At 43.6% G+C, this 57,671-nt stretch carries 56 protein-coding genes, 2 tRNA genes and 1 pseudogene (2 of these 59 cut by a window edge); 19 read left to right on the forward strand and 40 right to left on the reverse strand.

Annotation, left to right across the window (positions count from 1 at the left end):
* The 3 genes in view from FE394_RS05100 to FE394_RS05110 are tightly spaced (at most 25 nt apart) and all read left to right on the forward strand, a layout consistent with a single transcriptional unit that may run on beyond the window.
* Positions 1–1,718: the 3' portion of a hypothetical protein gene (locus FE394_RS05100; protein ID WP_319925316.1), read on the forward strand. 178 nt of this gene lie to the left of the window's left edge; 1,718 of the gene's 1,896 nt are visible here — the last part of the coding sequence; the start codon falls outside the window, past its left edge; the stop codon is at positions 1,716–1,718.
* 25 nt (positions 1,719–1,743) lie between these two features.
* Positions 1,744–2,718 carry a hypothetical protein gene (locus FE394_RS05105; protein WP_319925317.1) on the forward strand — a complete coding sequence of 325 codons (975 nt, stop codon included), beginning with the start codon at positions 1,744–1,746 and terminating at the stop codon, positions 2,716–2,718.
* A 5-nt stretch (positions 2,719–2,723) separates the two neighbouring features.
* Positions 2,724–2,876: a hypothetical protein gene (locus tag FE394_RS05110; RefSeq protein ID WP_319925318.1), complete on the forward strand. Its 153-nt coding sequence runs from the start codon at positions 2,724–2,726 to the stop codon at positions 2,874–2,876.
* 37 nt (positions 2,877–2,913) lie between these two features.
* On the opposite strand, the gene FE394_RS05115 is transcribed toward FE394_RS05110, so the two are convergent.
* The 4 genes from FE394_RS05115 to FE394_RS05130 form a co-directional block, all read right to left on the reverse strand.
* Entirely contained in the window at positions 2,914–3,288 is a 375-nt protein-coding gene (locus tag FE394_RS05115) for a type II toxin-antitoxin system PemK/MazF family toxin (RefSeq protein WP_319925319.1), read from the reverse strand.
* The gene (locus tag FE394_RS05120; protein WP_319925320.1) at positions 3,288–3,560 is read right to left on the reverse strand and encodes an AbrB/MazE/SpoVT family DNA-binding domain-containing protein; all 273 of its coding nucleotides are present in this window, start codon (positions 3,558–3,560) and stop codon (positions 3,288–3,290) included. The genes FE394_RS05115 and FE394_RS05120 overlap by 1 nt, the downstream gene beginning before the upstream one ends.
* Before the next feature lie 221 nt (positions 3,561–3,781).
* Positions 3,782–6,100, reverse strand: a complete 2,319-nt coding sequence (locus tag FE394_RS05125) for an FdhF/YdeP family oxidoreductase (RefSeq protein ID WP_319925321.1) — start codon at positions 6,098–6,100, stop codon at positions 3,782–3,784.
* 16 nt (positions 6,101–6,116) lie between these two features.
* Positions 6,117–6,278, reverse strand: coding sequence for a hypothetical protein (locus FE394_RS05130; protein WP_319925322.1), 162 nt, complete (start codon positions 6,276–6,278; stop codon positions 6,117–6,119).
* Between the two features lie 199 nt (positions 6,279–6,477).
* Here FE394_RS05130 and FE394_RS05135 point away from each other — a divergent pair, with 199 nt between their 5' ends.
* Complete coding sequence (locus FE394_RS05135; protein ID WP_319925323.1) at positions 6,478–7,221, forward strand: metallophosphoesterase; 744 nt, start codon at positions 6,478–6,480, stop codon at positions 7,219–7,221.
* A gap of 139 nt (positions 7,222–7,360) precedes the next feature.
* On the opposite strand, the gene FE394_RS05140 is transcribed toward FE394_RS05135, so the two are convergent.
* From FE394_RS05140 to FE394_RS05155, 4 genes are all read right to left on the reverse strand, one after another.
* The gene (locus FE394_RS05140; protein ID WP_319925324.1) at positions 7,361–7,762 is read right to left on the reverse strand and encodes a type II toxin-antitoxin system VapC family toxin; all 402 of its coding nucleotides are present in this window, start codon (positions 7,760–7,762) and stop codon (positions 7,361–7,363) included.
* Entirely contained in the window at positions 7,762–8,007 is a 246-nt protein-coding gene (locus tag FE394_RS05145) for a type II toxin-antitoxin system Phd/YefM family antitoxin (protein WP_319925325.1), read from the reverse strand. The genes FE394_RS05140 and FE394_RS05145 overlap by 1 nt, the downstream gene beginning before the upstream one ends.
* Positions 8,008–8,094: 87 nt before the next feature.
* Complete coding sequence (locus FE394_RS05150) at positions 8,095–9,318, reverse strand: DUF819 family protein (protein WP_319925326.1); 1,224 nt, start codon at positions 9,316–9,318, stop codon at positions 8,095–8,097.
* Positions 9,319–9,341: 23 nt separating this feature from the next.
* Complete coding sequence (locus FE394_RS05155; RefSeq protein WP_319925327.1) at positions 9,342–10,100, reverse strand: M15 family metallopeptidase; 759 nt, start codon at positions 10,098–10,100, stop codon at positions 9,342–9,344.
* Between the two features lie 281 nt (positions 10,101–10,381).
* Here FE394_RS05155 and pyrI point away from each other — a divergent pair, with 281 nt between their 5' ends.
* The 4 genes from pyrI (at position 10,382) to nrdG (ending at position 13,995) form a co-directional block, all read left to right on the forward strand.
* Positions 10,382–10,846, forward strand: coding sequence for an aspartate carbamoyltransferase regulatory subunit (gene pyrI / locus FE394_RS05160; RefSeq protein ID WP_319925328.1), 465 nt, complete (start codon positions 10,382–10,384; stop codon positions 10,844–10,846).
* 128 nt (positions 10,847–10,974) lie between these two features.
* Positions 10,975–11,361, forward strand: a complete 387-nt coding sequence (gene ridA, locus FE394_RS05165; protein ID WP_319925329.1) for a 2-iminobutanoate/2-iminopropanoate deaminase — start codon at positions 10,975–10,977, stop codon at positions 11,359–11,361.
* Between the two features lie 248 nt (positions 11,362–11,609).
* The gene (gene nrdD / locus FE394_RS05170; protein WP_319925330.1) at positions 11,610–13,526 is read left to right on the forward strand and encodes an anaerobic ribonucleoside-triphosphate reductase; all 1,917 of its coding nucleotides are present in this window, start codon (positions 11,610–11,612) and stop codon (positions 13,524–13,526) included.
* A 4-nt stretch (positions 13,527–13,530) separates the two neighbouring features.
* Positions 13,531–13,995 carry an anaerobic ribonucleoside-triphosphate reductase-activating protein gene (gene nrdG, locus FE394_RS05175; RefSeq protein WP_319925331.1) on the forward strand — a complete coding sequence of 155 codons (465 nt, stop codon included), beginning with the start codon at positions 13,531–13,533 and terminating at the stop codon, positions 13,993–13,995.
* A gap of 38 nt (positions 13,996–14,033) precedes the next feature.
* Here the strand turns inward: nrdG and FE394_RS05180 are convergent, their stop codons facing one another.
* Positions 14,034–14,465: a YhbP family protein gene (locus FE394_RS05180; RefSeq protein ID WP_319925332.1), complete on the reverse strand. Its 432-nt coding sequence runs from the start codon at positions 14,463–14,465 to the stop codon at positions 14,034–14,036.
* A 116-nt stretch (positions 14,466–14,581) separates the two neighbouring features.
* A complete protein-coding gene (locus tag FE394_RS05185) occupies positions 14,582–14,833 on the reverse strand; it encodes a YdgH/BhsA/McbA-like domain containing protein (RefSeq protein ID WP_319925375.1) in 252 nt (83 codons plus the stop codon).
* 270 nt (positions 14,834–15,103) lie between these two features.
* On the opposite strand from FE394_RS05185, the gene FE394_RS05190 reads away from it, so the two are divergent.
* Positions 15,104–15,490 (forward strand): GIY-YIG nuclease family protein, encoded by a 387-nt coding sequence (locus FE394_RS05190; protein WP_319925333.1) that lies wholly within the window; start codon positions 15,104–15,106, stop codon positions 15,488–15,490.
* Here FE394_RS05190 and FE394_RS05195 read toward each other — a convergent pair.
* The 6 genes from FE394_RS05195 to FE394_RS05220 all read right to left on the reverse strand — a co-directional run bounded on the left by FE394_RS05195 (position 15,444) and on the right by FE394_RS05220 (position 21,638).
* A complete protein-coding gene (locus FE394_RS05195) occupies positions 15,444–15,962 on the reverse strand; it encodes a GNAT family N-acetyltransferase (protein WP_319925334.1) in 519 nt (172 codons plus the stop codon). The genes FE394_RS05190 and FE394_RS05195 overlap by 47 nt on opposite strands.
* A complete protein-coding gene (locus FE394_RS05200) occupies positions 15,956–16,330 on the reverse strand; it encodes an SCP2 sterol-binding domain-containing protein (protein WP_319925335.1) in 375 nt (124 codons plus the stop codon). The genes FE394_RS05195 and FE394_RS05200 overlap by 7 nt, the downstream gene beginning before the upstream one ends.
* Positions 16,331–16,675: 345 nt before the next feature.
* Positions 16,676–17,857, reverse strand: a complete 1,182-nt coding sequence (locus tag FE394_RS05205) for an ABC transporter permease (protein ID WP_319925336.1) — start codon at positions 17,855–17,857, stop codon at positions 16,676–16,678.
* Positions 17,854–18,999, reverse strand: coding sequence for an ABC transporter permease (locus tag FE394_RS05210; RefSeq protein WP_319925337.1), 1,146 nt, complete (start codon positions 18,997–18,999; stop codon positions 17,854–17,856). Before FE394_RS05210 ends, FE394_RS05205 begins: the two co-directional genes overlap by 4 nt.
* 12 nt (positions 19,000–19,011) lie before the next feature.
* The gene (locus FE394_RS05215) at positions 19,012–19,980 is read right to left on the reverse strand and encodes an HlyD family secretion protein (RefSeq protein ID WP_319925338.1); all 969 of its coding nucleotides are present in this window, start codon (positions 19,978–19,980) and stop codon (positions 19,012–19,014) included.
* A 1,064-nt stretch (positions 19,981–21,044) separates the two neighbouring features.
* Positions 21,045–21,638 carry a tyrosine-type DNA invertase gene (locus FE394_RS05220; RefSeq protein ID WP_319925339.1) on the reverse strand — a complete coding sequence of 198 codons (594 nt, stop codon included), beginning with the start codon at positions 21,636–21,638 and terminating at the stop codon, positions 21,045–21,047.
* Between the two features lie 896 nt (positions 21,639–22,534).
* On the opposite strand from FE394_RS05220, the gene FE394_RS05225 reads away from it, so the two are divergent.
* The 4 genes from FE394_RS05225 to FE394_RS05240 all read left to right on the forward strand — a co-directional run bounded on the left by FE394_RS05225 (position 22,535) and on the right by FE394_RS05240 (position 28,662).
* Positions 22,535–25,531, forward strand: coding sequence for an inverse autotransporter beta domain-containing protein (locus tag FE394_RS05225; RefSeq protein WP_319925340.1), 2,997 nt, complete (start codon positions 22,535–22,537; stop codon positions 25,529–25,531).
* 255 nt (positions 25,532–25,786) lie between these two features.
* Complete coding sequence (locus FE394_RS05230; RefSeq protein ID WP_319925341.1) at positions 25,787–27,505, forward strand: sensor histidine kinase; 1,719 nt, start codon at positions 25,787–25,789, stop codon at positions 27,503–27,505.
* Positions 27,486–28,205, forward strand: coding sequence for a two-component system response regulator BtsR (btsR, locus tag FE394_RS05235; protein WP_319925342.1), 720 nt, complete (start codon positions 27,486–27,488; stop codon positions 28,203–28,205). Before FE394_RS05230 ends, btsR begins: the two co-directional genes overlap by 20 nt.
* 58 nt (positions 28,206–28,263) lie before the next feature.
* The gene (locus FE394_RS05240) at positions 28,264–28,662 is read left to right on the forward strand and encodes a hypothetical protein (protein WP_319925343.1); all 399 of its coding nucleotides are present in this window, start codon (positions 28,264–28,266) and stop codon (positions 28,660–28,662) included.
* Between the two features lie 115 nt (positions 28,663–28,777).
* On the opposite strand, the gene FE394_RS05245 is transcribed toward FE394_RS05240, so the two are convergent.
* The 16 genes from FE394_RS05245 to rlmE form a co-directional block, all read right to left on the reverse strand.
* Positions 28,778–30,751, reverse strand: a complete 1,974-nt coding sequence (locus FE394_RS05245; RefSeq protein WP_319925344.1) for a DEAD/DEAH family ATP-dependent RNA helicase — start codon at positions 30,749–30,751, stop codon at positions 28,778–28,780.
* Between the two features lie 171 nt (positions 30,752–30,922).
* The gene (nlpI, locus tag FE394_RS05250; protein WP_319925345.1) at positions 30,923–31,807 is read right to left on the reverse strand and encodes a lipoprotein NlpI; all 885 of its coding nucleotides are present in this window, start codon (positions 31,805–31,807) and stop codon (positions 30,923–30,925) included.
* Positions 31,808–31,992: 185 nt separating this feature from the next.
* A complete protein-coding gene (gene pnp / locus FE394_RS05255) occupies positions 31,993–34,131 on the reverse strand; it encodes a polyribonucleotide nucleotidyltransferase (protein ID WP_319925346.1) in 2,139 nt (712 codons plus the stop codon).
* A gap of 239 nt (positions 34,132–34,370) precedes the next feature.
* A complete protein-coding gene (gene rpsO, locus FE394_RS05260; protein WP_319925347.1) occupies positions 34,371–34,640 on the reverse strand; it encodes a 30S ribosomal protein S15 in 270 nt (89 codons plus the stop codon).
* A 176-nt stretch (positions 34,641–34,816) separates the two neighbouring features.
* Positions 34,817–35,779 carry a tRNA pseudouridine(55) synthase TruB gene (gene truB / locus FE394_RS05265; protein WP_319925348.1) on the reverse strand — a complete coding sequence of 321 codons (963 nt, stop codon included), beginning with the start codon at positions 35,777–35,779 and terminating at the stop codon, positions 34,817–34,819.
* Positions 35,779–36,189: a 30S ribosome-binding factor RbfA gene (rbfA, locus tag FE394_RS05270; RefSeq protein WP_319925349.1), complete on the reverse strand. Its 411-nt coding sequence runs from the start codon at positions 36,187–36,189 to the stop codon at positions 35,779–35,781. The genes truB and rbfA overlap by 1 nt, the downstream gene beginning before the upstream one ends.
* Before the next feature lie 75 nt (positions 36,190–36,264).
* Positions 36,265–39,039, reverse strand: a complete 2,775-nt coding sequence (gene infB, locus FE394_RS05275; protein ID WP_319925350.1) for a translation initiation factor IF-2 — start codon at positions 39,037–39,039, stop codon at positions 36,265–36,267.
* A gap of 25 nt (positions 39,040–39,064) precedes the next feature.
* Positions 39,065–40,573, reverse strand: coding sequence for a transcription termination factor NusA (nusA, locus tag FE394_RS05280; RefSeq protein WP_319925351.1), 1,509 nt, complete (start codon positions 40,571–40,573; stop codon positions 39,065–39,067).
* A gap of 21 nt (positions 40,574–40,594) precedes the next feature.
* Entirely contained in the window at positions 40,595–41,047 is a 453-nt protein-coding gene (gene rimP, locus FE394_RS05285; RefSeq protein ID WP_319925352.1) for a ribosome maturation factor RimP, read from the reverse strand.
* Positions 41,048–41,271: 224 nt separating this feature from the next.
* Positions 41,272–41,348, reverse strand: a tRNA-Met gene (locus tag FE394_RS05290).
* A gap of 58 nt (positions 41,349–41,406) precedes the next feature.
* A tRNA-Leu gene (locus FE394_RS05295) sits at positions 41,407–41,496 on the reverse strand.
* A gap of 122 nt (positions 41,497–41,618) precedes the next feature.
* Entirely contained in the window at positions 41,619–41,957 is a 339-nt protein-coding gene (gene secG, locus FE394_RS05300) for a preprotein translocase subunit SecG (protein WP_319925353.1), read from the reverse strand.
* Between the two features lie 177 nt (positions 41,958–42,134).
* Entirely contained in the window at positions 42,135–43,472 is a 1,338-nt protein-coding gene (gene glmM / locus FE394_RS05305) for a phosphoglucosamine mutase (protein ID WP_319925354.1), read from the reverse strand.
* 35 nt (positions 43,473–43,507) lie between these two features.
* Complete coding sequence (gene folP, locus FE394_RS05310) at positions 43,508–44,401, reverse strand: dihydropteroate synthase (protein WP_319925355.1); 894 nt, start codon at positions 44,399–44,401, stop codon at positions 43,508–43,510.
* Positions 44,402–44,473: 72 nt separating this feature from the next.
* Positions 44,474–46,387: an ATP-dependent zinc metalloprotease FtsH gene (gene ftsH, locus FE394_RS05315; protein ID WP_319925356.1), complete on the reverse strand. Its 1,914-nt coding sequence runs from the start codon at positions 46,385–46,387 to the stop codon at positions 44,474–44,476.
* A gap of 48 nt (positions 46,388–46,435) precedes the next feature.
* Positions 46,436–47,065: a 23S rRNA (uridine(2552)-2'-O)-methyltransferase RlmE gene (rlmE, locus tag FE394_RS05320; RefSeq protein WP_319925357.1), complete on the reverse strand. Its 630-nt coding sequence runs from the start codon at positions 47,063–47,065 to the stop codon at positions 46,436–46,438.
* A gap of 135 nt (positions 47,066–47,200) precedes the next feature.
* Between rlmE and yhbY the strand changes: the two genes are divergently transcribed.
* Positions 47,201–47,494, forward strand: a complete 294-nt coding sequence (yhbY, locus tag FE394_RS05325) for a ribosome assembly RNA-binding protein YhbY (protein ID WP_319925358.1) — start codon at positions 47,201–47,203, stop codon at positions 47,492–47,494.
* A 104-nt stretch (positions 47,495–47,598) separates the two neighbouring features.
* Here the strand turns inward: yhbY and greA are convergent, their stop codons facing one another.
* Positions 47,599–48,075, reverse strand: coding sequence for a transcription elongation factor GreA (greA, locus tag FE394_RS05330; protein WP_319925359.1), 477 nt, complete (start codon positions 48,073–48,075; stop codon positions 47,599–47,601).
* A 273-nt stretch (positions 48,076–48,348) separates the two neighbouring features.
* On the opposite strand from greA, the gene dacB reads away from it, so the two are divergent.
* The gene (gene dacB / locus FE394_RS05335) at positions 48,349–49,797 is read left to right on the forward strand and encodes a serine-type D-Ala-D-Ala carboxypeptidase (RefSeq protein ID WP_319925360.1); all 1,449 of its coding nucleotides are present in this window, start codon (positions 48,349–48,351) and stop codon (positions 49,795–49,797) included.
* A 112-nt stretch (positions 49,798–49,909) separates the two neighbouring features.
* On the opposite strand, the gene cgtA is transcribed toward dacB, so the two are convergent.
* The 3 genes from cgtA to rplU form a co-directional block, all read right to left on the reverse strand.
* Positions 49,910–51,076, reverse strand: coding sequence for an Obg family GTPase CgtA (cgtA, locus tag FE394_RS05340; protein WP_319925361.1), 1,167 nt, complete (start codon positions 51,074–51,076; stop codon positions 49,910–49,912).
* Between the two features lie 130 nt (positions 51,077–51,206).
* Positions 51,207–51,464, reverse strand: a complete 258-nt coding sequence (gene rpmA / locus FE394_RS05345) for a 50S ribosomal protein L27 (RefSeq protein WP_319925362.1) — start codon at positions 51,462–51,464, stop codon at positions 51,207–51,209.
* Positions 51,465–51,484: 20 nt separating this feature from the next.
* Positions 51,485–51,793: a 50S ribosomal protein L21 gene (gene rplU / locus FE394_RS05350; protein ID WP_012986964.1), complete on the reverse strand. Its 309-nt coding sequence runs from the start codon at positions 51,791–51,793 to the stop codon at positions 51,485–51,487.
* A gap of 250 nt (positions 51,794–52,043) precedes the next feature.
* On the opposite strand from rplU, the gene ispB reads away from it, so the two are divergent.
* Positions 52,044–53,015: an octaprenyl diphosphate synthase gene (ispB, locus tag FE394_RS05355; protein WP_319925363.1), complete on the forward strand. Its 972-nt coding sequence runs from the start codon at positions 52,044–52,046 to the stop codon at positions 53,013–53,015.
* Positions 53,016–53,042: 27 nt separating this feature from the next.
* Here ispB and FE394_RS05360 read toward each other — a convergent pair whose 3' ends face one another.
* Both FE394_RS05360 and FE394_RS05365 read right to left on the reverse strand, forming a co-directional pair.
* Positions 53,043–53,423: a DNA-binding protein gene (locus FE394_RS05360; protein WP_319925364.1), complete on the reverse strand. Its 381-nt coding sequence runs from the start codon at positions 53,421–53,423 to the stop codon at positions 53,043–53,045.
* 75 nt (positions 53,424–53,498) lie between these two features.
* Positions 53,499–53,846: a DNA-binding protein gene (locus FE394_RS05365; RefSeq protein ID WP_319925365.1), complete on the reverse strand. Its 348-nt coding sequence runs from the start codon at positions 53,844–53,846 to the stop codon at positions 53,499–53,501.
* A gap of 187 nt (positions 53,847–54,033) precedes the next feature.
* Here FE394_RS05365 and FE394_RS05370 point away from each other — a divergent pair, with 187 nt between their 5' ends.
* Positions 54,034–54,300 (forward strand): helix-turn-helix domain-containing protein, encoded by a 267-nt coding sequence (locus tag FE394_RS05370; protein ID WP_319925366.1) that lies wholly within the window; start codon positions 54,034–54,036, stop codon positions 54,298–54,300.
* A 112-nt stretch (positions 54,301–54,412) separates the two neighbouring features.
* Here the strand turns inward: FE394_RS05370 and mdh are convergent, their stop codons facing one another.
* Positions 54,413–55,351 carry a malate dehydrogenase gene (gene mdh / locus FE394_RS05375; RefSeq protein ID WP_319925367.1) on the reverse strand — a complete coding sequence of 313 codons (939 nt, stop codon included), beginning with the start codon at positions 55,349–55,351 and terminating at the stop codon, positions 54,413–54,415.
* Between the two features lie 438 nt (positions 55,352–55,789).
* Here mdh and argR point away from each other — a divergent pair, with 438 nt between their 5' ends.
* Together argR and FE394_RS19880 are read left to right on the forward strand one after the other, a co-directional pair.
* On the forward strand, positions 55,790–56,260 hold the full coding sequence (gene argR / locus FE394_RS05380) for a transcriptional regulator ArgR (protein WP_319925368.1): 471 nt from the start codon (positions 55,790–55,792) through the stop codon (positions 56,258–56,260).
* A gap of 140 nt (positions 56,261–56,400) precedes the next feature.
* A pseudogene (locus FE394_RS19880) lies at positions 56,401–56,517 on the forward strand (IS982 family transposase); the annotation flags it as partial.
* Positions 56,518–56,660: 143 nt separating this feature from the next.
* Here the strand turns inward: FE394_RS19880 and FE394_RS05385 are convergent.
* Positions 56,661–57,671: the 3' portion of a cyclic peptide export ABC transporter gene (locus FE394_RS05385; RefSeq protein ID WP_319925369.1), read on the reverse strand. The gene runs 663 nt beyond the window's last position; 1,011 of the gene's 1,674 nt are visible here — the last part of the coding sequence; the start codon falls outside the window, past its right edge; its stop codon occupies positions 56,661–56,663.

The following is a 57,671-nucleotide window of genomic DNA, read 5'->3' on the forward strand; positions in this document are numbered from 1 at the left end:
GTCTTGCCCGTGCCATGTTAGTCCTTCCGATGTTGATCGGTATGTTACTCGCCTTGTATGTCAGTATTCAAAATTTTATCGAATATAGAAAAGGCAATGAAAAATTCATTATGAATATGGTTGAAATAGCCAGAAGAGAACTTGGAAATGATTTTTTTCTGCGTGAAAAACTACCGGGGTATGCAGAAAAACTCCGTGCTATTGGTTATGACAACCATATTTCATTTAAGAAATACATGCACTTCCGTTATAACTATTATAAAAATGGGACACGAACCTTTATCAACGATGTTGTCCATTTTGGACTTTTAACCAGCTTATGCCTGTTATTTATCTACCTCTGTTTTTTCCATCCCCTGTCTCCACCTATATTTATTGACCGCAAACGACAGTTACTCTTTAGTTGGCATCGAGGCAAAGTCTATGCTGCCCGCTATCCACACGTGGGCATCTCCCTGTTTGGCGGTGCAGGAGTAAAAGCAATGGGATTGGGCCTGTATACGCTGGATGGTCATCATTCACTGGCTCGCCGCGCATTTCAGCCGTGTATTTCCATTCTGGCCGGGATAATCACTAAACAACAGCAAGATGAGGTTCTTGCTTTTACCATCAAATACCTGTTGGAAGGAAAAGAGGCGGTTGCGGCTACCAACTTTGCGCGTTTCCCCGTTCTATTCTGGCGCAGAGATAAAAAACCGGCTGATTTTGATGCACAATTAACACGTATATTGGCTAGACTCGACGCACATTCTGCAACCAGTGATGATCCTAACCCACTGGCACACCAAACACCCGCCACTACTTTGGTTGAACAACAAGAATCTTTACTTGCCCAACCGATGGAGAAAAAAAACCTAAAATCACTGGCAGCGTTTTCTCCCCTCAATAGCCTTGATGATAACCAGTGTGTCTTGCGCAGTACGCGGCCGGGCTTGCGTATTTCTCTGTTTTTCTCTTACCTGATTATTAGCGCCCTCATCGTATGGAATGGCATTGATAACTTTAATATCATGAAAAAAGCGGACGAAGGTGATGCGCGTGAAATGTTAAGCGAGGCTCGCATTCGATATGGTCAGGAGTTTCACCTACGCAATGATTTACCCAAACCATTAGAAGAAGAACACTACCTCATTAACTTGAGTTTTGATAAAAACGGGACACTTCCCTTTTGGGACTACATTGAATATCACAAAAAATTCAAGATTAATGACTATACTACCGCAGATGTCGTGACGACTTATTTTTTTGACTTTGGTGGGCTAATATTGCTGTTTATCCCCCTGATTCTCCATGTCTGTTTCTTCTGGCCACAACATCAGATTGTGATAGATCGGCAACGACGACTTATTTATAGCTGGCGTTGGGCGCAAGTCTATGCAGCATATTACCCACAGGTAAAAATATCCGGTCAGGCAGAACCTTCAGGATTGACACTTTATGGTGTGACACCCCGAAAGGAACTGATTTCACATAATTTCCGGCTGCATGATGCTGATATTTCTCTATTTGGTTTGAAAAATAAAGTCGCACAAACTGATATACACGCTTTTATTATCAAATACCTCATTGAAGGAAAACAGGCTGTTAGTGAAACTGATTTTAAACGTGGCCATTCAATGCTCTGGCGTACCCGAAACCGACCTTTCGATTTTGATAAGCAACTGACGAAAGTGTTAGAAATGCTTGAAAAATTAGATGATAAAAAATCAGTCAGATAATAGAGCCAGTAAGGAAACAATGAATTTGTCAAACGAATCAGATCACTCTCTACATAATGTTACCCCGACTCTATTGATCGACCAGCAGGGATCCCTGCTGGCTATGCCACTAGTGAAAAAAAGCTATGAAGCGTTACAAAGTTACCTTCCTTTGAATAGTATTGACGATAACCAATGCACTCTACGCAATACACAACGATTTACCCGAATAATCGTACTTTTTCCTATTCTGATTTTGACATTGTTGTTTTTTCACAACAGCATCGCTGATTTTATTGAACAGAGAAAACACGATGAAGCCTATATTCAAAAATGGATCATACTTGTTCAAAAAGAATACGGAGAAGAGTTTTATCTGCGTAAAGATCTTCCTGAGTATATGGAAAATGCCCGTTTTATTGGCAATGATAAAACCATCTCTTTCTGGAAATACCTCTATTATCGCTATAACTATTTCCATGCCAGTACCAAACTTTTAATCACTGATTTTCTACAGTTCAGCTTTTTATTGGCCTTTTCTCTCTATCTGATACACCGATGCGTTTTCTGGAAGCTGCAAGCGCCCATATTTATTGACCGAAAACGGCAACTGTTTTTCAGCTGGTACAAAGGCAAGGTTTATGCGGCCCGTTATTCACAGGTCGGTGTTTCCAATCTGGCCGATCCGATGAAAATCGTCCATTTGATGGGGCTGGCGATGTATACGCTGGATGATAATAATTCACTAACTCGCCGTGCCTTCCAAATGTTTCTCTCTTATGGATCTGTATGGGGATTTAATACCAAACTGCGGCAAGATGAAGCCCATGCTTTTATCGTCAAATATCTATTGCAAGGGAAAGACGCCGTTGCCGCGACTGATTATAAACGTTTCCCCGCCTTGTTCTTATTCAGAGATAAGAAACCCGCTGATTTTGATGACCAACTTGAGAGCATTTTGGCGGAACTGGATAAGCGGGATATCGAAAAGATAAGTAAAACAGACGGACAAGGAAACTGATGAATTTGTCAAAAGAATCAGATCACTCTCTACATAATGTTACCCCGACTCTATTGATCGACCAGCAGGGATCCCTGCTGGTTATGTCATTCAAAAAGAGAAGTTATGAATACGAGGTTGATTTGAAAAAACTTTCTGTAATTCTGGCTCCTGAATGATTGCTCAAACAGTTTATGTTTTCTGTGTTATTTGCATTTAATTTAATTGAGGATCTAAAATATCTATTACTTTAGCTAAGATTTCATCAACAATATCAGGCTCAACTTGTGCCGCATAGGTAGCTTTACATTCATTCAAATCAAGTGAGCGAATCTGATAGCAAAGTGCAATACCAGTAATTTTTCCGGTATCAGTACTTGAGCCATCCAGATATACGGTGATAGCTTCTGAACGTGCTAGTCCCCCACCACTGGTAATTGGAACACAAAGTGCAGTACCTAGCTTTTGATTCAGTGCAAATTCAGAGATAACCAGATAGTAATGGGCTCCTTTGAACTCTCTGCCGCTAACAGGATCGCCGTTAGCATGCCAGATTTCACCCCTGCTTGGGACGTGCCTTCTGCGTACCATTAAATCACCTCATTACCAACAGGGGGGGAATTTAAGTCGTCAGCGATAGCTTCGTTGAAAGCCCGTATTTCTGTTTCATCAATGCTCTGTAACAGCTCAGAAAGAGACTTCCTGCCTCTGGCAATTCTCTCCGCTGGTTTGATGCTTATCGTGTCTCCTGACGATTTTATATCCAACTTCATGCCTACAGACCATCCCATTACTGTTGCAACATCACTAGGGATTGTGACCACTACAGCACCTCCCTGTTGACGTAAACGTGTTATTGCCATGATGCCTCCCAATAAAAGTGTAACTTTGTCTCATGTGATTGTTATATCGCCAAGTTTTACAAAGTCATACTTTTTGTTTTGATATTGTGGGAGGGATGACTACCTATCATATTCGCAGAAAGGTAGTTGCATTGACGAAACATTAATCTCATTAAGTGTGATAAATCATCAGAAACCATAGAATAGCTGCATTTTGGTGTTTATTAACTGTTTTCGTCTCCTTATACAAGACGCAGGGATTCCGATGGATTCTGCTCAGTGAGGGATAATTTCACCGGCACAGATTTTGAGGTTGGGGTACCCGTACCATCACCAAAACTTTCCATTGGAACCAATGGGTTGGTTTCCGGATAGTAAGCGGCAAGGTTTCCGCGTGGAATGTTATAAGGAACCAACTTGAAGCCAAACACTTTACGCTTGATACCGTCATTCCATATTGTTTCGATATCAACTAAATCGTCGGCCTGATAGCCCGATTGTGCGATATCTTCTGGATTCATGAACAACACTTCCCGCTGTCCGTAAACGCCACGGTACCGATCATCCAGACCATAAATCGTCGTGTTGTATTGATCATGAGAACGCAAAGTCTGCAAGGTGAAAGGAACGTCAGCACCATCGATTTGCGGGAACAGTGTTTTTGGCAGCGGCGCATGACTGAATTCGGCTTTTTGGCTCGGTGTAGCAAAACGTAATTCAGCCGCAGCATTGCCAAGGTAGAAACCGCCGGAATGTTCACATTTTTGATTAAAACCATCAAATCCGGGGATGGTTGCCGCAATATGATCGCGGATTTTATTGTAATCTCCCGCCAGTTCCAGCCAGTTAATCGTCGCTGTATTGCCTACCGTCGCATTGGCAATGCCTGCAACAATCATTGTCTCAGAACGTTGGGTATCAAATAACGGTTTATTCACGCCTTCCGACGCATGAACCATGCTGAAAGAGTCTTCTACCGTTACAAATTGAGAGCCGGTGGCCTGAATATCTCTTTCAGTACGACCTAATGTCGGTAGGATCAGAGCACCTTTTTTACCGGTAACAAGATGACTCCGGTTTAATTTTGTGCTGATGTGTACGGTCAGGTCACAGTGTTGAAGGGCTTCTTCTGTACGCGGACTATCTGGCGCTGCTGCCGCAAGGTTGCCTCCCAACGCGATCAGGACTTTGATTTCATCACGCAACATGGCACTCAACGCTTCCACAACATTATGACCGTGGGCACGAGGAGGCTCGAATCCAAAATGGGCCGCCATGCTATCCAGAAAAGGCTTGTTGGGTTTTTCATTAATTCCCATCGTCCGGTTGCCCTGCACGTTACTATGGCCACGCACGGGACAAAGCCCTGCGCCGGGTTTACCCAACTGGCCAAACAGCAATTGCAGGTTGACGATTTCACGCACAGTGACCAACGAGTGTTTATGCTGAGTTATTCCCATTGCCCAAGTGCAGATAACACGTTCGGCATTCTGGTAAATGATCGCGGCTTCGCGTAATTGTGCTTCACTCAATCCGGATTGATTTTCAATAAATGACCACTCAGTCGCAGCAACTTCCTGCAAGTAAGCATCGACGCCTTCGGTATAAGTTGAGATGAACTCCAGATCAAAAATACCTGATTTGCCTTCAGTCAGCAGAGCGCTATGCGTTTCCAAAAGCGCCTTAACTATCCCCCGTACAGCCGCCATATCGCCACCGAGTTTAGGCTGGTAATAACGGTGACTGATTTCTCCCGCCATTGGGGTGATCACTTCAAGCGGATTTTGTGGATCAGCAAAACGTTCTAATCCTCGCTCACGCAAAGTATTAAACGTGACAATGCGGGCACCGTGTTCAGCAGCATGTCTCAGGCTATGCAGCATTCTCGGATGGTTTGTACCGGGATTCTGGCCGAATACAAAGATGGCATCAGCGTGGTCAAAATCTTGCAGCCTGATAGTCCCTTTTCCAACGCCCAGACTTTTCAACATGCCGGAGCCACTGGCTTCATGGCACATATTGGAGCAATCGGGAAAGTTGTTTGTTCCCAGCACACGGCCAAATAATTGATACAGCCACGAAGCCTCATTGCTGGCTCGGCCTGAGGTATATAATTCAAGCTGATTAGGGTTATCCATCGCCTTTATATGGCTGGCGATCAGGGTAAAAGCCTCATCCCAGCTAATCGGCTCATAATGATCCGTCTGCGGGTTATAGCTCATTGGCTCAACAACCCGTCCCTGATATTCAAGGAAGTAGTCACTTTGCTGGTAGAGTTTACTGACGCTGTGAGTCGCAAAAAATTCCCGATCAACATGCCGACGAGTCGCTTCCCAAGTCACTGCTTTAGCCCCGTTTTCGCAAAAGCTGAACAGGCTTTGATTGTCATCTCCCCATGCGCATCCCGGGCAGTCAAAACCTTTGGGCTTGTTCATACGCATCAGGTTAACCATATTTTTCAGTGCTTGTTTACTGTCAAAGACAAAGCGGGTTGTTGCTTCCAGTGATCCCCAGCCACCAGCAGCAGAATGATAAGGTTTTATTTTTGATTTGAATTTCATAAAAATCTCTATTTTTTTATGTCGTGGTCAACACCAAATAGCCACAATTTACAGGTGAACCAATAACGCCGATTTCATTCATTGGCGGGCTACCACCGATGCAATCATAGGGGCGAACCAAGTAGTCATACTTCGAGATATAATCAAAACCAAGCGATGGCCACTTCTTTATAATCATACTCCTATCTATTTATTGTTGTAGTTATTCCGTGTTAATGAAACGAAAAAACCGAGCAATAGACACAACTATCTCAAGGTATTAACTCAACAAATCTCTTCTGTTGATCCGGTTTTCCTGAGTTGCCTTATGATATTATCTATATTTACTGATCGTAATTTAATGGCAAGAAAATATGTAATATCAGAGGTAATAAAAAATGAAAGTTATTCATTTAACAGACTTACATTTAACCGGCAGCAGGGATCAAAAATTATTTGATGTGAATCCTTATGACAATCTTGATTTTGTTTGTGATGAAATAATGAGAATAAAAAGCATTACTGATATAGAACTCATTATAATATCGGGTGATATATCAAATGATGGTGACATCGATTCCTATAAATATTTTTTTAAAAAAATGGAATCACTGAATACGCCTTATATAGCGATACTTGGTAATCATGATTTAAAAGATAATTTTGATATAGTTCTTAAAGAAGAGAAAACAGAAAATCTTATAACCTCTCGCGAATATAATAATAAAAACTGGTATATCACTTCTGTTGATACCGTTGTTGAAGGGGAAGATTATGGTTTTATATCTGAGGATAATCTTGCAGAATTAGAAAGAACAATCATTGCAAACAATAACGTTAATATAGCTGTTTTCACGCATCACCATGCTATACCCGTTGATACACCCATTGTTGATAGTTGTATGCTGAATAATGCCAGTGCACTGTTGGAATTATGTGAAAAGTATAAAGTGAAATTTATTGGCAGCGGACATGCGCATACACCGCGCGTCTGGCATTATCATGATATGACAGCCTGTGTTGCTCCCGCTGTTGTATTCCAATGGCTATCAGGCACAGATACGGTAAAGATCTCAAAAGGTTTTGGATTCAATATCATCGATTTTTCAGAAAATATATCAATAACATCTTGTATTTACTGATATATTTATCATACTTCAAATTGCTGTCTTATGGGCAGCAACTTAAACTACATTTTCCCCACCACAAAATAAACAAATGTCCCTACATAATTGCCAATCACATAACCCACCGTGCCAATCACCATTATCGGGCCGCAGACTATCTGTTAGGGATTACAGTAATGTAATCACTGACAAAATCTATCAGCTTATTATCACTCGTGATGAGCGGGATCTTGTTGTGTTTCGCCTGAGCGACAATTAATCGGTCGAACGGATCTTTATGTAGTTTTTCCGGTAAATCGCACACAACAAGCGTATGTTCACTTTTAATTGGGATTTCAATCAAACCAGCTTCAAACAGACCATCCCTGAACTGCTTCGGGTCTACGGAAAAATCAGGTTTGTTCAGATTATTTTTAATGACTACTTCCCATATAGACGCCGTACTAAAACAAAGAATTTTGTCGATATCTTCAAGAAGATCAATAATATTAGGTTTCAGTCTTTCCGGCTCGTATGCCATAAACAGCAAAATATTGGTATCTAGCAACAGTTCCATTAAGCATATTTCCCTTCAAACATTTCAACCAGTTCGGTGCTGTTCATATCGTCAAAATTGGTGGGAACTATACCTTTGCCTTTGAGGAAACCTAATTTTCGCTTAGGCTTCTCTTCTCTGTATGCAACCACTTTAACCAGAGCATGACCATTCTTGGCAATCACCACGGGTTCTCCAGTGCGGGCAACTTCCTGAACAATTCTGGACAAGTTGGTTTTCGCATCGTAAATGTTAACTTTTTCCATAACATCACCTCTTGGTGTACATAATTTAAGCATATTTGTTTTTGTTAGTCTGGTCAACATAGTTAGACTAAATAATAGGTTTCTCATTCAATACGGTATTTTCCCCACCACAAAATAGACAAATGTCCCTACATAATTGCCAATCACATAACCCACCGTGCCAATGACCATTATCGGCCCGACCAGATTGACCCAGCCCCGGCTGATTGCCATTGCTGCTGCGGTCGTTGGTCCGCCGATATTGGCGTTACAGGCGAGAATGTTTTCTTCAAGGCTGAATTTAAATATTTTCCCTGCCGCAAAGGTCAGTATCAGGTTGATCATCGCAATCACAAAAACGAAAGCAAATAACAGCGGCGCATGGCTGAGAATGGCGTGTATGGATGCCGGAATACCTATTACGACAAAGAACATATAAATCGCGTAAGTTCCCAATTCTTGAGTACCATTCAATTTGCTGAATGTCTCTTTAAATATAGAAACAATAATAAAAGTTACGGTCGTCAGGAGCAGGTATTTATCGGTGATCAGGCTGAAAATCAGTTCTTGATAGACGTTATTGGGTTGCCCGAACAGGGTTTTTAACCACGATGAGAGATGAAATGACAGGGCAACAATAAAAATTGACCATGCCAACGATAGAGCAATATCTTTCAGGGAGATATTTTTCGGTTGCCAATAAGCCGCTGCCAAAGTCCGGGATTTATCCAACTGGGGATCGTTTTCAACCAAATCAATATGTGGACTGCCCCAGAATTTCCTCGCGACTTTCCAACCGGATAAAATTATCAGAATGATAAAATAGCCTGCCATCATAAAATTATCTGCAACAATAGTGGATGCCACCATACTTTGGGAAGTGTCCAGTTTGGCGGCCATTGCAACAAAGTTCACACCACCTCCCGTATAGGAAGCAGAGATCATGCCACTGATTTTATCCAATTCAGGAATGTATGCCCTGAATATATGGAAAGAAATGATCGCACCAATCATGGTTGCGATAGAGGAAATCAAGAACAGTACCAGTAGCCGTCTACTTTCTTTGATAATGCGTTGCAAATTGGTTTTAAATAATAACAAGGGGATCGCTAACGGCAGGATATATCCCCAAACAGCATCGTAAACGGGTGCTTCAGTAGGGATGATATTCAGGTTGGAAGCCAGGATCGCAATGATCAGAACTATCACTGATCCCGGTATTTTAGATGCCCACCTAAAGCGCTGCTCAGCCATAATGGCGGCAGCGACGGTAATCATAATAAAAGCCCAGAGCATCAATGAATTATCGGCGGTAATCAGTGTCGTTTTCATTATTTTGCCTGTTGTTTTATCTATTATTTTATATATTGTTTTATGCCGTCTATCGGACCATAAATAGCCGTCTGATTTTTATAAAATGCCCATAAGGAATTACCATAATCATAATGCCACCATTCTGTCGGAAAGTTACTGAATCCAACCTGAGTCATGGCTTGGTACAATAATCGACGATATAAGGTTGCCGGCATATTTTTTTCTGCTGCTGTTTCCAATGCTGCGGTGTAAGACAATTCACTGACTTCATCAAATTCTGTCCCCAGAAACAGAACGTTACCAGAAACGATATCAAAAAGTGTCACATCCACAGAACCACCCGTCAAATGAGGGCTGACTTGATTTGCTTCTACCGGAGCGGGAGCCACAAATTGCTGCAATAGTCGTTGCTGTTCTTCGGGGGATAATTCCGTATATTGAGCCGCTATCTTTGCCTGTGTTTGCTCCTGCAATGCTTGTTGAGTTTCCCGCGAGCGCCAGCCATCCAAGACTAAAATCCCTAAATGAGGGGGGAGTAATTGTGAGGCAATGGTAAGTTTTTCGGCAACGCTTTTTCTCACCGGACAATATTCAATGGAGCCGTTTATTCCCGCAATAAAATAAACGGGTTTCTGTTTTAATTTCTCTGTATTAACAATTAATTCTAAAGGTTCATGACATTCATAAATTGGAATTTTATTAATTTTTGGCCAATCAAAATCGCTTTCTACATATATTTCTACATTTTTTTCTAACACGTTTTTTTCTAACACGTTTTTTTCTAACGCAATGTTTTCCACAGTATTTTCTCCACATCTATGCCTGTCATCTTTCAATCAGCAACTTGTAAAGATAATGGATATATTGGAATCGAGAGTATCTGAATAACAATATTTTCACAGATTAACAACAGAAAAATCTGCCACCAAATTTTATTTTCTTTCTATCAATAGGTTAAATCATCTTTAAAATTAGCAAGTTAATCAGATGAAATGATAAATAGTCTGTGACAAAATAGGGCGTTTTTCTTGATCCCCTAATATTTGGAGGAGGAATACCGAAACGGTATTCATGACACAACATGACCCAAGAACATCAACTACAAGTAGAAGCCATTAAATGTGGCACGGTTATCGATCACATCCCGGCTCATGTCGGCTTTAAATTATTATCGCTGTTCAAACTCACTGAAACAAACCAGCGCATTACTATCGGCCTGAATCTGCCTTCCAACCATCTGGGTAAAAAGGATCTGATCAAGATTGAAAATACGTTCCTGACAGAGCAACAAGCAAACCAGCTCGCTATGTATGCGCCACATGCCACAATCAATAATATTGAAAATTATGTCGTGGTTAAAAAGATGCCTATCAATCTGCCAGAACACATCGATACTATCCTTGTCTGCCCAAACAGCAATTGCATCAGCCACAATGAGCCGGTTAACAGCAGCTTCCATGTGATGGCAGTGAAAAATGATGTCGTACTGCGCTGTAAATATTGTGAAAAAGAGTTTGATCGCCAAGCGGTCATTAATAACGATTAATCGTTAACTCAAGTAATCTAACCTATGGATTTCAAGACAGTGTCCTGTATCAATTGATGCAGGACTTAAGATCACTATAATGGCGATCTCGCGAAATTTTCCATACAGACGTTAAACAGGAGTTTCTAATGTCACGTTCTATTCATACCGAGAATGCACCAGCAGCAATCGGCCCTTATGTTCAGGGTGTTGATCTGGGCAGCATGGTTATTACTTCCGGTCAGATACCTGTTGATCCAAAAACCGGCGCTATCCCTGAAGAAGTTACGGCCCAAGCCCGTCAATCTTTGGAAAACGTTAAAGCTATCATCGAGAAATCTGGCCTGAAAGTAGCTGATATCGTAAAAACCACTGTGTTTGTTAAAGATCTGAATGACTTTGCTGCCGTGAATGCAACTTATGAAGCGTTCTTCGCTGAACATGATGCGCCATTCCCTGCGCGTTCATGTGTTGAAGTTGCTCGTCTGCCAAAAGATGTGAAAATCGAAATCGAAGCCATCGCCGTTCGTCGCTGATTTTCCGTTTTCATCAACCCTGATCATTTCTGTATCAGGGTTGCTATTTTCTGTCTGCGTTTCTGTCTGCGTTTCTCTCCTCTTCCTCTCCTCTTCCTTCTGATAACTTTCCTTTTCTTTGTCTCAGATCAACTTTGTTGGTTGTATATTAGCTTAAATGATCTATATATTGTGTTTAAATACTTAAAATTTACTATATATAGTATTTATACACAAAATTATCCACATTTAACAAAAAGCGAGCCTTCATGTCATTTCCGCCTGTGGATAACATATCGAGGAGCCCTATCGTGAATTCCCGTACTTGGCATGATCAGTTAGATCAGGAGATCCGTGGCCTGATCGAACAAAGTGATTTTTCCCTGCTTAACGAAAATGCTAATAAAGACAGTAAGGTGATCCCAACCCAGCGCGATTTGTTGGCCGGGATCGTCGCCAGACAATATGCCAAGCAGCATATGCTGCCTCGTGATGTGGTTATGGCGCATGAAAAGGGCGAAATTCACTATCATGATCTGGATTACGCTCCATTTTTCCCCATGTTCAACTGCATGTTGATTGATTTGCAAGGGATGCTAACCAATGGCTTTAAAATGGGTAATGCGGAGATTGAACCACCCAAATCCATTTCTACTGCCACAGCGGTTACCGCTCAGATCATCGCGCAAGTTGCCAGCCATATTTATGGCGGCACGACCATCAATCGCATTGATGAGGTCTTGGCTCCTTTCGTAACAGCCAGTTATGACAAACATCTGGCAATTGCCAAAGAGTGGAAGATTGCAGATCAGGCCGCCTACGCTGAAGCCCGTACCGAAAAAGAGTGTTATGACGCTTTTCAGTCTCTGGAATACGAAGTAAATACGCTGCATACCGCCAATGGACAAACACCATTTGTCACGTTTGGCTTCGGATTGGGAACGTCAAAAGAATCGCGTCTGATTCAAATTTCTATTCTGCGTAACCGTATTGCGGGATTGGGGAAAAACCGTAAGACCGCCGTTTTTCCTAAATTGGTTTTCGCCATTCGTGATGGGCTTAATCATCGATTTGGTGATCCTCACTATGACATTAAATTACTTGCGCTGGAATGTGCCAGCAAACGTATGTATCCCGATATTCTCAACTATGACCAAGTGGTTAAGGTGACAGGCTCGTTTAAAACCCCAATGGGTTGCCGTAGTTTTCTCGGTGTTTATGAAGAGAAGGGTCGGCAATTGCATGAGGGTCGCAATAATTTAGGCGTAATCAGTCTTAATCTGCCCCGTATTGCACTCGAAGCCAAAGGTAATGAAACCGAATTTTGGCAGCTTTTGGATCAGCGTTTATTGCTGGCTAAAAAAGCGTTGATGACAAGGATTACTCGTCTCGAAAATACTAAGGCTCGCGTTGCGCCTATTCTCTATATGGAGGGAGCCTGTGGCGTACGTCTGAAAGCCGATGACAATATTGCTGAGATTTTTAAACAGGGCCGCGCGTCTATTTCGTTGGGGTATATCGGTATGCATGAAACGATAAATGCGTTATATGGCAACCATTCACATATCTTTGATGATGAACGGCGTCAGCAGAAAGCGCTCTCCATCGTCAGACGTTTACGTGAAGCTGTCGATCAATGGAAGCTGGAGACTGGCTATGGGTTTAGTCTCTACAGTACGCCAAGTGAAAATTTATGCGATCGTTTCTGTCGTCTGGATACCGCTGAGTTTGGCGAGATTCAGGGTGTCACGGATAAAGGCTACTACACCAATAGCTTCCATTTGGATGTAGAAAAGAAGGTCAATCCCTACGATAAACTGGATTTTGAAGCGCTGTACCCACCATTGGCAAATGGGGGTTTTATCTGTTACGGCGAGTATCCCAATCTGCAACATAATTTAAAAGCATTAGAAGATGTTTGGGATTACAGCTATTCGCGTGTCCCTTATTATGGAACCAATACGCCGATTGATGAATGTTACCAGTGTGGTTTTACCGGGGAATTTTCCTGTACCAGTAAAGGATTCACCTGTCCTCAATGCGGTAATCATGATTCTGCCCATGTCTCGGTGATCCGCCGTGTTTGTGGCTATCTGGGCAGTCCTGATGCCCGTCCGTTCAATACGGGTAAACAGGAAGAAGTGAAGCGTCGCGTGAAGCATCTTGGTCATGGTCAAATCGGTTAATATCATGAATTATCATCAATATTATCCAGTCGATGCCGTAAATGGCCCCGGTACTCGCTGTACTCTGTTTGTATCAGGCTGCTTGCATCAATGCCGTGGTTGCTATAACCAAAGTACATGGCGTGTTGATTCGGGTCAGCCTTTTACGTCGGCAATAGAGGAGCAGATCATCGCTGACCTGAAAGATCAACGCATTAAGCGGCAAGGTTTATCGTTATCTGGGGGTGATCCCCTGCATCCCCATAATGTCCCTACCATACTGAGACTGGTTAAACGTGTAAAAGAAGAGTGCCCGGATAAGGATATCTGGCTATGGACAGGCTATGTCTTCAATGAATTAAGTGACATTCAGCAAGAAATTATCCGCTATACCCATGTGTTGGTAGATGGGAAGTTTGAACAAGAATTATATGATCCCACGTTAGTTTGGCGGGGCAGCCGTAATCAGGTTATCCGTTATTTACGCTAACATTGCTGACGCTAATATTGCTTACGATAACAGCAACATTAGCGTTGCCAAAGTAATTTGGTGCCAAAACCAAGCGTATTATCCACCATTTTGATTTTATTAAGATTAAGTTGCCAGATAGGGGATTTAGCCGTTAGGGCGATAGGGAAATGATGGCAGTAACGTTCTCTGGCAACAGTTTCCGCTTCACCTGTCAGCAGGATCACTTCGCCACGAAATTGGATTCCCTTGATTTCAGTAACATTGTGGATTTGCCCGGCAACAGTACCTGCAACAATGGGGTTTTTCTGCATCATCTGGCCGTGACGGGTATTCACTTCAGTCATAAACCAGAATGCCATGCTATCGGAATCAAAAACATAAAAGCAGCTCGCACACCACAAATCCTGAGTTGAAGAAGTGCAGAGTGTAAGTACATGTTGTTTGGTGAGATACTGCTTAATTGTTAAATTTTTTTTATTTAAGTCCATATATTTCCATACCGTTATTTAGATCAACTTACGGCAGAACACGATTGAGATTTGTTCAGTATCGTGTTCTGCGTTTAGCTTGATATACCAAGAGGTTAGCATGGAAACACTATAAATTATTTATAGATTTCGGCAACTCCACCGAGTTGGTTTTGACCATAAGCAGAAACAACCCGGAAATATGCCGCACCCTCTTTGTCAGCTTTTTTGGATAACTCTTCAGTCAGATTATCTAGTGTAGCTGCACCAGTAACTGAGACAACACCTATTTTATCTCCCTTAGCGACCTGAACTTCTGTAGCAGCCATCGAACCAAATGAAACAGCACCTAATGCTAAAATTGCCAGAATATTTTTTACAGCTTTCATGTTTTGCTCCTTCTTTTTACTTTCAAAATAATCTTCATCTCTTGTGATGTGGCTCATGTTATACGCTTGCTAGAAAAATGATAATTAGCAATTATTGCTATTATTATTCTAATTTTTTGAACAAAAATACGATCATTGTTTAATAAATAATAATTAATTTGAATTAATTCAAATAATTACATTAACAAAACGACAAAAATCAGCCTATAATTAAACAACGTATTAATTTTTTTTGGTTATTAGATAGACAGGGATTATCAAAAATAAATAATGAAAACTAAAGTATCCAATTGGTATCTCTATCTAATCAGAACACGAAACGGCTCCTTATATACCGGAGTCACGACAGATGTATCCCGTCGATTTATGCAACACACATCGGGAAAAGGGGCAAAAGCGCTAAGGGGAAAAGGGCCGCTGATATTGGTTTATCAAAGTTTGGTAAGGGATCGAAGCATCGCATTGAAGGTGGAATATCGCGTGAAGAAACTCAGCAAACAGCAAAAAGAGAGGCTAATTTTAAACCAGCCTCTCTGTGTAACAACCTATTTAATAGCAATCGGGGTATCGGAGGAGTTTTTCACTCCGCCCGAAAGTCGTGGAGGAGCCATCACTCGGACAACGACCACAGGTTATCAAAATGGACAGGATAAATAACCAGACCACTGCAATCTTCCTGTGAGATATCAGCGAGAGTGTATATCAGGAAATATTCTTCACAATCAGGCCATTGGCAATACAATTGATGTTGATTAGCCAGTTGGAAACCAAAACGGCTGTAGTATTCAGGATCACCCAGTACTACAACCGCGCCATACCCAAGTTCATTCAGACTATCCAGTCCTTCATAAACCAATTTTTCACTAATCCCATGATGACGATATTCTTCATCCACAGCTAATGGTGCCAGACCAACCCATTGGTGATCTTCGCCATTGATATCAACCGGTGCAAAACCAGCATAACCAATCACTTTGCCTTCATTATTAGTCGCAACAATGCCCAGTGTCAGTAAGCCATCTTCTCTTAATTGACTGATTAACTCAGCTTCTGCCGATGTCTCAAAAGATTGACGCAGCAGACGATCAATCCCCGCTGCATCTACCGGAATTTCTACCCTGATTAACATAGTGATAATGCGCGATCGTGCTGATTCGCGCCCTCCTTTTGTCCCGCTTTGATAAACTCAGCCAGACGTAATAAACCAAAGCGAAGAATGGATGGCATAGATTCCAGTTCAATAGAATCCATCAGATTTTTCACATGCAGTCCCAATTCTGTGTTTCCTTCGATCCGTAAACCAAGATCCCTGACTTCTACCTTCAACCAGCGGGACGCCAAAAATGCCAGTTCTCCCGCGACCAATGCTTCTCTAAATTGCCAACTAAGAAGCTGTTCCAGCATCTGACGCTGTAAGATAAAAGGGGTAGCTTTCAATGGGAAACGCAGTAATGCAGGCCCTTGATTTACTAAATGGGAGTGGATTTTATTTAACACAGCTCAGACTCCTTTTCATGCAAAGTAACGCCCTATTCTGCCAAGATCTTGCTGTATTTCCCGATCCCACATCAAGAATCGATAATAAATCCCTCATAACAAAACGTCTACAGGATAAACATAAGAAAAAATGAAAGCCATAGTGCTCTAAATCAAAAGCCCGTCGGGCTTTCCCGTGGCTGGCGGGTAAGTCTGCTGAATTAATGTGATAAATTGGGATTTTGTTGGCAGTTTGAAGTAGGAGCCAACCGCCTGCTCCCCCTTCGTCATTGACGCGCGTTTCTTATTTTATGGGGATGTATGGGTTATGGTATGGATGGGTTATGGTATGGATGATGTACAAGCTTATCGATTATGGATAAAAAATCGTTTAATGCGCTGGGTAATAACCTGCAATTCCCTATTGCGCAACATACTGACTAAAATCCCCAAAATCATATATATCACCCCAAGCAGCAGCATCATGCCAATATCCCTGAACACGCTGTGTAATGGCAATCCCATTTGGTTGATGCCCGCGATTGCTTTTGTCGCCCAAGTGGATGGCAGCGCCGATGAAATCATCCGCACCCAATCGGGCATCGCCTGAATCGGCCAAATCGTACCTGAAATGTAGAAAATCGGCGTAGTAATAAAAGCGAGGGTCAGGTAGATCATTTCCACACTACGCAAACATTCCGTAACCAATTTGCCCAGCCCCAATACCGCTAGCAAAAATGGAAATGTCAGTAGCAACAAGAGATAAATCGGAGCATCTTGTCGATACCCCAATACCCACGGCCACAAGACAAAAAAGATCACCGACAAAAACAGCCAGATGGGGATTAAAGCAGACAGTGCCCCTAAATAGACAGGGAGTGGTGGCTTGCCTTTAGGTGTCTCTCTTATCGCCACACTGACGCGGACACAAGCAATCAATAAGGAGTGCTGCAACAGCATCACCAATGAACCGGGAAAAACTATCGCTGCATAGCTGATACCCGGGTTAAATAACCCAATTGTTTCCCCACGGATTGGCTGTAGCAAGAGTTTCACCTGCTCTATGCTAAAACCCGCTTTCAACAACAGTGCGCCATCAAATTCTGACAAGAGCTGCTGATAGGCTAATGCCAAATCCTGTTGGATTTGCCCGTTGGCAAGGCGGTTAGTCGCATCGCCATAAACAGGGACGGTGACATTTCGTCCGCTCAGCAAATGTTTTTCAAAATCAACAGGCACGATGATAATGGCAAAAATTTTTCTCTGGAGCATGTCCCGACGGGCATTATCGAGATTGTTATAGCCTTTGGTTTCCACTTTCGCCGTAGAATCAATGTGACGGATCAGTGCCCGGCTCGCATGACTGTGATCCTGATCGATCACCGCCACAGGCAAATCCCACAGAGAAGGACGCACGTAAACCATACTCATCACACACAACGAAATGATCAAGAGTAACCACATGGGCTTTTCCAACATGCCCAGAAAGATGTTGCGGAATGTCTGCCAGTATAACTTCCAATTGACTTGTCCATTATCCGACATCATGCAGTCCCCTCTGATTGATTAAGGCGCTTCCATAAACGATGGCGGATCAATAAGCCGCAGACCGCAGGATAGATCAGTAATATCAGGCAAACATGCAGGATAATCTGTAAAGATACTTCCCTCAGAAAGATATCAAACATAGCATTCAAAGCATGAGTCAGAGGTTCAAGATTAGAAATGATCCTTGCAGGCCATACCATTGAGAGTTCAGGCACGACCATGCCGGAGAAAGTCATCGCAATACTCACCAGCATCCCAATTAAGGAATAGGCGGTGATTGCACTGCTGGTAAAAGTAAATAACAACAATCCAATGCTTTGTGCAGCAATAACATAGAAAAATCCAACAATTGGCATATAGAGAGGATTGCCTGCTACTTTTGCATCAGAAAAAACAACCAGTGCTGTGATTTCTACGATTAATAACAGTGTAAAAATTAAGGTATAAGGCCCCAATTTGCCTAATAATGCCCCCACGAAAGATTTCGTGTTCAAAAGTTGCTTATCTCTGGACATCGTGTAAATGGTGCATGTCACAACAAAAAGCTGTAATAGATGGATGATCACCGCAAATTGTTGGTAATAAATATAGCTGCCACTGGCGTTAAACAGACTGTCATAGGACATCGTGGCTTTGGCTAAGGGGGGAAGCTGGCGACCTATTTCAGATGCGATAATTGCACGATATTTTGCATTTGTTTCCGCCATCAACCCGCTGAAATCCTGAATCGAATAACGCCCTGCACCGTAAAACAGAGCATTGTAATAGATACTCACCGTAGGTTGCCTGCCACTTAAAGCGTCTTTTTCAAAATTCTCAGGGAAGTAAAGCAGCGCATAATCCTGAGCACTACTCAGACGTTCCAAGGATTCTGGCAGGTTATTGTCATAAGACTTGATATCCGCATGAGGCGCTGCGTTCAAGTTGCGGATCAGTGTGTGGGACAACTTACTTTGATCATTATCCACAACAGATACTGGCAGGTTGAACAATGTTCCTTCTGAGAAATTTGCACTGATTAAGATAAACAGCAGCAAAGGAAACAACCAACTCAGCCAGTGAAAAATAGGACTGTGAAGTGCAGCCTTAAGTTCTCGTGTGAACGCCAGTTCAAAACTGTGCCACGCCGCTTTTCTGTTCATCAGGCCGTTACCTTATTTATCCCAGACCCATAACGCGCTCATGCCCTGACGTAGCCCATCAATGGGCTGCAATGGGTATAACCGGATCTCAAACGTTCTCAGGTCAAAATCCCCTGTCGCACGGGTTGCACGTTTTGTCGCATAATCACCCATTGGCGCGATATAACGGATTTCGGCCTCAATTTCTTTATCGAGAGCAGGGACACGTAGTTTGATTTTGTCCCCCTTACGCACTTTCGCCAGAATATCCTCACGCAGGTTATAGACGAAGTAAGCTTGTGGAACGCGTACCAATGTCGCTAACGGGCTATTGGCATTAAAAAGCTGACCGACTTCTGCTGGCAGTGGCCCGACTTCACCCTCAACGGGCGCTTTTACCTGTAGATCATCACTCTGAATTTTCAACTCACGCAGTTTTTCTTCCACTTCATTCAGTGCAGCCTGATATTGTTGGCGAAGTTCAATGCGATCACCGTTTCTCCCTGCATCCATCTCGGCTTTAGCCCCCAGCATTTTCTGGTAGGCGACATCGCGAGCATTACGCGCACTATCCAATTCACTGGCAGACACGTAACCTTTGACTGACATATTGCTGAGGCGCTCAAATTCACGTTGTGCATTTTTGTACCCGGACTGAGCCTGTGCAAGAACAGCCTCTAAATTGCGAATGCTCTCTTCACGGGTTCCATGCAGGGATAATTCAAGTTTTGCCCTGGCCTGATCACGGGCAGCTTGCGCTGCGGCAACTTTCGCAGCCATTTCCGGGCTTTCCAGACTTACCATCAGTTGTCCTGCCTTAACCTCATCTCCCCGCTCAACATGAAGCGTAACCACTCGACCAGAAGCTTTGGACGCTATAATGACTTCTGGTGCATCAACTTCCCCCTGCAACAACAGATTCTGATTGTGAGAGCGAAAAAGTACCGCCATTGCGATCAGGAAAATAATTAATAATATGGTGAAAAGTGTTCTTTTCTTCATTATGTTCTGCAAGCCCCAAGCGTGCTATCAGGTCTAAGCTCTATATAAAGTTAACAATGTAGTGTGACACTGCTGAGTAAACTTCTTTTTAGAAATCCGTGCGCCTGATCACTGATAAAAATAAAATGCCTATAAAAATAGTCTGAAAACACAATTCCGCTCAAATATCAACCGCAATATGCATTTTAGCATCTCTCAGTTAACCCGCCCCTCATTTAGATAAAAACACTTACAGAGTACAAATTAATGAACTTAAATAAATAAAACGAATAAAAATCATAACCATTTCAAATTAATATATTTATCAATTTTAAAATAACTAACACATTAGCATGTAAATTGAAATGGCAAATCTCTCTCAAGTAAGTTAAGTAATATTTATGATTTTAAATTGAAAAAAAATAACTGTAGCTAACACACTGACCCAGACATCCTCTTAATAATTAATGGTTATCATTACTTTCGTTATATTAACCAATAGGTATATATTAGTATTAATATTCATTTTTATCAAAATAAATATTGGCAAGAAAAAACCAATGAAACCTAATATAAAAATAAGACTAAGCATTCGATATATTGGCATACTACAGTTTTATAGTTATTAAAAGCAATATTGATATAATTATATATTGCTTTTACAGAATAAATGAGTGCTGCTTTGTCTTTTCATGATTCTTATTCAGATATTTTTATCTATGACAATCTATTAAATTGACATTAGGACAGAATAAAAAATAAACACTATTTCTGTATTATTGATTTTTTATATCAAATATAAAAAATCATAACAACCTATAATAATTAAAATAAAATAGTAAACAATAGAAAATAAAATATCTTAGTGCAGTAAATGTTATTCTTATTCCCCTTGTTTTATTATGGTATTTCGCTGAAGTAGATAAAAAAGCCGAAAAAATCTCTGTGATCTTTCCGGCCTGTTTTTTATATCTCGTTAGAATATCTACTCTATTTAAGCAATATATGCTGTTTTCCGTTAGAACTTGATATCGTCATTGTAGAAATAGAGAAAAACGTAGTCGCTAAATAGATTTTATCAGTCACTAAGGGGCAAGATATTTACCACTATTAATCTTCAGCTTTTGATTACGTTGCCATGCCTTATAAAAGCGTTCTGGGTTGCTGGCGGTGTAGTGCATAGTATGGCGTATATTGCGGTGCCCTAAATAATCCTGAATTAGCCGGGTGTCTAACCCCTGATTAGCAAGTTCAAATCCACATGAATGTCGCAATTTGTGTGGGTGTAATTTGATGGTCAGTCCTGCTTGTTCCCCGTATCTTCCCATTAATACATGTACCCACTGACGCGATAATCTTCCCCCCTTACGCGAAGGAAATAACCATGAAGAAGCTCGGTACACTCTGTTGTCATTTCTGACTTGCAACCATTTCAAGATAAGCTTTTTTTCCGTTTCTGATATAGGGTGTGTTGTCGAAAAACCATTTTTTAATCGCTTTATATAAATGGTCTTTCCTGCGATATCAATATCAGAGACATTTAATGAAATCAACTCACTCACACGTAGGCCATGAATATAAGTCAAGTACAATAAACACTGATCACGCTCTTTATTTACAGAATTGGTTAATACAGCAAAAACACGCTTCCATTCGTCCTGTGTGATATATTTTCTCATGACAATCTCCAATAAAGCGAATCTAGCACTACTCCAATTTCACACTTTAACTTTGAAAAAACACTAGCATAATAAGAATATCTTTATGTTTATCATTTTTACGACAATAAGATCCCCCTGATAAAAAAATATCAGTTAATAATGATTTTGAGATCATTTTTTGATCTAATACATAAAAATTTAAACTTTAATAATTATATGACCTATATGCGATTTTGCAGAATATAAATAATATCTGAATCACAAAAAAAACAATAATAACTCCTCGGTCATAGTTAACCCCAAACACCAAACTTTAAACTAAGCCCTCTGCGATACGATACGATAACCGGACATTGATTGTGCTTTTTGTGTTTAGAAAAAGAAAAAATCGAAAGAAAATCCATTACACAAACAATTTCTTAACAAACAATATTCTCTTATATTTTATGCTGTTTTTATTTTGACCAGACGAGAGTATCTGAGTAACCCAAAGAAAAATGATAACTATTTGTTTTTACAAAACTAATTAAAATAAGTGTATTTTTAGCATCAAGACAACTCAAAATTGGATGAAATCCCCTCTTTTTATTAACTTCCTTTTTCCTCTTAAATAATCAACAAAGAAAGTTATATTGATCAATAAATGATTTTATGTTGGAATAAAAAACCCGATAAATGAATAAATATAGATCAAAAATCTATATGTTAATCATTCAGCAATATTCATTAACTATTTTGTAATACCTCAGATCAGGCAATGCCATGTTGTCATTTTTTTGATCCGTAATGACGTGACGCTTTCTTCCTGATCACTCGACTCATGGCTGACATCAAAATTAAGGCAATACGCTGAAATAAATAAGTTTAATCCAGATTGTCACCTGATATTTTTTTATTGTTGTAGGTTTATATTTATGAACAAAAAATTCGATAAGTCGTGGCTACAGAATCAGCAATATTTGCTGAAACGTGTAGCTTGGGTGAACATTGTCACTCAATTTGTATTTCCGGTTGCTTGCGTATTTACTCCGACTCTCACTAATGCCGAAACACAGACGACTTCTCAAAATGAAATATTGGCACTATCAACAGAGCCTTATATCCTGAAGTCAGGAGAAACAGTCAATACTGTTGCCAAACGCTATGGTTTAACTGTCACCGACTTAAAAAAGATCAATCAACTTCGTACCTTTGACAAACCTTTTACTGCACTTGGCGCCGGCAGTGAAATTGATGTACCTAAACCCCGCACCAATAAATTTTTACCTTTTAATTATTCTTCATTAAGTCAGGCTTCTTCTAGAGATGAAAACCCTCACCGCCTGGCTGAGATTGCCTCTCAAGTTGGTCATCTGTTAACCCATGACAACATTGGGAATAGCGCAGCGAGTCAGATAAGTCATCTGGCGATGGGAGAAGCCAACCGACAAATTCAAGATTGGTTAGGACGCTACGGTACAGCGCGTGTGCAAGCCAATATAGATAATCATGGCCGCTTGAATGGCAGCCAACTCGATATGTTGCTGCCTTTGCACGATACCAGAAGCCAAATGACTTTTACTCAGTTTGGCCTGCGCAATATTGATAAACGCAATACCGTCAATATAGGGGTAGGACAACGTTATTTTTTTGACGGCTGGATGCTGGGTTATAATGCTTTTCTTGACCATGATTTCACGGGAAAGAATACCCGCTTTGGTCTTGGCGCAGAATATGCCCGCGATTATCTGAAATTAGGCGTAAACAGCTACTTCCGTTTAAGTAACTGGAAAGAATCCCACCTTTTGAAAGATTATGATGAACGCCCGGCCAACGGTTTCGATCTGAGAGTACAAGGTTACATTCCCTCCTTGCCACAACTTGGCGGAAAGTTAGTGTATGAACAATATTTCGGGAATGAGGTCGGGTTAATCAATAAAGATCATCGGGGAACAAACCCCTCTGCGTTTACGGCGGGAATTAATTACACCCCTATTCCATTACTGACTTTCGGTATTGACCGCAGACAGGATGTATCCGGTAACGGAGAAACACAGTTCAATATGGAACTGAATTATGAAATCGGTACTCCGTGGTCACAACAAATTGATCCGGATGCGGTGACATTCAGACGTACTCTGCAAGGTGGTCGCTATGATTTAGTCGATCGTAATAATCAGATCGTTTTAGAGTACCGTAAACGTGAAGTGATCTCTCTGGCAATGGATAACTTGATTGTCGGTCATGCGGGGGATATCAAACCTCTTCACATCAGCATCAAGAGCAAATATGGATTTAAAGAGATTAAATGGGATGCCCCAAGACTGTTTGCTAATGGTGGCGGAATTAAATCTCAGGGTGGAACACACTACTTACTGACCCTGCCAAAATATCAACTTCAGGGCAACAATACCTACACCGTGAGCGCTATTGCTTACGATGAAAAAGGAAACGCGTCCAAGCGAGCAGAGATGCAGCTACAAGTGCTTCGTGCAGAAGCCAGTGCCAATCAATCCACTTTCACGACAAAAGATAAAGAATTGGCGGCTGATGGGCATTCCAATACCCGCCTCACATTGACACTGAAAAATAAAGAGGGAGATCCCATCACTGGAATCGCCCCAGATATCAAATTGATCGCCAGTGGATTAAGCGGAAAAGGCAGTGATCCACAGATCGAAACAATGCAAGAAACTCGACCGGGCATCTATCAATCCCTGCTTACTGCCGGCGAAAAAATCGGGGTACTGAAAATTACGCCACAAGTAAACGGTATTACCATCAAACCCGTTGAGATCCTGTTCGTACATCCTGACGCCCCACTCGTCAAAAATCTGACTATCTTTGGCAAGTTAGAAATGGGGCAAAAATTAAGTGCGACCTATACCTTTAATCCCAATCACGGTGATACAACCGATAAATCTCGTTATGTCTGGGGTGACAAAGGCAGCACTGACATTTCAAAAGGCCATACGATCACCGAATCAGGCAAAATCCCTGACTATACATTGACACTATCAGATGCCGGTACGGTGAAAGAAGTTGTAGTACAAGCCCAAAACGCGCTTGATCTCATTGGGAATACCAATATCGTTGATACCAGCATGAGTGCCGAGCAAGGCAATCATACTCATGATGGTGGCAAAGGCGGCACAGTCAGAGGACTTGCCGATAATATGACAACAACGATAAGTGCCGATAAGGTCAAAAAAGGCGAATCAATCACGCTGAAGATCAAGACGCTGAATCATGGACAATTGGTCAGAAATGTCGCAGTCAGAGTTAACGCTATCAGGGCACTAAACCGAAAAGGGGATTCTGAAACTCCGACTGTCTTACTCAATGGACAACCTGGGGTATACCAAGATTTCACCGATGAGCAAGGTATGCTGTCTGTTGTCGTCACCGACCCTAATGGACTTGGCGTGAAGACGACACTGTCTGTCACTCCGGACGGAACGGCTGCACCTCAAACACAAGATGTTATTTTCACGGTTGTAACCAGCCCGGATGTCGACGTCGCAAATTTCTGGGGGCACATGGTTGATGTCGCGGAGGCAGAAAATGGCATTATCTTTACTCGCCCTAAATTGCAAGCGGAAGTCACGAGGCTCCACTATAAAGCAATAGATACTCGTACTGAAGAGGGTGAAGTTTGGCCTAAACGCATCCACAAGGGTGCCGAACTGTACTGTAAGGGGATACACGGCACATTACCCAACAAAGAAGAGTTAATGAGCTTATACCGCGCACATCCAAACAACGCAATACATGATATATACGGGTGGCCACAACAACGTGCTTATCGTTCTTCCACCCCATACACAGAAGATAGCCATCTGAAACATGCTCATTATTCAGTGAACATAGATGATGGACAATTGCATATTGTCAATAAAATCACCACAGACTATACCATCTGCAAGCAATAAGACGCCTCATTGATCGTCATTTCTTAACGTAATATCCGCTCCAGCCGGAGCGGATTGTCCTTTCCCAGTCTTATATCCAATGGATTTCGAGTTGCAGCGCGACGGCAAGGGAACGCATCCCCAACGCTGCAATTTGAAAGACGACGGGTACATATCTACTTTATCCTGCCAGTAGCCTATTGACGGGATTAAATTCAACCTTTGATAATGGCGCTTTAAATTTATTTATCGTTATTAATCACTCAATGAAAAAATATGTACGAATTTAACCTCGTGTTGTTATTACTTCAGCAAATGTGTATCTATCTGGTGATCGCTTGGCTACTGAGTAAAACGCCTCTGTTTATACCTTTGCTGCAAGTCACTGTTCGTTTACCCCATAAACTGATGTGTTATGTCATTTTTTCCATTTTTTGCATCATGGGAACGTATTTTGGGCTAAATGTTAATGATTCCATTGCGAATACCCGTGCAATTGGGGCTGTATTGGGTGGTTTTCTCGGTGGGCCAACGGTAGGGGCAATGGTGGGATTCACGGGAGGATTGCATCGTTATTCTCTTGGTGGAATGACAGCATTCAGTTGTATGGTATCCACGATTGTAGAGGGCGTATTAGGCGGTCTTGTACATATTTATCTGATGAAACGAGGGCAGATTAATAAGCTGCTGAATCCGTGGACCGCGGCTATTGTTACTTTATTTGCTGAGTGTACCCAAATGGGCATTATCCTGCTCCTTGCCAACCCTTTCGATGAAGCATTGAGTTTGGTAAAGGATATCGCCGCCCCGATGATCATCGCCAATAGCATCGGGGCAGCCATGTTTATACGCATTCTCTTGGACAGACGCGCTATTTTCGAAAAATATACCAGTGCTTTTTCCGCCCAAGCTTTAAAAATTGCGGTCTGCACCGAAGGCATTCTGCGTAAAGGGTTCAATGAAGATAACAGTATGCGTGTGGCAAAAGTGATTTATCAGGAATTAGAAATCGGGGCTGTCGCGATCACGGATAGAGAAAAATTACTGGCATTTATTGGTATCGGTTCGGATCATCATTTGCCCGGTACACCTATCGCTTCCGAACAATCGCGTCGCGCTATTGAAAAAAATGAAGTTGTGTATGCCGATGGTAACGAAACGCCTTATTGCTGTTCTCTTAGTCCTATTTGTAAACTTGGTTCTGCTCTGGTGATCCCTTTACGGGGAGAAAATCAGCAGGTGATTGGCACGATAAAATTGTATGAAGCTAAAAATCGTTTATTCAGCTCCATTAATCGTACATTAGGTGAGGGAATTGCCAGTCTGCTTTCTGCCCAAATTCTTGCCGGGCAATATGAGCGGAATAAACAATCTTTGCTGCAATCAGAAGTAAAGCTGCTTCACGCGCAAGTGAATCCTCACTTTTTATTTAATGCCCTGAATACATTACAAGCGGTGATCCGTCGGGATAGTCAGCAAGCAGGCCAGCTTGTACAGTATCTTTCGACATTCTTCCGCAAAAATTTAAAGCGGCCTGAAGAGATTGCTACGCTGGAGAACGAGATTGAGCATGTGAACGCTTACTTACAAATTGAGAAAGCCCGTTTCCGTGAGCATCTACAGATTGTCATAGAGATTCCAGAATCCCTGTGTGATGCAAGATTGCCTGCATTTTCTCTACAGCCGATGGTAGAAAATGCAATTAAACATGGTACATCACAGTTACTTGATACAGGAAGAATTACGATTAGGGCCCATAAAGAAAACAGTTTGTTATTGGTCGAGATTGAAGATAACGCGGGGCTTTATTGTCCAATAAAAATGGGAGATGGGCTTGGGATGAGTCTGGTAGATAAACGCTTGCAGCTTCGTTATGGTGAACAATATGGTGTAAAAGTTCAGTGCCAACCAGAAGAATTTACCCGTGTCATTTTATGTTTACCATTAGAAAAAGAGGGTAAAAAACGGCATAAATATGAATGTATTGATTGTTGACGATGAGCCACTGGCTCGCGAAAATCTACGTTGCCTGCTGGAAGAGGAAACGGATATCCAAATCATCGGTGAGTGTGCCAACGCAGTTGAGGCGATCGGAGCTATCCATCGTCTTAAACCGGATGTCGTTTTCCTTGATATTCAGATGCCCCGCATTACTGGGCTGGAAATGGTAGGAATGCTCGATCCTGAACATCGTCCTTATATTGTTTTTCTGACTGCTTTTGATGAATATGCTGTGCAAGCTTTTGAAGAACATGCGTTCGATTATTTACTGAAACCACTGGAAAAAGAGCGTCTGAGTAAAACGTTGCAACGATTACGTTCCGGCTATCAAAAACAGAATCTCGCCGACTTACCACGCGAAGATGAACAACTGAAATATATTCCCTGCACAGGGCGCAGCCGGATCTGGCTGATGCCATTGGATGATGTACTGTATGTCACTTCCCGACTGAGTGGTGTGTATGTCATGAACGCCAGTGGGCAAGAAGGTTTTACTGAGTTGACTCTACGCACACTGGAGAGCCGTACTTCGCTGACTCGCTGTCACCGTCAATATCTGGTCAATATGACTCATTTACGGGAGATTGTTTTTGGGGAAAATGGACAAGCGGAGCTGGTTCTGAGCAATGATGAACACATTCCGGTCAGCCGTCGTTATCTAAAACCACTGAAAGAAGAACTGGGATTAAATTAATTGCTGCTTAGGGCATAATTTACGAACCCTACAGGAAAAATAAACAAAGGAAATGCTCTTGGCAGATTTTTATCTCAAAATAAAAACAAACCTAATGATCCTGAAAGACCTTAAGACTCAGAAAGAGCTGGAGATTAAGGGAGATTTCAGTACCACACGTTTGCTGGTTGGTGAATTTTTTAACGCAGAAAGTCAGTTATTCACATTACTCAAGCGACATGGTTTCAGGAAAGGGTTAAGGCGTTTTTTAGACTGGAATCATCGGGTCATTATTCATCCTCTGGATCAAAGCGAAGGAGGACTATGCCCTGTAGAAACACGAATTTTGCAGGAAGTGACTCATCGCGGTTTCAGAGGTCATATAAGAAAAATGGTTATTCATCAAGGTGAGCGCTTACTTTCAGATAGTGAAGTCAAAGCCGAACTGAATAAACGTCTTCCCAAAAAATCAGCCTAAAATAACAAAAGCCCCTTCTCCGTTAAGAGAAAGGGCTTTTTTAATACATCATTGCGATATTTTCAACGCAACTGCTAATCTCTAGCAATCAAACCGATGAAACGTTGATGTACGCTTATACGTTGCTAGTGCTGTTACTGTTGCTTTGACGACGACGTGGTGCACCACCGTTTAAGCCATCGTTGCTGCGACCACGGAAAGAACTACGCTCACCGCCGCCACGACGTTCGTTGCTAAAACGACGATCGCCATTATTACCAGCATTATCACGATCACGACGTTGGCCATTGCCACCGTTGCCACCGCCATTGCCACCGCCATTTCCACCACGGCCACCACCACCACTACGACGCTCACGGCGTTCAAATGGTTGTGCATCACCCATCAATTGCATGTTCAGAGGCTTGTTCAGGATGCGAGTGCGGGTAAAGTGAGACAGTAATTCCCCTGGCATTCCTTTTGGCAGCTCAATCGTTGAGTGAGTAGCGAACAGTTTGATATTACCGATATAACGGCTGCTGATATCACCTTCGTTCGCAATTGCGCCCACGATGTGACGAACTTCAACGCCATCATCACGGCCCACTTCGATGCGATACAGTTCCATATCACCCACGTCACGACGTTCACGACGAGGACGGTCACCTTTGTCGCCGCCTCGGTCGCCTCGATCACCTCTGTCACGATCGCCAAAACCATTAGCATTAGCATTACGGCGACGGTCATCACGGTCGTTGAATTCACGGCGAGGACGGCGAACTGGATCTGGTGGCAGAATAAGTGGACGCTCGCCTTGTGCCATTTTCAGCAGAGCTGCGGCCAGTGTTTCCATATCCAGCTCTTCACCAGTAGTGCCCAACTTAGCCAACAGTGCACGGTACTGATCCAAGTCACTGCTTTCCAGTTGTTGCTGAACATTAGCTGCGAATTTCTCCAGACGACGCTGGCTCAGAAGCTCTGCATTTGGCAGTTCAACTTCTGGGATAGTCAGCTTCATGGTGCGTTCGATGTTATGCAACAAGCGACGTTCACGGTTTTCAACGAACAGCAGAGCACGACCTGCACGACCTGCACGGCCAGTACGACCAATACGGTGTACATAAGACTCTGCATCCATTGGGATGTCATAGTTAACAACCAGACTGATACGCTCAACATCCAGACCACGAGCGGCAACATCAGTTGCAATCAGGATGTCCAAACGACCATTTTTCAAACGCTCAAGAGTCTGCTCACGCAGAGTCTGATTCATATCACCATTCAGTGCCGCAGAGTTGTAACCGTTACGCTCCAGCGCTTCAGCTACTTCCAGCGTTGCATTTTTGGTACGCACGAAAATAATTGCAGCATCAAAATCTTCTGCTTCAAGGAAACGTACCAGCGCTTCGTTTTTGCGCACACCGTTAACAAACCAGTAGCTCTGGCTGATGTCAGGACGGTTTGTCACGCTGCTCTGAATACGAACTTCCTGTGGATCCTTCATGAAACGACGGGTAATACGACGAATCGCTTCCGGCATAGTTGCTGAGAACAGAGCTGTCTGGTGTTCAGCAGGGATCTGGCTCATGATGTTTTCAACATCTTCGATAAAGCCCATACGCAGCATTTCGTCAGCTTCGTCCAGTACCAGACCCTTCAGGTTGGACAGATCCAATGTTCCACGTTTCAGGTGGTCCAGCAGACGGCCCGGGGTTCCCACTACAATTTGTGGTCCCTGACGCAGGGCACGTAATTGAACGTCGTAACGCTGCCCACCGTAGAGTGCAACGACATTCACACTGCGCATATGTTTAGAGAAATCTGAACACGCTTCAGCAACCTGTACCGCCAGTTCACGGGTAGGCGCTAACACAAGGATCTGTGGAGCTTTAAGTTCAGCATCAATGTTATGCAGTAATGGCAAGGTGAATGCCGCAGTCTTACCACTACCAGTCTGTGCCATGCCCAGCACGTCACGACCGTTCAGCAGGTGAGGAATGCATTGTTGTTGAATAGGAGAAGGCTTCTCATAGCCCATGTCTCCCAGTGCAGAAAGAATTGGTGCCGATAAACCTAAATCAGCAAAAGAGATTTCAGTCTCAGTGGTCATGTAATGGTGCCTCATTAATCGTGGCGGCCAGTCTACATAACACAGTGAAAAGAATTTCTGTCATTTTCATTTAAAATGTGAACTGGCTCAAATTATGTTATTAAACGAACAAACAAGCCCCCACCTCTTAAGGATGTGGACTTAAAAATCTGTCATGAAAATGTTCGTCAGCTATTGTTGGTTCGATTCCGATAAGTCATCTTGTCTTTGGCCTAGCAGCGCCAATTCCAACAATGCGTAGCGGTGCTCAACAAAGTTATGGACATTGTTAGCTACCGTCAGCTTGAATAACGCAGCTGCGCTATCCTCATCCCCCAGACTTAGGTAATGTTTACCTAAATAGAAGTCAGTTTCACTGAGATGCTCAGCGAGCGAAGTGTTATCCGCTGAATTCTGTTGCAAACGCTCCATCAGTGTCTTTTCACTGATTTTGCCCAAATAGAATTCAACGATATTCCAGCCCCATAGCCCCCGGTTCGCTTTGTCAAAATGGTGCGACAAATTAGTCATTGCAACCTTAGGATCGATTTTATCTTCCACAAGGTACAACCACAACGAACGGAAGGGATCATTTGGATCGTCTTGATAAAACGCCTGCAGATCATCCTGCGCCAATCGATAGCGGCCACCGTAATACAGTGCAATGCCGCGATTCATTCGCGCGTAGTTGTAAGTTGGATCAAGCTCTAAAACAGAATCAAACGCTTCATAGGCAGAATCAAAATTACCTGCCTGCGTAAAATAAATTCCCAGATAATTAAAAATTTCAGGAATATCAGGGCGGATAGACAAAGCTACTGAAAAATCATTCTGTGCTAGTGCTCTCAGCCCGAGGCTATCATACAGTACACCGCGCTCATATAAAAGCTGTGCATACTCATCTTCTGTAAGTGACCGACTCGCAAGTATTTGTTCCATACGAGCCAGAATAACCTCTTGTTGCAATGTCGGTTGTAATGGAATAGCAATAAGTTCATTTTTACGCCACCCAGTGCTGCCACATCCCACAAGGAGAAAAATAGCTGCAACATAACACCAGCGCAGAAAAGAATTCATTTTCCACTCCCGAAGTCAGACATCAATCAGAATGCCCAGTTACTCCACCCACATTGTATGTTTCAGGCATCCTGCCCAAAACTGACTTCCCCTGCATCTTTCAAGCCCGGCTTTTTTGGCTGTCACTCGAAATATATCGGGATAAACGGCGCCCTTTTTACAGGATGCCGCTCTTTACGTCAAATTTATTCTACTGATGCTTCTGGTGCTTGTGGTGCGTCATCGGTAGTAGCCACTGCTTCTTTCATGCTCAGGCGAATACGACCCTGACGATCGATTTCCAGTACTTTAACCGGTACTTCCTGACCCAATTGCAGATAATCAGTGACTTTCTCTACACGTTTGTCCGCGATCTGAGAAATGTGCACAAGACCTTCTTTACCGCCGCCGATGGCAACAAATGCACCAAAGTCAACAATACGGGTCACTTTACCATTATAGATGCGGCCGACTTCAACTTCAGCAGTGATTTCTTCGATACGGCTGATGGCATGACGTGCTTTATCACTGTCAGTTGCCGCGATCTTCACGGTACCATCATCTTCGATTTCAATGGTAGTGCCAGTTTCTTCTGTCAATGCACGGATGACAGAACCACCTTTACCAATCACATCTTTGATCTTGTCTGGATTGATCTTAATGGTGTGAATGCGTGGTGCGAATTCAGAGATATCATTGCGCGGGCCTTCGATTGCCTGCTCCATCACGCTCAGAATATGCAGACGGGCACCTTTGGCTTGATTCAGGGCAATCTGCATGATTTCACGGGTAATGCCTTCAATCTTGATATCCATTTGCAATGCACTGATACCATCACGGCTACCCGCAACTTTAAAGTCCATATCGCCCAGATGATCTTCATCACCCAGAATATCAGACAGAACAACAAAGTTATTCCCTTCTTTCACCAGACCCATAGCGATACCCGCAACGGCAGCCTTAATTGGCACACCTGCGTCCATCAACGCCAGTGATGCGCCACAAACAGAAGCCATAGAAGAAGAACCGTTGGATTCGGTGATCTCTGACACAACGCGGACGGTATACGGGAATTCGCTGGCACTTGGCATTACAGCCAATACACCACGTTTCGCCAGACGACCATGACCGATTTCACGACGTTTTGGTGAACCAACCATACCAGTTTCACCTACAGAGTACGGAGGGAAGTTATAGTGGAACAGGAAGCGGTCAGTACGTTCACCCATCAGTTCATCGATGACTTGAGCATCACGCTCTGTACCCAGAGTTGCTGCAACCAGCGCCTGAGTTTCACCACGGGTAAACAGGGATGAACCGTGAGTACGTGGCAGCACACCAGTACGAACGTCCAGAGCACGTATCATGTCTTTTTCACGGCCGTCAATACGAGGCTCGCCATTCAGAACACGGCCACGAACAACGTTTTTCTCCAGAACAGACAGCACATCAAGTATTTCACCTTCTTCCAGCTCAACACCTTTTTCCGCAGACTCTGCCAGAATGACCGCAGAAACGTCTTCTTTGATAGTGTTAACCTGAGCATAACGCTCTTGCTTCTCGGTAATGCGGTAAGCATCACCCAGACGGCTTTCAGCCAGTTCAGCAACACGATCATTCAGTGACTGGTTGACAGGTTCTGCAGACCATTCCCATTTTTCTTTACCTGCCTCAGCAGCTAATGAATTGATGTTTTCAATAACAATCTGCTGCTGGTCATGACCAAACACAACTGCACCCAGCATTTGTTCTTCTGTCAGCAGTTCTGCTTCAGATTCAACCATCAATACCGCACCTTCTGTACCTGCAACAACCAGATCCAGACGGCTGTGTTTCAATTCATCACTGGTTGGGTTCAGTATGTATTGATCGTTGATGTAACCCACGCGGGCAGCACCAATTGGGCCGTTGAACGGAATACCAGACAGTGCCAGCGCAGCAGATGCACCGATCATGCCAACGATATCAGGGTTTACTTGTGGGTTAACAGAAACAACTGTTGCGATAATTTGAACTTCGTTCAGGAAACCTTCTGGGAACAGAGGGCGCAAAGGACGGTCAATCAGACGGGCAACGAGGGTTTCACCTTCACCCGGACGACCTTCACGACGGAAGAAACTTCCCGGAATACGACCCGCAGCGTAAGTACGCTCTTGATAGTTAACAGTCAGGGGGAAGAAACTCTGCCCTGGCTTCATTTTTTTCTGGCCTACAACGGTAACAAATACCGCAGTATCATCCATATTTACCATAACGGCTGCTGTCGCTTGACGAGCCATCATACCGGTTTCGATGGTCACAGTGTGCTGACCATACTGGAATTTACGAACAATCGGATTCAGCAAAATAATTTTCCTTTGTAAGTGTTGCCGACTTCAATTAAGCCTCAGCAACAATGGACTTTCTCTTCTTGCTACACCCTCACGACTAATGACAGTGCTCACTCCTTTAAGGACTCTCATTAGCCGCGCGAGTCACTGTAGCGGAAGAGATTCAGATTTTAGGAACGGTGTTTCGATTTCTCAATTCCGCTTCCTAGAAGAAAAGGGGCCCGATTAGGCCCCTTTCCACTGAAACTCATCGATTAGCGACGCAGACCCAGGCGCTCAATCAGCGTGGTGTAGCGAGCCAAATCTTTACGCTTCAGGTAGGTCAGCAGCTTACGACGCTGTGCAACCTTTCTCAGCAGACCACGACGGCTGTGGTGATCTTTTTTGTGCTCAGAAAAGTGACCTTGCAGTTGGTTGATGTCAGCAGTCAGCAGGGCAACCTGAACTTCGCTGGAACCACTGTCGTTAGCGCCACGGCCAAAATCAACAAGAATCTGCGCCTTTGCAGCAGTACTTAGAGACATAGTATAACTCCAAATAAATATGTAGTTTAAAATGACGAGTGCCGATCTCTAATTCAGCAACTCATGTATAGACGCGGTATTCTACGCTGCAAATAGGTGAAGCGCAAGACAGCACAATCGCCGCCATTCACTGTTTCTACGCAATTTGTCTGCTTAAAATTCCTTGTCAGTTACTATCATTGTTCAATTTCGGCTTCAGCTTCGATTTCAACAACCAGACGACGCGGAGCGACTAGCCCATCATCGTCAATCACGGCAATGCCGATGAATTTATTTTCATCGCCTTCGGTGACTCTCACCTGTTCACCCGAAGCCAGATTGTGCCCGCTTCGGACAGGTTGCCCTTGTTTAAAATAAGACGCAACCACAGATGCCAAGTGAATCACAGGAAAATGAGCAACGGCGGTATCCATTGGCAGCAGCAATGGGTCAAGTAACTCGCCCGCTTCCATTTCTTGATCTTCAGCCTGTTGTTTTAATTCATATAACTGTTCCAACGTCACCATTCTTTGATTCGGATAATTGGCAACCTGTAAACGGCGCAGATAAATCACATGTGCGCCACAGCCCAAAAGTTCACCTAAATCATCAGTAATGGTGCGGATGTACGTTCCTTTGGAACAGTGTATTTCCAATTCCAGCTCATCACCTTCCCAGCGAATGAACTGCAATTCATAAACAGTGATAGGACGCGCTTCCCGCTCAACTTCAATACCCCGGCGGGCATATTCGTACAGCGGCTTTCCCTGATGTTTCAATGCAGAATACATTGAAGGAACCTGCATGGTATCACCACGGAATGTATCTAGTGCTGCGTCAAGCTGAGACTGAGTGACTTGTACTTCACGTTCACTAATGATCTGTCCATGTGAGTCTGAAGTATCTGTACGCTGTCCCAGACGGGCAATCACTCGATAGCGTTTGTCAGAGTCCAGCAGGAATTGGGAAAATTTGGTCGCTTCGCCAAGGCAAACCGGCAACATACCTGTCGCCAGTGGATCCAGCGCACCAGTATGACCCGCTTTGCTGGCATTGAAAATCCGCCTTACTTTCTGTAACGCATCATTGGAGGAAATATCCTGCGGCTTATCCAGCAACAGTACACCGTTTATTGCACGGCCTCTACGACGACGCCCCATTATTTTTCCTCGTTGTGATCCGCAGATGCACGGCGCTGCTCGTCATTTTTCACGACATTGCTGACCAGATTCGACATGCGCATCCCTTCCACCAGAGAACTATCATAAGAAAAGGTCAGTTCAGGAATGACACGAAGACGCATCGCTTTACCCAGCAGAGAACGTATAAAACCTGAGGCTTCGTTCAATGCTTTAATACCTTCTTCAACCTTCCCTGAATCATGTCCTTCTACCAGAACATTCAGAAAGGTTACAAATACTTTGGCGTAAGCCAGATCGCGGGAAACCTCAACACCAGAGACCGTCGCCATGCTGATACGCGGATCTTTGACTTCACGCTGTAAAATGATGGCAATCTCTTTTTGCATTTCCTGTGAAACGCGCTGAGTACGACTGAATTCTCTTGCCATTGTTATATCTCCTGACATTTTGGGGGGCATTAAGCCCCCCAAGAATGGAATAAATCTATTGGATAGATGATGGTATTAATCGATGGAGCGTTTAATTTCAATCACTTCAAAAACTTCAATCATGTCGCCAACGCGAACGTCATTGTAGTTTTTCACACCAATACCACATTCCATACCATTACGAACTTCATTAACATCATCTTTAAAGCGACGCAGGGATTCCAATTCACCTTCGTAAATAACCACGTTATCGCGCAGAACGCGGATTGGGTTATTACGCTTGATGTTACCTTCTGTCACCATACAACCAGCAATAGCACCAAACTTAGGTGATTTAAATACGTCACGGACTTCTGCAAGACCCATGATCTGCTGTTTGTATTCTGGTGCCAACATACCGCTCATTGCCTGTTTGATTTCGTCAATCAGACTATAGATAACGGAATAGTAACGCAGGTCTACGCTTTCATTTTCAATGATGCGACGTGCCGAGGCATCTGCACGGACGTTGAAGCCCAGAATAATTGCGTTGGATGCTGCTGCCAGAGTTGCATCAGTTTCAGTGATACCACCTACGCCAGAACCGATGATTTTCACTTTAACTTCATCAGTAGACAGTTTCAGCAGTGAGTCACAGATTGCTTCACATGTACCCTGAACGTCAGTTTTCAGAACGATGTTCAGCTCAGATACTTTACCTTCTTCCATGTTAGCAAACATGTTTTCCAGTTTAGATTTCTGCTGACGAGCCAGTTTCACTTCACGGAATTTACCCTGACGATACAGAGCTACTTCACGTGCTTTTTTCTCGTCACGAACAACAGTCGCTTCATCACCCGCAGATGGAACGCTGGACAGACCCAAGATTTCCACTGGAATAGATGGACCCGCTGACATAACTTCGCGGCCAAGTTCGTTACGCATCGCGCGGATACGGCCATACTCAAAGCCACACAGGACGATGTCGCCTTTGTTCAGAGTACCAGACTGAACCAGAATGGTTGCAACAGGGCCACGGCCTTTGTCCAGGAATGATTCAATGACCACACCATTCGCCATACCAGTACGTACTGCTTGCAATTCAAGAACTTCAGCCTGAAGCAAAATCGCGTCCAGCAATTCATCAATACCCAGACCTGCTTTAGCAGACACGTTGATGAACTGAGTTTCACCGCCCCACTCTTCAGAAATGATGCCGTACTGTGAAAGTTCATTCTTCACGCGGTCAGGATCTGCTTCTGGTTTGTCGATTTTGTTCACTGCAACAACTACAGGTACGCTAGCAGCCTTGGCATGCTGGATAGCTTCTATAGTCTGAGGCATGACGCCGTCATCCGCAGCTACAACCAGAACCACGATATCCGTTGCCTTCGCGCCACGTGCACGCATGGAGGTAAACGCAGCGTGACCAGGAGTATCCAAGAAAGTCACCATGCCTTTCTCAGTTTTCACATGGTAAGCACCGATATGCTGGGTAATGCCACCTGCCTCTCCTGAAGCGACTTTGGTGGAACGAATATAGTCCAGCAGAGAGGTTTTACCGTGGTCAACATGGCCCATGATGGTTACAACTGGTGCACGAGATTCTGCCAGTGTTTCACCCGTATCACGATCGCTCATCAGCGCTTCTTCCAGCTCGTTTTCACGACGCAGGATAACTTTATGGCCCATTTCTTCGGCAACCATTTGCGCAGTTTCTTGATCGATGACTTGGTTGATAGTCGCCATTGCACCCATCTTCATCATGGTTTTGATGACTTGGGAACCTTTGACGGCCATTTTGTTAGCCAATTCAGCGACGGTAATCGTCTCGCCAATCACGACATCACGGTTAACCGCTGCTACAGGCTTGGTGAAGCTCTGCTGTAAAGAACTCGGTTTACGCTGTTTGCCTTTGCCACGGCCTACTGCGCGTGCTTCTTCACGATCAGCTTTAGATTCAGAATGTTTGTTATTCTTCTTCTGGCGGGTAGCTTTGCCACCACGGGTGCGGGCACGGCGATCGCCTTCAACTTTGGCGTCGTTTTCATCTTCTGCATCACGGGCATGAGGGGAAGTGGTTACGTGGTAGTCACTGCTTTCACCACTAACCTCGGATTCTTCAGCCCATTTACCTTGGTTTTCTTCTGCCATACGACGAGCATCTTCTGCAACACGCTTAGCTTCCGCTTCAACCTTACGGCGTACTTCTTCTTCAGCTTTGCGTTTTAATTCTGCTGCTTCGGCTTCACGACGCGCTTTTTCATTTTGCACGGCAGGCTCTGTCTGAGCTGATTTTGGTTTGTTTTCGGTATGTTGCTTAATCACTTTTTCTTTTTCCGCCGCCTCGCGTTGAGGCAGTTCAGCCTCGTCACGCTTGGCTTTTTCTTCTGCTTCACGTTGAGTGCTTTCTTGTGCCTCACGTTTCGCTGTTTCTTCAGCCAGACGTTTAGCTTGCTCTTCTGCGAGTTTTTTCGCTTCAGTTTCAAGCCGCGCCTTCTCTTCTACCTCGCGCCGAGCCTGCTCTTCCGCTTCACGCTTAGCCTGTTCTTCCGCTTGAGTCTGTTCAACAGCATCGCGGTTTACATATGTGCGTTTTTTGCGGACTTCAATCGCTACCGATTTACTTTTGCCACCAGTGCCAGGAACGTTTAGTGTACTGCGTGTTTTACGCTGTAGTGTCAATTTACTTGGCTGACTACCAGAACCGCCTTGTTCGCGGTTCAAGTGGGCCAGCAAAGCTTCTTTTTCTTTCTGGGAAACAGAGTCAGTTGCGGTTTTCTGAATGCCAGCATCAGCGAACTGCTGGATTAGACGTTCTACCGATGTCTGGATCTCTACTGCCAGTAATTTTACGGTTACCTCTGTCATTCTGTTCCTTCCTGCTACAGTTTATTTATGCATCATCGCCAAACCAACAGATATTACGGGCCGCCATAATGAGTTCTCCTGCTTTCTCATCATTCAGTCCTTCGATATCAGATAAGTCGTCGATACCCTGCTCGGCAAGATCTTCCAGAGTGCAGATGCCACGGGCAGCTAGGTCAAACGCCAAAGTACGCTCCATGCCAGAAAGATTCAATAAATCTTCAGCAGGTTGCTGATCACCAAGGCTCTCTTTTTGAGCCAGTTCCAGCGTAGTCAAGGCCGCTTTTGCGCGTTCACGAAGAACTTCAACGGTTTCCTCGTCAAGACCTTCTACTGCCAGAAGTTCATTGATTGGCACATAAGCCAGTTCTTCCAGTGTAGAGAAGCCTTCCTCGACCAATACGGTGGCGAAATCTTCATCAATGTCGAGATGCTTAGTAAATGTATCAATAGAAGCATGGGCTTCAGCCTGATGCTTCGCTTGTAGCTCTTCCGCAGTCATGACATTCAGTTCCCACTTGTCATCACCACGATGCTTTTTCAACAGTTGTGCTGCCAGACGAACGTTTTGACCATTACGACCAATCGCCTGAGCCAGGTTACTGTTTTCTACGGCAACATCCATTGTGCAGTTGTCTTCGTCAACCACGATAGATGCCACATCCGCCGGAGCCATTGCATTAATGACAAACTGTGCAGGGTTATCGTCCCACAGCACGATGTCAATTCTTTCACCGCCCAACTCACTGGAAACGGCCTGTACCCTTGCGCCACGCATACCTACGCAGGCACCTACAGGGTCAATACGCTTGTCGTTCGTTTTCACCGCAATCTTTGCGCGGGAACCGGGATCACGGGCCGCAGCTTTGATTTCAATGATCTCTTCGCCAATTTCAGGTACTTCGATACGGAACAGTTCAACCAGCATCTCTGGGCGAGAGCGAGTGATGAACAACTGCGCACCACGTGCTTCAGGACGAACATCATACAGAACGCCACGCACGCGGTCACCTGGACGGAAGTTTTCTCGTGGTAACATATCTTCACGAAGAATGACAGCTTCGGCGTTATTACCCAAATCCAGAGTAATATTTTCGCGGTTCACTTTTTTGACCTGAGCAGTCACGATTTCGCCTTGCTGCTCACGGAACTGATCAACAACCATCGCGCGCTCAGCTTCACGTACTTTCTGTACGATAACCTGTTTTGCTGTCTGAGTTGTGATACGGTCAAAAGTCACTGATTCAATCTGATCTTCAATATAACCACCCAGATCAATCTCTGGCTCTTCATATTTTGCAGCATCTACCGTGATTTCACGAGTTGGCAGGGTAACTTCTTCTACGACCAACCAACGACGGAAGGTATCAAAATCACCAGATTTACGATCAATGCAGACTCGAACGTCGATTTCCTGCTCATATTTTTTCTTGGTGGCTGTCGCCAGTGCAATCTCTAGTGCTTCGAAGATTTTTTCGCGAGGGAGAGATTTTTCATTAGAAACCGCTTCCACAACAGCCAGAATTTCTTTATTCATCCTAGTTGCCTCATCCGAACTTTAAAAGTGGGGTACCAGGTTCGCTTTCTGGATGTTGCTCAGTGCGAACACTTCGTCTTTTCCATCCACCGTAACCGTAATCATTTCACCATCGACAGCCTTGATAATACCTTGCCATTTACGACGGTTCTGCATTGCCATGCGTAAAACTAAACTGACTTTTTCTCCCATGAAACGCAGGTAGTGTTCAGCCTTAAACATTGGACGCTCAAGCCCAGGTGAAGATATTTCCAGGTTATAAAGCACCGAAATCGGATCTTCGACATCAAGTACTGCACTGACCTGGTGGCTAACATCAGCACAATTATCAACAGTGATACCTTCTTCACTATCGATATAGACCCGCAGCGTGGACACACGTGCGCGAATAAACTCCAGGCCCACTAATTCAAAACCCAAAGCTTCAACGGGTGCTGAAATCATCTCTGTTAATTTTTGCTCTAATGTGGACAAGCCCACCCCCAAGACATAAAAAAAGGGCTATATTAGCCCAGTAGTTCTGCTGTCAAATAACAAAAAACCCCGATACTCGGGGCTTTATGTAACTGGACCCTGTTTACTGCCAGTGGTCTCAACCAACTTCTTTCCATACCTTTCAAAGCAACCTTGCAAATTAGGATCGATATCTTAACGGCTGTTGAATGACTACTCCGGAAAAGGTATAGATTGTTAAGAAGTGGTTGCGGGAGCCGGATTTGAACCGACGACCTTCGGGTTATGAGCCCGACGAGCTACCATGCTGCTCCATCCCGCGTTCGAAAACGTGGCAAATCTTACGCTGATAATACTAAAAACGCAAGTTTCTAGATTAATGGTGCCGAGGACGGGACTTGAACCCGTACGCCCGTTGTTTAGGCACTACCACCTCAAGGTAGCGTGTATACCAATTTCACCACCTCGGCACTGATTTTTTATAGGACTGTCACCTTAATGGTTAGTTATGCTAACTATTTAATCTAACAATCCTACTTCAATTCTGTTATTGCTATTGCAATTGTGTGACTGATAATTGCGCTACTAAAAGTTACTGTGGGATATCGCTATTTGGTTTTGTTGGCGCTGCCGGAACTTCTGTTTGTTTTTCAACGTTAACAGGTTCAGACAAATTATCCCATTTACTGCTTGAAACAGTTTTATTACTGGTCATGTTACCGAGAATCAAACTGATAACGATAAACAGCGTTGCTAAAACCGCAGTCATGCGAGTCATGAAATTACCCGAACCCGATGAACCAAACAGTGTTGCTGATGAACCCGCACCGAAAGAAGCACCCATATCAGCACCTTTACCCTGCTGTAGCAGAACCAGAGCGATTAGCCCGATACCAACCAGCAAGAATATACCTAAAAGAGCTTCATACATATGTTGTACCCGTTTCCTCGTGGGGTTTACCACAGTTTTTTAGCGATATTATACTGCATCACCCGCTCACAATTAGAAAAATTAACTTATTGAGCGGGTGTGAATACTAACCAAAGCATTTCAGACAAGCAAGATTAATTTCAAATACTGATGTTGATCGAAGAAAAAATCAACAAATTAACCCATTTTTTTCACAGCATCAGCGATACGGTGTGCCAGTGCTGTCACCTGCGCTTCATCTTCACCTTCCACCATTACGCGGATCAATGGCTCTGTGCCTGACTTACGCAGAAGAACACGACCGCGACCATTCAATTCAGTCTCAACTGATTTAACGGCTTCAAGCACAGACTCCGATTGCAGGGGATTTGTCTCACCCGAAAAGCGAACATTAACCAAAATTTGAGGCAGAAGTTTCATGCCACTGCACAGATCATGCAGGCTCATATTATTGCGTACCATTGCGCTCAGGATTTGCAACCCAGCAACAATACCGTCACCTGTCGTGGTTTTGTCCAGCAAAATCACATGACCTGAATTTTCTGCGCCGATACGCCAGCCTTTTTCCTGCAATTTCTCCAGTACGTAGCGATCTCCGACTTTAGCGCGCTCAAATGGGATACCAAGCTGTTTCAGTGCCAACTCCAACCCCATATTACTCATCAGCGTTCCCACGGCTCCACCACGTAGCTGGCCTTGTCTTAACGCTTCACGGGCAATGATATAGAGGATTTGGTCGCCATCAACTTTCTGGCCCAAGTGGTCAACCATGATGATGCGGTCACCATCACCATCAAATGCCAGACCAACATCTGCCTGTTCATCCAGTACACGTTTCTGCAATAGACGAACATCTGTCGCACCACACTCTTCATTGATATTAATACCATTCGGCTCACAACCAATGGTAATAACATCCGCACCCAGTTCTCTGAGCACATTCGGAGCAATATGATAGGTAGCACCATTAGCACAATCCAGAATGATTTTTAATCCGTTCAGGCTTTGTTCACTGGGGAATGTACCTTTACAAAATTCAATATAACGACCCGCAGCATCAACGATCCGGTTCGCCCTTCCCAGTTCGGCAGATTCTACACAAGTCAGGGGCTTTTCCATTTCGGCTTCAATGGCTTCTTCAACATCATCAGGCAGCTTGGTTCCGTCAATCGAGAAGAATTTAATGCCGTTATCATAATAAGGATTATGAGAGGCTGAAATAACAATGCCAGCTTCTGCGCGGAAAGTACGTGTCAGATATGCTACGGCAGGTGTCGGCATAGGACCGGTAAACGATGCGGATAATCCCGCTGCGGCTAATCCAGCCTCCAGCGCTGATTCCAGCATATAACCTGAAATTCGGGTATCTTTACCAATGATGATTTTGCGTGAGCCATGACGGGCCAGCACTTTTCCAGCAGCCCAGCCAAGTTTTAAAACAAAGTCAGGGGTAATTGGTGTATTACCTACCTTGCCACGGATACCGTCAGTACCAAAATATTTACGGTTACTCATAAATTTCTTTTTCCTTTGCTGAACGTATTCTTTGCTCACAGCGTGTTTTTTGCTGACATCGTATTCTTTGCAGACATCATGTTCTTTGCAGACATCATGTTCTTTGCAGACAATGTTGCCTGAACAATTTGCATCGCCTGAACGGTTTCTTTGACATCATGTACGCGGATAATCTGGGCGCCTTGCATGGCAGCAATCACAGCACAAGCAACACTGCCTGTCACACGCTCCTGTGGTGGGACGTGAAGTAATTGACCAATCATAGATTTACGTGACATTCCTGCGAGAATCGGCAAGCCTAAATAGTGAAATTCTTGCAAATGGGCCAATAACTGATAATTATGCGATAAGTTCTTACCAAAACCGAAGCCCGGATCAAGGATCAAGTTGTTTTTTGCGATACCTGCCGCTACGCAAAGCTCAATTTGCTGTTCCAGAAATATTTTTACTTCAGCCAAAACATCATCATAGTGAGGTTCAGTCTGCATAGTGCGAGGGTGGCCCTGCATATGCATCAAACACACTGGCAATCCGGTTTGTGCCGCTGCTTCAAGCGCACCCGGCTCCTGCAACGCACGGATATCGTTAATAATATGAGCTCCAGCCTTAGCTGATTCCCTCATAACGGCAGCTTTTGAGGTATCTACGGAGATCCAGACAGCAAAACGCTGCGCCAGTGCTTCAATTACAGGAACAACGCGATCCAGTTCTTCTTGTTCACTCACATCATCCGCGCCAGGGCGTGTTGATTCTCCTCCCACGTCAATGACGGTTGCTCCTTCCTCAATCATTTTAGCGGCATGTCTCAAGGCTGTATCAAAGCTATTATGAGTTCCGCCATCAGAAAAAGAATCAGGAGTAATGTTCAAAATTCCCATCACTTGTGGGCAAGAGAGATCGAGGACACTTCCTCTGGCTGTCAATTTCATCGCTGGGGCCTTAATGTCAAAACCCCAGGCGAACCTGGGGTTTAAGGTAGTTTGATAAACTTACTAACTACATTATGCGGTTGGGTTACCGTCTGCAGGTTTCGCAGTTTGTTGTGGAGATGATGGAGTATGGCGGTTATTGCCACCGTTATTATCACCTTCCCAACCCGCTGGTGGACGTACTGTTGTACGATTCATCAGGTCATCAATCTGCGGCGCATCAATAGTTTCATACTTCATCAATGCATCTTTCATTGTATGAAGGATATCCAGATTATCCATCAAAATCTGACGTGCGCGGATGTAGTTACGATCTACGATAGCTTTCACTTCCTGATCGATTAAACGCGCGGTGTCTTCAGACATATGCTTCGCTTTAGCAACTGAACGACCGAGGAAGATTTCACCTTCTTCTTCAGCATACAGTAGTGGTCCCAGTTTTTCTGAGAAGCCCCACTGTGTCACCATGTTGCGAGAAATGGATGTCGCCACTTTAATATCATTGGACGCACCAGTAGAAACACTGTCTACACCATAGATAATTTCTTCAGCTAAACGTCCGCCGTATAAAGTTGAAATCTGGCTTTCCAGTTTCTGGCGGCTTGCACTGATTTGATCACCTTCTGGCAAGAAGAACGTCACACCCAACGCACGGCCACGAGGAATAATCGTGACTTTATGGACAGGATCGTGTTCCGGCACCAGACGACCGATAATGGCATGGCCTGCTTCATGATATGCGGTGGCTTCTTTCTGCTCCTCCGTCATTACCATTGAACGGCGTTCCGCACCCATCATGATCTTATCTTTGGCTTTTTCGAACTCAACCATAGCAACAACACGCTTATTGCCACGAGCAGCAAACAAAGCGGCTTCATTCACAAGGTTTGCCAAGTCCGCACCGGAGAAACCCGGTGTGCCACGGGCAATGATGGATGCATCAATGTCAGTATCCAGAGGAACACGGCGCATATGGACTTTAAGGATTTGTTCACGACCACGAACATCTGGCAGCCCAACAACAACTTGACGGTCGAAACGGCCGGGACGCAACAGGGCAGGGTCCAGAACATCAGGACGGTTAGTTGCAGCAATAACGATAATACCTTCGTTACCTTCGAAGCCATCCATCTCAACCAGCATCTGGTTCAGTGTCTGTTCACGTTCATCGTGTCCACCACCCAGACCAGCACCACGCTGACGGCCTACTGCATCAATTTCGTCAATGAAGATAATACAAGGAGCTGCTTTTTTCGCCTGTTCAAACATATCACGAACACGGGAAGCACCCACACCAACAAACATTTCAACGAAGTCAGAACCGGAGATGGTGAAGAAAGGCACTTTCGCCTCACCTGCGATAGCTTTTGCCAGCAACGTTTTACCTGTACCTGGAGGACCAACCATCAAGATACCTTTCGGGATCTTACCACCCAGTTTTTGGAAACGGCCAGGTTCACGCAGATACTCAACCAACTCACCCACTTCTTCTTTTGCTTCATCACAACCAGCAACATCAGCAAATGTGGTTTTGATCTGATCTTCTGTCAACATGCGAGCTTTGCTTTTACCAAAAGACATTGCTCCTTTACCGCCACCGCCTTGCATTTGGCGCATAAAGAAGATCCAAACGCCAATCAGCAGTAGCATTGGGAACCATGAAATAAAGAGAGTCGCCAACAGGCCTTGCTGTTCTGGTGGTTCACCAACAACTTTTACCTGTTTATTGAGTAGGGTATCCAGCAGCTTCTCATCCTGAATCGGCATATAAGTGCTGTATTTTCCACCGTTGTCTTTCTTAGTGAAATCAATGTCACGACCCGAAATACGTACTTCGCTTACTTGATTCTGCGATATCTCATTGATGAAGTTAGAGTAATCCACCCTACGACCGCTAGAATCGCTGGGACCGAAACTCTGGAACAATAACATCAAGACAACTGCGATGACTAACCAGAGAATCAGGTTTTTCGCCATATCACTCAAGGGATTAACCTCATATTACAACTGTGTTAACAAATAGTAGTCAGGGTACTACACTTTCAGCCCTGTCGCTACAATGTATACTTCACGTGATCGTGCCCGCGAAGCTTCTGGTTTACGAATTTTTATCTTCGTAAAAAGGGAGCGCAATTCCCTCAGGTATTCATCAAAGCCCTCTCCCTGAAACACTTTGACGATAAAACTCCCCCCAGGGGCCAGCACATCACGACACATCTCTAACGCTAATTCAATCAGATACATGGATCGGGGAATATCGACCTCGGGGGTCCCACTCATATTGGGAGCCATATCCGACATGACGACCTGGACTTTCTTATCACCCACTCTCTCAAGCAGTGTTTTCAATACAAGTTCATCACGGAAATCTCCTTGAAGGAAATCGACCCCAACTATCGGGTCCATCGGTAAAAGGTCACAAGCAATGACTCGCCCATGATTACCAATCTGACTGACTACGTATTGAGACCACCCACCCGGAGCAGCACCTAAATCAACAACGGTCATACCCGGTTTAAAGACTTTGTCGCTTTGCTGTATCTCATCAAGTTTAAACCAAGCGCGGGAGCGAAGCCCTTTTTTCTGCGCCTGAAGAACATATTTATCACTAAAATGTTCTTGTAACCAGCGACTTGAGCTTGCTGAACGTTTTTTATTGGCCATTGTTCTTTCCAACTATACTATATAGAGAGCCTTACTTTTTGCGCTCTCTCATCAAAACACACCATACTTTGATGGTGATAGATATGAGATGGCGGTAGAATATGCCGTTTTCAATCCCAACTAAGCAAAAAAACGATGACTCTTAACAAGAAACAAGTACAACACCTGAAAGGTCTCGCTCATTCCTTAAAGCCTGTCGTCATGATCGGTAACAACGGACTGACCGAAGGCGTATTGGCTGAAATCGAACAAACTCTTTCACATCACGAGCTTATCAAAGTCAAAGTTGCAGGCGAAGACCGTGAAATCAAAACTTTGATCGCTGAAGCGATTGTTCGTGAAACTGGTGCACATAATGTACAGATCATTGGGAAAATGATCGTTCTCTACCGTCCATCAACAGAACGCAAGATTAGTCTACCTAAATAACCACGGCATATTTATACAAAAGTGCCATATTTACCATGATAAAAAAGGCCAAATCTGGCCTTTTTCTTTCATATCAGCGTAGTCGCCGCTTACCGTGGTATTTATTAGATATAATCCACGTTCAAAACTTCGTATTCTACCTGACCGCCCGGCGTAGTGATAACAACCACATCATCAACTTCTTTACCAACCAGGCCACGGGCAATCGGTGAGTTCACAGAAAGAAGATTTTCTTTGATATTCGCTTCATCGTCGCCCACGATACGGTAGATTTGTTCTTCATCCGCATCCACGTTCAGTACCTTTACCGTTGCCCCGAAGATCACACGACCATTATTGGTTATCTTCGTGACATCAATCACCTGTGCATTGGAAAGTTTGGCCTCAATTTCTTGAATACGGCCTTCGCAGAAGCCCTGCTGCTCACGAGCGGCATGATATTCCGCATTCTCTTTCAAATCACCATGCTCACGCGCATCAGCGATTGCGGTAATAATTTGAGGGCGACGTACATTTTTCAAATGTTCTAATTCTTCGCGCAATTTATCCGCGCCACGTACCGTCATCGGAATTTGTTTCATTTATCAAACCTCTAAATCAATCCTAAGCCCAAACAACATCTTCCTGATTTCTGCAATAACAGCACAATGAGCACACCCTATCAGGCGGGACTCCAGACAATAAAAGAAGTGCAAATTCAGTATAGCCTGAATTCACATACATATTTTACCTGCTAATCTATCATTCTAACGTAGAGTTGATGATGAATCATCGTTTACTTTTCCCTGAATTGCGCTTTAGTATTATTGAACCAAATATTATTGAAATTCATTCACTTTATATATGTGAGATCTATGCCTCTTTTAAAAATTCCCAGCAGAATAGCTTGTCTACTCAGTTTGAGTCTGAGTGTGTTCAGTGCAAATGCCTCTTCAATTGAGGAAAGCGCTCAATATCTGCCTATGGGGACTAATCTCTCATTTATTGCCCAACAAGTTGGCTCAAAAGCGCCTTTAGTTGATTATCACGGGCAGCAAATGGCATTACCTGCCAGCACTCAAAAAATTGTGACCGCCTTGGCAGCGCTGCTACAGCTTGGCAAGGATTATCGTTTTATAACGACGCTGGAAAGTAATGCCAATATCTCAGATGGTGTATTAGAAGGTAATTTGAAAGCCCGCTTTGTCGGTGATCCGATGCTAACCCGTTCGCAACTGCGCAATATGGTTGAAACATTAAAACAATCCGGCATCAAACAGATTGATGGCGATCTCATCATAGACACGTCTATTTTTGCCAGTCACGATAAAGCCCCTGGCTGGGTGTGGAACGATATGACGCAATGCTTCAGCTCACCTCCGTCAGCCGCTATTGTGGATAAAAACTGCTTTTCCATCTCACTTTACAGCGCAGAGCAGCCCGGCGAACCCGCATTCGTTAAAATCCCTTCTTTTTATCCGGTTAAAGTATTCAGCGAAGTGAAAACGTTGGCCAAAGGATCGCCAGAATCAAAATATTGTGAACTTGATGTCATATCAGGTGATCTGAATCGATATACTCTGACAGGTTGTCTGACTCAGCGTACTGAAGCATTACCATTAGCGTTCGCCATCCAGAATGGAGCAAGTTATGCGGGAACCATTCTGAAAAATGAATTGAGTATCGCTGGCATTGAATTTAAAGGCTATATAAGACGCCAATCATCAGTTCAGCAAACAGAAAAAGTCCTCGCATTTAATCAGTCGGTATCGTTACATAACATGCTAAAAATCATGTTGAAAAAGTCAGATAACATGATTGCTGATACCATTTTCCGAACTCTTGGTCATCGCTATTTTAACGTTCCCGGAACATGGCGAGCTGGCTCTGATGCAGTCCGTCAGATTTTAAAACAAAAAGCCGGCATTAATTTAGGCAATACCGTCATGGTGGATGGATCTGGTCTTTCACGCCACAATTTGATCACAGCTTCAACCATGATGGATATGCTGCAATTTATTGCCCAACACAATGATGAGTTGGACTTCATCTCCCTGCTCCCTAAATCGGGATATGATGGTACTTTGTCTTATCGTCCCGGTCTGCATGAAGCTGGGATGGACGGCAAGATCTTTGCTAAAACGGGGTCACTACAAGGCGTTTATAATCTGGTGGGTTTTATGACTGCCGCCAGCGGGCATCAAATCGCTTTCGTCCAATTTATCTCTGCCTATTCGGTTTCTCCTGAAGATCAACGTACACGTCGGGTTCCCTTGTCGCGCTTCGAAAATCATTTATATAAATTGTTATATCAGAAGAATTGAACAGAATAATTTGATAAAAACGGTTAACAGAAGATATCTGGTCTAAAATTGATCGAAAAAGGGTGCTAAAAAATAGCACCCTTTTGTTATATTCGAGCGTTTCGTATGAAGACTACTGTTTATAAATAAACTCAATGCCTTCGTCGTCTTCCTCGTCCCAGTCGTCATCGAAATCATCCTCAGATGACTGCTCCAACTGTTCCTTATGGTAATCATCCCACATGAATTCAACTTTTTCAGGTTGAGATTCTTCCGACGTTTCCAGGCCACGAGGCTGTGTATTCATGAATTCCATAATATCCCAGCAAAGCTCTTTTACGCCCTGACGGTTCACTGCTGAAATCATGTAATAATCGCCTTCCCAACCAAGTTCATCAGCAATAGCCTTAGCCCGCTGTTTGGCTTCTTCTGGATCGGTCAGATCCACTTTATTAAATACCAGCCAACGCGGTTTTTCTGCCAATTTTTCACTGTAGTTGTGTAGCTCTTTGATAATAATGCGAGCATTCTCAACCGGATCAGATTCATCGATCGGGCAGAGATCAATCAAGTGCAACAATACGCGGCAACGCTCCAAGTGTTTCAGGAAGCGAATACCCAAACCTACGCCTTCTGATGCTCCCTCAATCAAACCAGGAATATCTGCGACCACAAAGCTCTGCTCGTTATCCATGCGCACAACACCAAGACTTGGTACTAATGTTGTAAATGGATAATCAGCAACTTTAGGTCTTGCTGCTGAAACAGCACGGATAAAGGTGGATTTACCGGCATTTGGCATTCCCAGCATCCCCACATCTGCCAACAACATCAGCTCCAGCGTCAGCTCGCGGCTTTCTCCTGGCGTACCCATTGTTTTTTGACGAGGCGCGCGGTTTACAGAAGATTTAAAACGGGTGTTACCGAGGCCGTGGAAGCCTCCTTTTGCGACCATAAAACGTTGTTCATGACGCAACATATCCCCAAGCACTTCTCCAGTGGCAATGTCACATACACGGGTTCCGACCGGAACCTTGATGGTAATATCCTGACCACGTTTGCCGGTACAATCGCGGCTTTGTCCATTTTGACCGCGTTCAGCGCGGAAGGATTTTTCAAAACGGTAGTCAATCAATGTATTGAGGTTTTCATCTGCAAGCAGATAGACGTCACCACCATCGCCGCCGTCACCGCCGTCAGGTCCGCCTTTTGGAATATATTTTTCACGACGAAAGCTGACGCAACCATTGCCACCATCTCCCGCTACAACCAGTATTCTGGCTTCATCTACAAATTTCATCTTTTTTCTCCGTAGGATAGCCACTGTAAAGCTGGATGGCAGGCAGTACCCAGAGATGGCGTAATCCAGAATATAAAAAGCCCCGCAACACACATTGCAGGGCTTCCGATTCGACTAAGATTCAAAAAAATTATTCAGCTTCGATGCTGATAAATTTACGATTTTTTGAGCCTTTAATTTCGAATTTAACTTTACCGTCAGCTAATGCGAACAGGGTGTGGTCACGACCACAACCTACGTTGCTGCCTGCGTGGAATTTAGTACCACGTTGACGAACAATGATGCTGCCTGCTAAAACAGACTCACCACCAAAACGTTTTACACCCAGACGTTTACTTTCAGAATCGCGACCGTTACGAGTCGAGCCGCCAGCCTTTTTGTGTGCCATTAATCTGCTCTCCTAAAATCTTAAGCGATGCCAGTGATTTTAACATCGGTGAACCACTGACGGTGGCCCTGTTGCTTACGGCTGTGTTTACGACGACGAAACTTAACAATTTTAATTTTCTCGCCACGACCGTGAGCAACTACTTCAGCTTTAACTTTAACGCCTTCAACTACTGGAGCGCCGATTTTGATATCTTCGCCATTAGCGACCATCAGCACCTGGTCAAACTCAACAGTTTCACCTGTTGCGATGTCCAGCTTTTCCAAGCGAATTGTTTGGCCTTCGCTTACTCGGTGTTGTTTACCACCACTTTGGAAAACTGCGTACATATAAACTCCGCTTTCCGCGCACCCCCTAAAATGCTTCCCAGAGCGCGCTATAAAATATTCACAATAGGGCGCGAATTCTACGCAAAAACCGCTTGGAAGACAAGTGCAGAATTAGAACAGATGAGAAAAAAACGGAGTTTTTCGATTGTCATTTATTTGAACGCTTTTTCAAGTACAATCGAGATATCGTGATATCTATTGATATGCTAATTAATGAGTATAGCTCTGAATCAGAGTCCAAAGCCAAAACATGAATTTAGAATCGATAATAAAACTCACCGCTGATGATATGGCAGCGGTTAATGAAACCATTCTTAAGCAGTTAAATTCTGATGTTGCGCTGATCAACCAACTGGGTTACTACATTATCAGCGGCGGTGGCAAGCGTATTCGCCCAATGATTGCGGTACTGGCTGGTAAAGCGCTTCAATGTGAAGAAGAAAAACACATTAAAGTGGCGGCCTTGATTGAGTTTATTCATACCGCAACATTGCTGCATGATGATGTCGTTGATGAATCTGATATGCGCCGTGGCAAATCCACAGCCAATGCGATTTATGGCAATGCGGCCAGTGTTCTTGTCGGCGATTTTATCTATACGCGCTCATTTCAGATGATGACTGATCTTGATTCCATGCGCGTATTGAAACTCATGTCTGACGCCACGAATGTCATTGCTGAGGGTGAGGTGATGCAGTTGATGAACTGTAATGATCCTGATATCTCAGAAGATGATTATATGCGCGTCATTTACAGTAAAACCGCCCGGTTATTTGAAGTCGCAGCACATTCAGCAGCCATTCTGGCTAACGCAACACCAGAACAAGAAGTGGCTTTGCTTGATTATGGTCGTTATCTTGGCACGGCATTTCAGTTAATTGATGACCTGCTGGATTACGATTCCGACGATAATACGCTCGGTAAGAATACAGGGGACGATCTGAACGAAGGCAAGCCGACCTTACCCCTTTTACACGCCATGAACCATGGAACGCCTGAACAGTCGGCACTGATACGTAGTGCCATTGAACAAGGCAATGGCCGCCATTTGTTGGATACTGTACTAGTAACAATGAAACAGTGTGGTTCACTTGAATACACCCGCCAACGGGCGGAGGAAGAAGCGGATAAGGCAATTTCAGCGTTACAAATACTGGAAGACTCTCCATATAAGGCGGCCCTTGTGGGATTAGCCCATGTCGCCGTACAGCGACTTTCCTGAGCTGATTCAATCAGCCTGCCGGATTATTTAATCCGGCAGGCTGTTTTTACTATCAATCTCTTGAATTCCTGTGTATTGGACAAGACTGGCCAGTCCCTCTCTCAAAATGAACTTAACCATGCGTTCCCTTTCAGACTTGGTCAACTGGTAATAAGCTTCCACCCAAATCATAAACGGGTCTTGTCGTTTATTGCGGTAATACTCGACCGAGTTTTCACTGACGGCCAGTACATTCAATACTTCTTCGGGCAAGCTGTTAACATGATATTCGAGTGCTTTTCCCTGCACGCCACGCTTACGGCGTTGTTCCCAACCCTCGCGTCTCGCCATCAAATTGACTCCCTGGGGAGACGATGGCAGCCCTGCGAGGCTGATGAGTTCTTTTGCAGAATACCATTCTTTTTTCATCTCTTTCTCCTCGCTTTGTACCGGAGCAGTGAAGAGGAAGCCAAATTTTAAACATTTGGCTTTTCAAAAGCTGCCTCAAGTAGCTGTGATTTTTTCCAAAAAACTTCTTATGCCATCTCGTAATATCACTTCAGTAATTACCTCCTTTTCTTCCTCGGTGAGTAAATTAAATGCACTCACCCAGATGGATAGAGGATCTTGTTTCTGAATCTGATATTCAGGTGATGTTTCATGAAGTTCCAGAGCAGACAATGTTGAATCAGGAAAACAAGAATAATGGTATTCAATTGCCCTGCCTTGAACACCTGCTCGTTTTTGCCTCATCCATTCTTCACGTTTTGCTCTGGCATTAACTCCTTGTGGTGATCTAGGTAACTCACCTACACCGGTCAACTCCATTGCCGTATACCACTCTTTTTTCATAATGTTTCTCTATTTTTGTAACCAAGTTCAAAAAAGAAGTTATTAAGAAAAAATTAGAAATATTTTTAGAAAAAATAATGTTATTTTATTTTCTTAATAACAGATTCGTGTTCGTTATTAATTTCACACTAACGCTTTAGTTATACCACTAATGTGGCTTCAAATTTAATAGGAAAGGATTAAAAAAATGATTTCTATGAAATCGGATTGGCATCCTGCTGATATTATTGCCGCTTTACGTAAACGTGGAACTACGCTCGCAGCCGTTTCTCGTAAGGCGGGACTAAGCTCATCAACTTTGGCGAATACACTTTCTCGCCCATGGCCCAAGGGAGAATGGATAATAGCGAATTATTTAGAATTACATCCGTCTGAAATATGGCCAAGCCGTTATTTCAATCCCCATACAGGAGAGTTATTAGAAAGGAAAGTTCGAGATAAAAAGAATAATTAGCGATCAATTTAATTATTCAAAGAAAAACCGCTAGTTAGAAAATAACTAGCGGTTTAAGTTATCTAATATATTTAACTTAATTCGTATATTAATAAATTACGAATTAAATAAATCATCCATTAATAAATTCTTCGCCCAGCTCAATATCTTTCTTCAGAACATCTAACATGTTATTCAGTGCTTTCTGTTCAAAGTCACTTAACTTGCCAATATCTAAATGTTCTTCGATACCATTTTTACCCAGACGTACAGGTTGAGCGAAGAAACGGGCATGTTCACCGTCACCTTCAACATAACTACACTCGATAACATTGCTCTCGCCTTGCAGACCACGGATCAGAGAAAGACCGAAACGTGCCGCAGCCTGCCCCATAGACAGAGTTGCCGATCCACCACCTGCTTTCGCCTCAACCACTTCTGTACCTGCGTTCTGGATACGCTTGGTCAATGCTGCAACTTCTTCATCAGTAAAGCTAACATCCGGAATTTGAGACAGCAGTGGCAGAATAGTCACGCCGGAGTGTCCACCAATCACAGGAACTTCCGTTTCTTCTACTTTTTTGCCTTTCAGTTCAGCAACGAAAGTGTTGGAACGGATGATATCCAGAGTCGTCACACCAAACAGACGGTTTTTATCGTAAACACCTTCTTTTTTCAGAACCTCAGCCGCGATAGCCACGGTGGTATTAACCGGGTTTGTGATAATCCCGATTAATGCTTTCGGACTAGTTTTCGCAACTTGCTGAACCAGATTACGAATGATCCCCGCATTGATATTGAATAAATCAGAACGATCCATACCGGGTTTACGAGCCACGCCCGCAGAAATCAGTACAACATCAGCGCCTGCCAGTGCAGGGGTTGCATCTTCACCAGCAAAACCAGTGACTTTGACTTCTGTTGGGATGTGACTCAGATCAGCTGCCACGCCTGGAGTTACCGGAGCAATGTCATACAAGGAAAGCTCTGAACCTGAAGGAAGCTGGGTCTTAAGTAGAAGGGCAAGTGCCTGACCAATACCACCGGCTGCACCGAGAACTGCAACTTTCATCCTGATACTCCTTAAAAATAAGTGCTGTAAATCACTACGTATTAAAAACAATCTGTTAACAGCCAGATTATCTACCTAATGGATTGATGATGGAACACCAAAGTTGGCTTATTCTAGACAAAAGGCTTATCTGTTAATGAGATAACGGACGCTTTTTTGATAATTACTTCAGTTATATCATTAATCAATTAGTTGATTACCTTACACTTCCCTTCAGCATCAAACAACACCAATTAATTAACAATACATTTACTCTGTTTAATTCATCTAAAAGAAAATAAGTAAAAATAATCTCATTAATAACCTTTTCACTAACAAGGTTATATGACAAAAATATGCAATTATGCTCTATATTCAGGTTTTTTCTCCTCTTTCTTGAATAAAAATTCACTCTTTTGCATAATGTCCGCTTCATAACAGATTCAACGATGGTGAAATATGCGTGTTCCTTCGAAACAGGAAGATTTGGTAAAAGCTTTCAAGGCATTATTGAAAGAAGAAAAATTCAGCTCTCAGGGTGAAATTGTCTCAGCTCTTCAGGATGAGGGGTTTGAAAATATCAACCAATCTAAAGTTTCCAGAATGCTGACAAAATTTGGTGCTGTCCGAACCCGTAATGCCAAAATGGAAATGGTCTACTGCCTACCCGCAGAACTCGGTGTTCCCACGACCACCAGCCCATTAAAAAATCTGGTTTTAGATGTCGATTATAATCCCAGTGTTGTCGTTATACGTACCAGCCCAGGTGCAGCACAGTTAATTGCGCGCTTGCTGGATTCATTGGGTAAAGCAGAAGGGATTCTTGGCAGCATTGCAGGAGATGACACTATTTTTACTACACCAGCGCAAAACTTTACGACAAAACAGCTCCATGAGGTGATCCTCAATCTGTTTGAGCAAGAACTTTAATCCAGCTCAGTCATATCAATAAAATCAGCAGACGCATTATAGTGGAGATCCTCAGGCGATGAGGGCTTTAGAAGAACTTTTCTGCTGCGTCGATGATTTTTACCCAAAATTTATTCCCTTTTGGGAACAACAGCTCATCGAGAATAGTCGGCTTTTTGTTGGAAGTGGTATCGGGTTTAATTGCGTATACCTTCCAACCGAAAAAGCCGAGCTTAAATTTGCGTGATTCTAAAATTGCTATCCTTAAGCAAAGCTGAGGTTAAGTTATCTTGTTCTTTTATTTGAAATGCTCTTTTCCTGTTCAGGAAAAGAGCATTTACAAATTAACACAGTAATCGTAGATAGGGTGAAATATCCTCGAGTTGAAGATTTAATCCATATTAGGTATTTTCTAGTAATATCATTGAGTCATTACCATTCTATCCTCATTGATAATCAGCCTACCACTTTCCAGCTTGATACAATGATCGGCTAAATGAAAGAAACGATCGTCGTGGGTGATAGCGAGTACGGCTTTACCGCGCGCAGCCAACTCGGGTAATAGCTCCTGATAGAACACCGTCTTAAACAGCGGATCCTGATCAGCGGCCCATTCATCGAACAGATAGAATGGCCGATCTTCCAAATAGGCAACCACTAGAGCAAGACGTTTGCGTTGTCCCAGTGACAAATCGCGAGTTGAGAAACATCCATTTTCAATCTTTACCTTGTGATCCAAATGTAGTTTAGCGAGTAATGCATTAGCACGTGAATCCAGTGCCGAATCGGTATCGCTCAAACCTATCAATGTTTCGAAGAGATGGAAGTCGGAGAAAACCGCCGAGAATAGTTGACGATAGTTGGCTCTGTTGTTGTCAGTGATCACATGTCCATCAACAGTAACTGTGCCGTTTTCTGGTGTGTAGAGTCCGACCAGCAACTTGGCGAGAGTCGTTTTGCCACTGCCGTTACCGCCAATCAAAAAAGTAATTTCACCTCGTTTTAGTTTCATATCGATTGGACCGAGTTGGAATACCTTATCTTCCTGCTCTCGATAATAACTGTGAGTAAGGCCAGACAAGCGCAGTGAAGTAGCTTCACCGAATTCATTAGCAGAAATCTGCTGTGTAAATTGGTCTTGCTCATTCAGCTCTGTTAATACATTTCCAATGCGATTCAGTGATACACGTGCCGCATTCAGTGCTGGAATACTGTTTAACAAACCGTCTAAGGGCATCAACATAAACAGAAATATAATCACATAACCAGCGAGTGTCGTTACTTCAAGGCCCGGTATTATCGTCGGGGCAAATATAACCAGCCCCAAAAATACATAGAATAAAAAGAGTATCCAGCCAGCACCGAAGGCATAAACCCCGAAAGCATGGGTGCGATGCTGGCGTACTGCGTCAATTTCACGACCAAGGGAATT

Source organism: Xenorhabdus littoralis (assembly GCF_033949345.1).
GTDB classification, from domain to species: domain Bacteria; phylum Pseudomonadota; class Gammaproteobacteria; order Enterobacterales; family Enterobacteriaceae; genus Xenorhabdus; species Xenorhabdus littoralis.

Bases quoted from the DNA above. Each gene is read 5' to 3' on its own strand.
- FE394_RS05210 (WP_319925337.1), bottom strand. From the start codon at position 18,999: ATGAACAGAAAAGCGGCGTGGCACAGTTTTGAACTGGCGTTCACACGA.
- FE394_RS05120 (WP_319925320.1), bottom strand. From the start codon at position 3,560: ATGGCAATAACACGTTTACGTCAACAGGGAGGTGCTGTAGTGGTCACA.
- cgtA (WP_319925361.1), bottom strand. From the start codon at position 51,076: ATGAAATTTGTAGATGAAGCCAGAATACTGGTTGTAGCGGGAGATGGT.
- mdh (WP_319925367.1), bottom strand. From the start codon at position 55,351: ATGAAAGTTGCAGTTCTCGGTGCAGCCGGTGGTATTGGTCAGGCACTT.
- FE394_RS05185 (WP_319925375.1), bottom strand. From the start codon at position 14,833: ATGAAAGCTGTAAAAAATATTCTGGCAATTTTAGCATTAGGTGCTGTT.
- FE394_RS05220 (WP_319925339.1), bottom strand. From the start codon at position 21,638: ATGAGAAAATATATCACACAGGACGAATGGAAGCGTGTTTTTGCTGTA.
- folP (WP_319925355.1), bottom strand. From the start codon at position 44,401: ATGAAATTGACAGCCAGAGGAAGTGTCCTCGATCTCTCTTGCCCACAA.
- rpsO (WP_319925347.1), bottom strand. From the start codon at position 34,640: ATGTCTCTAAGTACTGCTGCAAAGGCGCAGATTCTTGTTGATTTTGGC.
- FE394_RS05230 (WP_319925341.1), top strand. From the start codon at position 25,787: ATGTACGAATTTAACCTCGTGTTGTTATTACTTCAGCAAATGTGTATC.
- FE394_RS05150 (WP_319925326.1), bottom strand. From the start codon at position 9,318: ATGAAAACGACACTGATTACCGCCGATAATTCATTGATGCTCTGGGCT.
- FE394_RS05215 (WP_319925338.1), bottom strand. From the start codon at position 19,980: ATGAAGAAAAGAACACTTTTCACCATATTATTAATTATTTTCCTGATC.
- FE394_RS05365 (WP_319925365.1), bottom strand. From the start codon at position 53,846: ATGAAAAAAGAGTGGTATACGGCAATGGAGTTGACCGGTGTAGGTGAG.
- btsR (WP_319925342.1), top strand. From the start codon at position 27,486: ATGAATGTATTGATTGTTGACGATGAGCCACTGGCTCGCGAAAATCTA.
- FE394_RS05190 (WP_319925333.1), top strand. From the start codon at position 15,104: ATGAAAACTAAAGTATCCAATTGGTATCTCTATCTAATCAGAACACGA.
- greA (WP_319925359.1), bottom strand. From the start codon at position 48,075: ATGAAACAAATTCCGATGACGGTACGTGGCGCGGATAAATTGCGCGAA.
- argR (WP_319925368.1), top strand. From the start codon at position 55,790: ATGCGTGTTCCTTCGAAACAGGAAGATTTGGTAAAAGCTTTCAAGGCA.
- nrdD (WP_319925330.1), top strand. From the start codon at position 11,610: ATGTCATTTCCGCCTGTGGATAACATATCGAGGAGCCCTATCGTGAAT.
- FE394_RS05370 (WP_319925366.1), top strand. From the start codon at position 54,034: ATGATTTCTATGAAATCGGATTGGCATCCTGCTGATATTATTGCCGCT.
- ridA (WP_319925329.1), top strand. From the start codon at position 10,975: ATGTCACGTTCTATTCATACCGAGAATGCACCAGCAGCAATCGGCCCT.
- FE394_RS05360 (WP_319925364.1), bottom strand. From the start codon at position 53,423: ATGAAAAAAGAATGGTATTCTGCAAAAGAACTCATCAGCCTCGCAGGG.
- FE394_RS05205 (WP_319925336.1), bottom strand. From the start codon at position 17,857: ATGATGTCGGATAATGGACAAGTCAATTGGAAGTTATACTGGCAGACA.
- rpmA (WP_319925362.1), bottom strand. From the start codon at position 51,464: ATGGCACACAAAAAGGCTGGCGGCTCGACTCGTAACGGTCGCGATTCT.
- rbfA (WP_319925349.1), bottom strand. From the start codon at position 36,189: ATGGCAAGAGAATTCAGTCGTACTCAGCGCGTTTCACAGGAAATGCAA.
- nlpI (WP_319925345.1), bottom strand. From the start codon at position 31,807: ATGAATTCTTTTCTGCGCTGGTGTTATGTTGCAGCTATTTTTCTCCTT.
- FE394_RS05145 (WP_319925325.1), bottom strand. From the start codon at position 8,007: ATGGAAAAAGTTAACATTTACGATGCGAAAACCAACTTGTCCAGAATT.
- FE394_RS05245 (WP_319925344.1), bottom strand. From the start codon at position 30,751: ATGACCACTGAGACTGAAATCTCTTTTGCTGATTTAGGTTTATCGGCA.
- dacB (WP_319925360.1), top strand. From the start codon at position 48,349: ATGCCTCTTTTAAAAATTCCCAGCAGAATAGCTTGTCTACTCAGTTTG.
- FE394_RS05125 (WP_319925321.1), bottom strand. From the start codon at position 6,100: ATGAAATTCAAATCAAAAATAAAACCTTATCATTCTGCTGCTGGTGGC.
- FE394_RS05140 (WP_319925324.1), bottom strand. From the start codon at position 7,762: ATGGAACTGTTGCTAGATACCAATATTTTGCTGTTTATGGCATACGAG.
- FE394_RS05115 (WP_319925319.1), bottom strand. From the start codon at position 3,288: ATGGTACGCAGAAGGCACGTCCCAAGCAGGGGTGAAATCTGGCATGCT.
- glmM (WP_319925354.1), bottom strand. From the start codon at position 43,472: ATGAGTAACCGTAAATATTTTGGTACTGACGGTATCCGTGGCAAGGTA.
- ispB (WP_319925363.1), top strand. From the start codon at position 52,044: ATGAATTTAGAATCGATAATAAAACTCACCGCTGATGATATGGCAGCG.
- FE394_RS05135 (WP_319925323.1), top strand. From the start codon at position 6,478: ATGAAAGTTATTCATTTAACAGACTTACATTTAACCGGCAGCAGGGAT.
- pyrI (WP_319925328.1), top strand. From the start codon at position 10,382: ATGACCCAAGAACATCAACTACAAGTAGAAGCCATTAAATGTGGCACG.
- FE394_RS05180 (WP_319925332.1), bottom strand. From the start codon at position 14,465: ATGGACTTAAATAAAAAAAATTTAACAATTAAGCAGTATCTCACCAAA.
- yhbY (WP_319925358.1), top strand. From the start codon at position 47,201: ATGACTCTTAACAAGAAACAAGTACAACACCTGAAAGGTCTCGCTCAT.
- FE394_RS05195 (WP_319925334.1), bottom strand. From the start codon at position 15,962: ATGTTAATCAGGGTAGAAATTCCGGTAGATGCAGCGGGGATTGATCGT.
- rplU (WP_012986964.1), bottom strand. From the start codon at position 51,793: ATGTACGCAGTTTTCCAAAGTGGTGGTAAACAACACCGAGTAAGCGAA.
- FE394_RS05130 (WP_319925322.1), bottom strand. From the start codon at position 6,278: ATGATTATAAAGAAGTGGCCATCGCTTGGTTTTGATTATATCTCGAAG.
- rlmE (WP_319925357.1), bottom strand. From the start codon at position 47,065: ATGGCCAATAAAAAACGTTCAGCAAGCTCAAGTCGCTGGTTACAAGAA.
- infB (WP_319925350.1), bottom strand. From the start codon at position 39,039: ATGACAGAGGTAACCGTAAAATTACTGGCAGTAGAGATCCAGACATCG.
- nrdG (WP_319925331.1), top strand. From the start codon at position 13,531: ATGAATTATCATCAATATTATCCAGTCGATGCCGTAAATGGCCCCGGT.
- truB (WP_319925348.1), bottom strand. From the start codon at position 35,779: ATGGGGCGTCGTCGTAGAGGCCGTGCAATAAACGGTGTACTGTTGCTG.
- nusA (WP_319925351.1), bottom strand. From the start codon at position 40,573: ATGAATAAAGAAATTCTGGCTGTTGTGGAAGCGGTTTCTAATGAAAAA.
- FE394_RS05225 (WP_319925340.1), top strand. From the start codon at position 22,535: ATGAACAAAAAATTCGATAAGTCGTGGCTACAGAATCAGCAATATTTG.
- secG (WP_319925353.1), bottom strand. From the start codon at position 41,957: ATGTATGAAGCTCTTTTAGGTATATTCTTGCTGGTTGGTATCGGGCTA.